We start from the raw sequence: 50,691 nt of genomic DNA on the forward strand, positions 1-50,691 counted from the left end.
CGCTTGTCGCGGCCGCGGTGACGGCACGACAGGCCGGCCGCGTCGAGGATTCTTTGGCATTGCGCGACGCCGTGCTGCTGACACGCCCCGGCGATTTTTTGTCCGTTGGCCCGGCCGGGCTTTTGCTGCTCGCCTGGCGCCGGTTGGTCGACACGCCTGCCGAGAAACTGCTGACCGAGCGGAGCATCGGCGCGGTGTTGGAAGAACTCGGCTACGCCCCGGATGAAGAGGTGGTCAGCGCTCTGGTGGGGGAACTCGGTCAGATCGGCGGCGGGGCAGAGACGGTCGGGATGCTGACCGGTGCTTTTGTGGCCGCCGAACGCTATGGTTTTGGGCCGGCTTTCGGCGCCTGGCTCGCCGACGGTCTGCTGGCGCAGCGGCTGGCGTGGCCGCATGCAATACCGCTGCTGGGCACCGAAGCTGCTTTTTTTGGCATGCGTGCCGGGCATTCACGTCGGGCGGCGACCGGTATGGCGGCAGCGGGCCCTGAGACAGAGCCGGAGCGTGCCAAAAAACTGCTGGCGGCACAGGCGCGGGCGGCGCTGCGCGCCATCGATCTTTTTGCTGAGCTCGGCCGCCGTGCCGAAAAACTGCTGGCCGTCGCGCCGAAACTCAGGGCCAAGGGAGCGGACGCGATCGTCGACCGGTTGTTGAACGAAGACGCGCTCATGGCCTCGCGCGGGGACAAAAAAATGGACAAAAAGATGAGTGACCGGGGGCTACGCCGCCTGTTCGACCGGCTTCTTGTCCTGGGTGCCGTGCGTGAGCTGTCCGGTCGCCCGACCTTCCGCACCTACGGACTGTGACGATGGCGGCTCGTTCGACCAAAACTCGGCGAGACAATGGGGATGGGCAACGACCGTTGCTTGACCGGGAGCTGGATCACCTGCCGCCGGAGGCGCGCTGGCGCGAATGGATGCAGCGCGTTGAGGCAACCATTTTTGCCGCCAGCGAGCCGGTGACACGTAGTGTCCTCGCGCGGGTGGTTGGCGCGGATTGCAACCTCGATCTCTTGATCGACGACATTCGCGAGGAGCTGCGCGGGCGGCCTTACGACCTGGTCGCCGTCGCCGGCGGCTGGAAACATTTGACCCGGCCGACCTATGCCGACGCCATCCGCGCCGCTATGGGCGGCAGTGAGAAGGCGATGGATCTCACGCAATCCGAGGTGCTGGTGCTGATGTGCGTGGCGTATTTCCAGCCGATCACCCGCGCCGAGTTGTCGTCTTTCTTCGGCAAGGAGATCAGTCGTGATTTTATTGGTCATCTGCGCGGCGCGAAGCTGATTGCGTCCGGCCCGCGCAGCCCGACGCCCGGCGCGCCCTACACCTACGTGACGACCAAAGAATTCCTGTTGGAGTTCGGCCTCGACACGCTGCGCGACCTGCCGGATTTCGAGGCGCTCGAAGACGCCGGGTTGCTGTCGAAGGAGAAGCTGCTGGCAGGGGATATTCCGATGGGGATTGCGGGCGGTGAAGATGATGGCGAGGACGAGCAGCCGAGCGTCGGTCTCGTCGACGACGCGATGTGATGAACGGATCATCCTGGTTTTCCTGCGCCCGCCGATGAGAACTCATGACCATGACGACTGATCGTGCGACAGGCGATGACCGGTGAACCTACATGGCGTTGCCGTCAAGCAGGCTGGCCGGAAATAGCACCAACTTGGTGCCGCCGGCATAGCGTCGCGGCGAGAACAGGATGTCACGAAACCCTGCTGCTTGACCTGGTCGGCGGGCTTCCAGGAAGATTCTGATGCTGTCCCGTGTCTTCCTGACGACCAGCACGAAAGCGAATTTGCTCGTGCGAACAAGGCCGGTCTATGCCGATGCGTCGTCTGGCGGGGCAGTTCGCTTTGGAGCGGTTTGGTGATCGCTGAGGGTCTGGGAGAGACTGTGCAGCGCCCTCAGCAATTCTCCCATCGCCATACTGTGGGACAGCCCGTCTTTTTCGACGACCTTGATCAGCGCCTCGATATGGGCGCTGTCGGTATCCCACGGATTCGAAGAAGTTTTCATAAAGCATCGATTCAGGGGCAACGCGCGGGCGGCCAGGAGCGGGATGCCGCCCGCCGTGTTGCCTGATTTGCGTACTCGTTACCTGGCGCGAATCCCAATCTCGCTGATTATGGTTAAAATAGCATTACAGACTGCGTTTGAATCAGCACCGAAGCATGCCGCTTTGTCGGGCGGATGCAGCGGCACGAGGGCAATGCCCGTGTCGAACGGACACGACAGGATGGCCTGCTCGATTGTCAGAAACTGAAAGCGAACAGTAGATGTCGGTGTGATCGCCAGGACTGCTGAGCGACCTTACGGAATTCGAGGATTTCGGCTGCCCGCTTTGGCATCGAATGCTCGGTCGTGGTGATTGAGTGTGAAATCGCACCGAACAGTAACCCCGCGTCGAGCAGGATTTATCGACCTGATTTCATTGCGAAAATTAGAATTGTCCAAGGATCTAAGAAGGCGCAAATCGCAACCCTTCGAAAATCTGGGAAAGAGCAGCTGAATCAGACACTTGAGCATGCTGGTGCTTGGGGTTACTGTTCGGCGCGATTTCACAACGTGTATGCGAAACTGATAAAGGTGAAGGCCGCGCCACCTCGATGACAACCTTGTCCGCTACAATGTCGCTTGCACCTATTCGCTGCTGGGCGAGACTGATGGTGCCATCAAATTGCCGGAAATTTGCCTGAAGCAGTTTGGGACCGACATGAAGCAATGGATCAAAAACGACTCTCGATCTCATCCGGGATCATCCGGCAATCAGACGCTTTTAGCGCCGTATTGATGTCCGTCAGCAATGCTATGTTAGGAAGTCAAATGGCTGAGCCGCCCTATCGCGTCCAGGCGTTCAACAGCGCCACGCACTCCGAAAACAGGATGCACGATGATGCGGTGGCGCAAAAATATGGCTTCAGCGGCGGCCTGGTGCCAGGCGTCGATGTCTTTGCGTATATGGTCCACGTTCCGGTGGCGAAGTGGGGACGAGCCTTCCTCGAGCGCGGCCTGATGGAGGTGCGCTTCGCGAAGCCGGTTTACGATGGCGAAACCGTGGTGGTTACGTCCGAGCCTTCAGACGAAGGCCTAGCGATTGCGCTCAACGGCAGCGACGTTCGAGCTGCCGGCAGTGCCTCGCTGCCGGACGCGCCACCCCCGATCTCCGTTGGCGATTATCCCGAGACTGCGCCGGTTGCGGTGCGGGGGCCGGTCGATCTCAGGTCTTACCAGGTCGGCAAATGGCTCGGAACGGCGCCGCGCTCCTGGCCGGGCCAATCTGGAGCGGACTATCGGGCGGAAGTACGCGAAACCGATCCAATCTATGCTCGCGAAGGGTTGGTGCATCCCGGTATGGTGCAGCGGGTTATGAACCGGGTCTTGATGGAGAACGCTTTACTGGGGCCGTGGATTCATCTCGGCAGCCGCATGCAGATGCTGTCCACAGCTGCTTGCGATGAAGAGTTGGTCGCGCGGGCACGCGTTACCGCGAACTACGAAAAGAAGGGCAACCGTTTCGTGGAAGTAGATGCCGTTGTTGTTGCGAACGGCCGGAAGTTGATCGCCCACTGCCAGCACATCGCGATCTATCAACTTCGCGAACGAGCAGCGTGAGGCACAAGGCTGTCGAGCAGCATCGTCACCGGCGCACCCGGTTCTGCAGGCCGTCAAAACAGATAAGGGAACGCAAGACACGCACGTGACAATCGCTCCACCAGACGCGGACGGGGATTCTAGTCGCCTTTCAAGTTTGTCCCCCAGGACAGCCCGTGTCTGCTTCGGCGGCGCGGGCATCCTTACAACGAAAGCAATCAAAGATGCCCAATGCGGCGCTGGTATATCCCGATACGAAGCTCTTTATTGATGGCGAATGGCGTGAGGGTCGCGAATGCCGGACTATTCCGGTTATTGATCCGGCGACCGAGGAGACGATCGGCTCGGTTGCACATACCGCGCGCCGGATCTCGACGCCGCGCTGGCCGCCGCCGATCGCGGCTTCAAACTCTGAAGCTCAACCTCGGCGTTTGATCGGTCTAAGCTGATGTGCAAGGCCGCCGGCTTGCTGCGAGAGCGCGGAGATCGCATCGCCTGGCTCCTGACGCGCGAGCAAGGCAAACCTTTGGCAGAGGCCAAGGGCGAAGTGATGGCGGCGCCGACATCATCGATTGGTTCGCTGAGGAGGCGCGCCGCACTTGCGGCCAGGTGATTCCGGCGCGCGCGCGAAGAGCCATGCAGATGACGCTCAAAGCTGCCGGTCGGTCCGGTGGCCGCGTTCACGCCCTGGAACTTCCCGTCAATCAAACAGTGCGCAAGCTCTCCGCGGCGCTCGCCGCCGGCTGCTCGATCATCGAAGGCGCCGGCACCGCCGCCGGCGGCGCCTGCCGAGCTCCTTGGCGCCTTCGTCGATGCCGGCGTGACCGCCGGGGGTCGTCACTCTGGTCTCTGGCGCGCCGGGGGAGATCTCCGAGTGTGAAAATGCGCCGGCCAGTGACCCCGCGTCGAGCAGGATTTGTCGTGCTGATTTCATTGCGAAGATGAGTGTTGTCCTAGGGATCTCAGAAGGCACGATTGTGACCCTGCGAATCTCACAAAGAGCAGCTGTATCAAACTCTTGAATGTTCCAGTACCTAGGGTCACTGGCCGGCGCATTTTCGCAGCCGATCGCCTAATCAGATTCACGCGCTCGAAGGCGCACTGAGTCAGTCGGTCTGGTCGGCATCGAGGTATCGTCCCTCGGTTCATTACGCTTCGGCACCTTGGGGTCGATTGCACTATTTGGTAGTTTGTTCCGGCGCCGCGTGGAGAGTCTGCCATGTGGCCAGGGCTCGGGACAAGTGTCGGTCCATCATTCCCACTGCCAAATCGGTTCGACGAGCCTCAATGGCTTCAAGTATCTCACAATGATCGTCGTAAGCTTGCGTGCCCCGTGAGTAATCTGAAAAGTATATTATGCGACGCTGTTTTGAGAATTCATAAAATAATTTCACCGTGCGAAGCAGTACTCTATTCTGTGTTGAAGCGACGATTCCAAGATGGAACGCTTCATCCTCAGCCTCAATTGTCTTTTTGCTATCAATTGCAAGCTTCGTTTTGTAGAGGATTTCCCTCAGCCGATCTACGTCCTGATCCCGCCTTCTATCGCAGGAAATCCGTACGCCCTGCAGCTCCAGAATACTTCGCACTTCAAACACGTCCTTAGTCTCTTCAGGCTGAAACGGCAGGCCAGAAGACGCACGAAGAACGAGGGCCTCGATGCTACTTTCCTCAGAATTTCTAAGATAGATCCCAGAGTTAGGCCTTCGCTCAATCACACGCATCGACTCGAGAGCGGCCAAAGCCTCGCGAACCGCCCCGCGACTGACATTGAACCTGTCGGCAAAGTCACGTTCCGACGGCAATCGTTCGTTCGGCTCATAGCGACGCTCATCAATGAATGAGAGTATTTTCCCTACAACGTTCGGGACACCGGCAATCCTATCGCTTTCCGTCTTCTCAAGCATTTTTCGGTCTTTTTTCCAGCCGTCAGTCCATCCCAACCAGGTCCATCCCGATACGGAAGGGTCATAAATCATACGCGTTGCTTGGCAACTCGAACCCAAAGTACCAGTGAAACCCTAGCCGGTCTACCAAATTGGTTAATCCGGCTCCGCGCTGAAGCTGCCATATGCCCGATGGTTAAGCCACCCGTTCATTAAACTCCCCACGGCATGCCTTGCGCGTAGAGATGGCCAAGCGCGGCGCCCGGCCAACACCAAGCCGATGGCCTAGCCGTAAACGCCGTCCGCCGTTCAGGGCCTTCCTCTATCGCCACCGCACCCTCGAGACGCAGGTCGAAACTACCTTGCTCTCGTCAAACTCATTTCAGCTAAAATCTAGATGCAATTCATGGGTCGGTGACCTATAAATGCCCCCGGAACGCTCGGAGAGGCGTTCAGGTAGGAGCCCGACCATGATCAAGATGAGCGTCTACTATCCGGCCCATGGCGGCTCGAAGTTCGACCACGATTACTACTGTGCCAGCCACCTGCCACTGATCAGAGAACGAATGGGCGATGCCTGCCTGCGCTACGAGATCGAGAAGGGCCTAACGGGCCGCGAACCTGGAAGCGCGCCGGAGTTCGTCGCAGCGTGCCACATCTACTCACCGAGCCTGGGGACATTCCGGGAGGCGTTCGGCCCACACCGCGCGGAGATCGTCGCGGACGTCGCCAACTATACGGACATCGCACCCATCGTGCAGATCAGCGAAATCGTTGGAGCGTAAGGGCTTCGGTGCGTCAGGCTTGGCCGTTGTCCGGGATCGGCGTCGTGCTCGCCATGACCAGCTAACCGGTGCCGAACAGGTCCACGATCAGGAACGTGTCATTGCCATTCATGCGACAACTACTTTGCTCTCGTCAAGCGCGCTTCAGCCAAAATCTGGATGCGCTCTATGAACCGGTGAAGTAGACCGGCGCTGGCGAACGGTTCCAGAAAGCACCCGAAGCCTGCATCATTAACTCCATCTATCTTCGAAGTAGGGGTCAAAGTTCGGTCGTGCGGATACCCGCCGGGACCAGCGCCGCGTCGATCATTGCCATGACCATGTTCTGCGGGGCCTTGCCGATGTCGATGACATGTCGGCGGTGTCTATAGTGAGGGTGAACATGCGTCTCTCTCCTCACCTGCGAAGAGTAGAGCGAAGGTGCAGCCCGCTCACCGACTTGAGGCCAGCCTGCCGCAAAGTTCATCGGCAAAACCCGCTTCCAAGCACATTCCGCACGCAAAAGCCGTTTCACGCTTTTGCTTGGAAATGGGGTTAGCCCTTGTCCGCGGCCAGGCCTACCTGTTCGACAGCGTGCGCCGCGCAGATTTCGTCGTTGTCCGATGTATCGCCGGAGATTCCGACAGCACCGAGGGTTTCGCCCGCTTCCCCGCGTATCAGGACACCACCGGGAACCGGCACGATCTTCCCGCCGGAAACGCCGGACAGGGCTTGGACAAAATGAACACGCTCGGCGGCGGCCGCGTTCAGCCAGCGGGAGCCCGAGCCGACCGCCAGCGCGCCATAGGCTTTGCCAAAGGCGATCTCGAAGCGGAGCATGGAAGAACCATCCTGCTTCTGGAATGCGATGAGGTGGCCGCCTGCATCGAGCACCGCGACCGAGAGCGGCTTCAGGTTGAGCTCCCGCCCCCGATCCAGCGCGGATTCGATGATGCGATTGGCGACATTCAACGTGATGGTATTCATTGTTTTATCCCGTTCCGAGAACGTTCTCGCCTGCCCCACTGGCCTTCAGCTCCAACCGGCGGGCGTGCAGAACCGGCTCGGTATAGCCGTTCGGCTGGGCGCGGCCCTGCAGCACCAGATCACACGCGGCCTGGAAGGCGATCGAATTCTCGAAATCCGGGGCCATCGGCCGATAAAGCGGGTCGCCCTCGTTCTGCCGGTCGACGACCGCCGCCATGCGCTTCATCGTCTCCATCACCTGATCGCGCGTACAAACGCCATGATGCAGCCAATTGGCGATGTGCTGCGAGGAGATGCGCAGCGTGGCGCGATCCTCCATCAGGCCGACATCGTTGATGTCCGGCACTTTCGAGCAGCCGACACCCTGGTCGATCCAGCGCACGACATAACCCAGGATGCCCTGGGCGTTGTTGTCGAGTTCCTTCTGGATCTCTTCGGGCGTCCAGTTCGGCCGCAGGGCGACGGGGATCGACAGGATGTCGTCGAGCTTGGCCTTCGGGCGGTTTTTGAAACCTTCCTGCACGGCGTGCACATCGACCTTGTGGTAGTGCGTCGCATGCAGCGTCGCGGCTGTCGGCGACGGCACCCAGGCGGTGTTGGCGCCGGCCTTCGGGTGAGCGATCTTCTCAACCAGCATCGCCGCCATCAGGTCGGGCATCGCCCACATGCCCTTGCCGATCTGGGCATGACCGGCAAGCCCGCACTCCAGGCCGGTGTCGACATTCCACGCTTCATAGGCGGAAATCCACGCCGCCTGCTTCATGTCGCCCTTGCGGATCATCGGGCCGGCTTCCATCGAGGTGTGGATCTCGTCGCCGGTGCGGTCGAGGAAGCCGGTGTTGATGAAGACGACGCGTTCGCGGGCTGCACGGATGCATTCCTTGAGGTTGACCGTGGTGCGGCGTTCCTCATCCATGATGCCCATCTTCAGCGTGTTGGGCTGCATGCCGAGCGCCTGTTCGACGCGGCCGAAAAGCTCGACAGCGAACGACACCTCCTCCGGCCCGTGCATCTTCGGCTTGACGATATAGACCGAGCCTGTCCGCGAATTGGCGCGGCGGCCATTAGGGCCGACATCGTGCAGCGCGATCAGGCTGGTGATCATCGCGTCCATGATGCCTTCCGGAACCTCATTGCCGTCGCGGTCGAGGATCGCCGGGTTGGTCATCAGGTGGCCGACATTGCGCACCAGCATCAGCGAGCGGCCGGGCAGAGTCAGTTTGCTTCCGTCGGGTGCCGTATAGTCGCGGTCAGGATTGAGCTTGCGCGTGAACGTCTTGCCGCTCTTCGAGACCTCTTCCTCTAAATCGCCCTTCATCAGGCCGAGCCAGTTGCGGTAGACGGCGACCTTATCCTCGGCGTCGACCGCGGCGACCGAGTCCTCGCAGTCCTGGATGGTGGTAATGGCCGATTCCAGAATAACGTCTGAAATTCCAGCCTCGTCTTGGCTTCCGATGACGTGTTGATCATCAAGGATGATTTCGATGTGAAGGCCGTTTCTCGATAAGAGCAACGAAGACGGATTGTCGACGTCACCTAGGTACCCCGCGAATTGTGAGGGATCGCGCAACCCACCCTCCGAGGAGCCCGTCATCAGTCGAAACTGACCATCTTTAATTTGAGAACTGGTCATGTTTGACCAGCTGTCTGTCTTCAACGGCACGCTGTCATCTAAGAATGCTCGCGCCCACGCGATGACTTTCTCGCCGCGCTTGGGATTGTAGCCATTGCCCTTTTCGGCGCCGTCGGTCTCGGGAATGGCATCGGTGCCGTAGAGTGCATCATAGAGCGAACCCCAGCGCGCGTTGGCGGCATTCAGCGCATAACGGGCATTCATCACCGGCACGACGAGTTGCGGACCGGCGACGGTGGCGATCTCCGGATCGACGTTTTCGGTGGTGACCTTGAAATCCGGACCTTCGTCCAGCAGGTAGCCGATCTCCTTGAGGAAAGCCTTGTAGGCCGCCATGTCGGACGGCGCGCCATTTTCGCGATGCCAGGCGTCGATCTTCTCCTGAATCTCGTCGCGCTTTTCGAGCAGCGCCCGGTTCTTCGGAGCGAGGTCGCGAACGATCTTGGCGAAGCCGGCCCAGAACTCTGCGAGCTTGATGCCGGTGCCCGGCATCGCGCGCTTGTTGACGAAATCGTAGAGCCCGCGATCGACCTGCAACCCGCCGACTTCGATTCGATTTGCCATGTCCAAAGCTCCGTTATGGCGCCCCCACAGGCGCGTATCGTTTCGCGGGTTCGGTGCATAGAAAAACCCTTCCACTTCCAGCTCTGCGCTGACGGAAAGGTTCGTGACGCCGGTCTGAACCCTGATGAATCGGTTTGCGGTATCAATCTCGCGAACATCCCGCACCACGCTATCGGCCGTCGGAAGTGCGCCGCCTGCCAACGATGTCTCCGCACCGCGCGGGATAACCGGAACCCGCAGATTGTGGCAAATTCTCATCGCCGCCGCTACCTCCTCGGTGGTGCGAGGCAGAACCACGGCGAGCAGCGGACATCGGTACGCCGTCAAACGCGTCGCATTCATATGCCTGGGTTTCCTCCGGGTCCGAGACGATCGCGTCCGCGGGCAGGACGGTACTCAACGCGGCGACGATCTCGGGCTTATGGGCGATGATCGCGGCGTCGGGAACGGGCATGGCGATGCTGGACATTGGCTCAATTCCGTCTGACCGAAAGCAGTGAATAACCGGACGCTCCTTCGCGCTCGCCTTCATCGAAGGCACACGAGATGCGCAGGCTCGCGACAAGCAGACTCACGAGCATCACAGCTATTTCCCGCGCGCCGCGCGAGAATCCGGAGCGAAGGGGAAGCGCGATATTCGCTGCGGCGGCTCGCCCGCGATGACCTTGGCGCGTCGAACGGCTGAGACCGAATCCGGAGCGCACGCAGCCGGCCCTGAATCATCCGCAATAGATAATCTTGTCCTTCTCAAGTCGCGATATTTCATCGTCGCCGATGTTGAGGATTGAATTGAGGATGTGCTTCGTATGCTCCCCAAGCATGGGGGGGCTGATGGTGTACTCAATTTCTGTCTGAGAGAATTTGATCGGATTGGCCACGAGCGGCACGGTCTTGCCCGTGGTGTGGGGAAGATTGATCTGCAATTCGCGATGGACGACCTGCGGATGCACGAATGCCTGGTCGAGTCGGTTGATCGATGCGCATGGTACGCCGATGGGTTCGAGAAGCGCGATCCAGTGCTCGGTTGGTTCCTGGGCAAGGCGTTCGGCCACGATCGGGATCAGAGCGTCGCGGTTTTCCAAGCGATCCGTGTTTGTGGTGAAACGGGGGTCGTCGCAGAGCACTTGCAGCCGGGACGCCGTGCAGAACTTCCTGAACTGCTGGTCGTTCCCCACCGCAAGCACGAATGATCCGTTGCTCGATTTGAACACCTGATAGGGCACGATGTTCGGATGGGCGTTTCCATATCGGCGCGGCGGCTTCCCCGTGGTCAGATAGTTCAAGTTCTGGTTGGCCAGAGCGGCAAGCTGGACATCAAGAAGCGCCATGTCGATATGCTGGCCCTCGCCCGTCCGCTCGCGATGCAACAACGCCGACAGCACACCTGTTGCGCTATACATTCCAGTGAGGAGATCGGAAATCGGGACGCCGACCTTCTGAGGGCCGCCGCCGGGCTTGTCGTCCGCCTCGCCCGTGATGCTCATCAGCCCGGATATGGCTTGGATGGCCATGTCGTATCCGGCTACGTTTTTCATCGGGCCGGTCTGGCCGTATCCCGTAATGGAGCAGTACACGATGTCCGGCTTTATGAGCCGGAGCGCTTCATAGTCTAGCCCATACCGTTTCATGTCGCCGACTTTATAGTTCTCTATGAGAACGTCGGTCTTCCTGACCAGAGATCGAACGATGTCCGCGCCTGCTTGCGTGGCGATGTCCACGCAAATCGAGTGCTTGCCGCGATTGGCGCTCAGGAAGTAGGCACTCTCGGTTGTTCCATCAAGATGCGGTGGCCCCCAGTGGCGAGTGTCGTCGCCGGTGAACGGGCGTTCGATTTTCCAAACCGTCGCCCCTAGATCGGCCAAGAGCTGCCCGAGCCAAGGGCCCGCAAGAATCCTCGATAAATCGAGAATTTGGTATCCGCTTAACGGTCCTGCCATATCAACAACCCACATTCGAGATTAATAGCTTCTTGACAGAAGCTGTGGGTAATGCGTAACTGGAGTTACCAGATTGGTCAATCCAATTTTGGCGCCCACCCATCCGGGGCAATATCAAATCCACGTCGCAGACATTGACGAAACTGCGAATCTGGTCTATCCAAATTGGTCTACAACAAGGCCGCCGGGAGGGCGGCCTGCGATGCCCGCACTGGGGATCACGTTTAGGGAGGTTTTGCTGCATGGCGCGAATATCGCTCCAAAATGTCTCCAAGTCGTTTGGTGGCGACCAGGGCCCTTGGGCCGTTAATAAATTCTCCCTAGAGGTAGAAGACGGCGAGCTCGTTGTTTTTGTCGGTCCTTCGGGATGCGGAAAATCGACGACACTGCGGATGATCGCTGGCCTCGACGACACCACGTCGGGCACCATCACGATCGGCGGGCGGGATGTCACCGGTCTGCCACCGAAAGATCGCAATGTTGCGATGGTCTTTCAGAACTATGCGCTGTATCCGCAGAAGTCGGTCTACGACAACATGGCGTTCGGCCTACGGGTGCGCGGTGAAGCGAAGCAGGAGATCGACCGGCGCGTGAGGGCTGCAGCGGCCAGCCTAGACCTCGAATCCCTGCTCCACCGCAAACCGCGACAGCTGTCGGGCGGGCAGATGCAGCGTGTGGCACTCGGGCGTGCGCTCGTGCGGGACCCCGATGTTTTCCTTCTGGACGAGCCGCTTTCCAATCTGGATGCGAAGCTGCGCGTCAAGATGCGGGAAGAAATCGCGACGCTCCATGCCCGTCTCGGGGCAACGATGATCTTCGTGACACATGACCAGGTCGAAGCAATGACGCTTGGAGACCGTATCGTGATCATGCGCGATGGCCTGATCCAACAGGCTGGGAAGCCTCTCGAACTCTACGATCGGCCTGCAAACACGTTCGTAGCCGGGTTTATCGGTTCGCCCGAAATGAACCTGATCGACGGGCAGTTGTCCGACGCAAGCGGGCGGCTCGAGGTGCGATCGGGAGACCTTTCGGTAGGCATACCAGAAAAGACCTTCGCCAGGAGCGGACAGAACGTGACGCTTGGAATCCGGCCCGAGCACCTCGTCATCTCTAACGGCTCGCCGCTTGAGATGACCGTGAACTTGGTCGAGCAGATCGGAGCGCAGACTTATCTCATGGGCACGCTGGCCGGCCATAAGATGCGTGCCGTCCTCCAGCGTCGTGATGAAATCCGCGCCGGTGACAAACTCCCTATCGCCTTCCCGAGTGAGCGGCTTCACCTGTTCGACTCCATTAGCGGTGCGTCGCTGCGGATGGCGCAAACGGGCGGCAAAATCGGCGTAATGGAAAATGCGTAATGGCCCCCTGCGAGAGCGGCGGGTCAGGCTGATACTGCGCCCCTGGACCGTGGAGGGCGTCACCGGACTTCAGTAGGAGCTCTGTGTCGCGTCCTAACGATAGCACCTCTGGAGCGTCATAAAGGAGGGTCAACGCTATACTCGATACCGGCGACGTTAATTCTTGGCATTTGGCTTGAACTGACAAGTTAACAAGGGAGGAGCAGGAAATGAGCATTTACATTCCAGGTAGAGTGAGAATGGCGGTAGGCTTGTCCGGCATGACCCGCCGCAACTTTCTTAAATCCGCTGCCGCCGTCGGAGCAGCAAGCCTCGCGGCGCCTGCGGTGGTGCGGGCCCAGTCCGGCGTCACGCTTCGGTTTCTCAACAACGAAACTTCGGTCGCTAGTCAGGCAGCCCTGAAAAAAGCGTGCGACGACTACGAAAGCAAATTCGGCGTCAAGATAATCGTCGATTCGAGCCCCATTAGCGGCACGATGCAAAAAGTGATGGCGGCGGTCGCTGCCGGCCAGCCCTATGACATCATGACTTCCGGGTTCATCGCTGGAATCTTGGAGTATATTCACGCCGGCGCCATCGTCCCGGTGACCGACCTGGTCAAAAAGTATGACTGGGGCAAGAAGGCCGCATGGGAGTATCAAGGTGAGAACTGGTACTATCCGTTCGATTACAACCTCGTCGTAAATTATTACCGGAAAGACCTCTATGCCCAGAAAGGTCTGAAGATACCGGAGACGTGGGACGACTTCTTGAAGAACTGCCAAGCGCTTACAGTCGTTAATGGTGGAAATGTTGACGTCGGCGGCTGTGTCATACCTCTTGCAAGCGACGGCTCGACCAACTGGGCGAGCTTCGGCAATATGTTCGCCGAAGGCGCGGAGCTCTTTGACAAAGACTGGAATGTCGTTTTCGACCAGGGCGAGAACGCTGATCGTGCCACGCGCTTCTTGGATTTCTACGGCGAGTTGTACAAGACGATGCCGCCCGGCATGAACGTCGTGAGTTATGCTCAACTAATGAGTCTCTTCGCCACCGGAAAGGCGGCACACAGTGTCTATTCTGGTCGGTTGGTCGAAGCGCTTGAAGCGACTAACCCAGAACTCGCCGATAAGTACGGAATATTCCCCTCGCCTGGTAGTACCGGTCAAAAGGCACTTTCATATGCTTTTGACGGCTTCTGCGTAGGGAAGTCGAACCAAAGCGAGGAGGCGATTAAGTTCCTTCAGTGGTTTGCAGAAGAGCATTACGTCGATTGGCTGCTTTCAGCATGGATGAACAACCATCCGGCGCGCCTGGACATCTATGAGAACGAGCGTTGGAAGAGCCATCCCATGATCAAGAAGCATTGGAATACGATGATGACGATGAAGTCCTACATTGAAGGCGACAACATCAAGATCATGGCAATCGACACCAGCGGTCCTTCGATCGACATGCGTGCTTGTAACGTATTCAACGCGAATGTCATGCCGGAAATGCTCCAGCAGAAAGTCCTCGGCAACGCCTCGTCGGCTGATTGCGTCGCCGCGACTGCGCAACGCATTCGCTCCGTCATCTAACTGCAGATCGGGGCGGCCTCCGCTGCCGCCCCGATCGTTCGTTCAAGGGATGATTCTTATGGTTCAGGACCGGCGAATTGTTGCATTGTTTATTGGCAGTATCTCCTTGCTCGCATTTATTATTGGCGGCCCGTTGATTTACGCGGTTATGCTATCATTCTATTCGGCCCGTTCGTTTATGAGCGAACCCGAGTGGGTCGGCCTGAGCAACTACATCAAGGTATTGCAAGATCCTCTTTTCTGGAATTCGTTGACGAACGGCCTCACAATCGCGCTTTCGTCGATTGTCCTGCAGGTAGTTCTGGGCGTTGGAATAGCGATGGTGCTTAACAAGCGCTTTGTTGGCCAGACCATTGCACGTTCGATCGCTATTCTTCCCTACTTCCTGCCGACAGTTGTCGCCTGCCTAGTGGCCCAATGGATTCTCGAGCCAAACTACGGATTGGTAAAGACCGCTCTGGCATCCATCGGTGTTGGAATGCTCGATTGGAGTTCTCATGCCTTCACGGCCAAAGGCACAATCATACTCGTCAGTGTGTGGTTGTGGACACCTTTTGTCGTAACCTGCGTTCTAGCTGGTTTGCAGACGATCCCAACGCAACTTTACGAAGCTGCTCGCGTCGATGGCGCCGGTGCTTGGACGCAATTCTGGCACATCACGATACCAGGCTTACGCTCGGTTCTGATCGTGGTCATCCTTCTGCGTGGCATCTGGATGTTCAACAAGTTCGATCTGATATGGCTTTTGACAAAAGGCGGGCCGCTCAACCAGACAGAGACCTTGCCTACCTTAGCCTATCGGAAGTCGTTTATTGAGTACAACCTGGGCGGGGGCGCCGCTGTGGCAACGATCTCCTTCCTCCTGCTCTCAGGCGTCATTCTCATCTATCTGCGCCTGTTCCCCATCGATGATGCAAAGCAAGGGCGATAAGAAATGAAGAGCCATGTAGAGCGATTGCCCGTTGATTCCAGTCGCCAGATACCTGAGCGCGAACCGATTCGTCCGAGATCGTCGCTGCAACACGGGAGCAAGGTTCAGGAAAGCACTTTCTGGAAACCATTCAAAAAGCTATCGGCAAAAATTGCCCTTTATGCAACAGTACTCGTTATCTGTCTTTATTCACTCTTTCCGATATACTGGATGATCATTTCGAGCCTAAGGCCCGCGGAACGCCTTTTTCTCGATACATCTCTCGTTTTCTGGCCGCCGGACCTGACGTCTTACGTCTCCCTCTTCCGGCAGACGAATTATATCGTCAATTTTCTGAACAGCGCTCTGATGGCGGTTGCGACGATTACCGTCTCCCTCGTGCTGTCGGCATTTGTCGCTTACGGCGCCACCCGGCTGCGCTTTCGGGGCAAGACTATGCTCGTTGCATCGATGCTTTTTGCCTACATGTTCCCACCCCTCATGCTGGCCATCCCAATGGCGGCAGCTTTCCGAACGATCGGCCTCACCGACACACTGTGGGGGCTGTTGATCGCCCATCTCGCAATTTCGCTGCCGCTGGCGGTGTGGTTGCTCTGGGGTTTCTTCAAGTCAATGCCGTTTGACCTTGAGGAGGCTGCGATGGTTGACGGCTGTTCTCAGTTCGAAGCGTTCATCAAGGTCGTCTTGCCATTGTCCGCTCCCGGGCTCATCACTGTCGCCATCTTCTCGTTCCTTCTCTCTTGGGCCGACTTTGTGTTCGCGCTGATACTTATTATGAGCGACCAAAGAAAGACGCTCCCCGTTGCTCTGCAGTCGTTGCTCGGCGCGCATGATTTGCGTTGGGGTGAAGTCTTGGCCGGCGCTTCGCTGATAGCTCTGCCTTTGTTTGTAATATTTATCTTTTGCTATCGGTACTTCGTCGCCGGGCTGTCAGCGGGTGCGGTGAAGGGATGATCCCGTCAAAAAGCGGCGGAAGATCGGTCGCGTTTTGATCTGGATTCCAAAAGCATCACCATCGGGAGAAGGTTTATGGCGAGCTACGACTATATTATCGTTGGTGCAGGTTCGGCCGGATGTGTTCTGGCAACTCGCCTGAGTGAAGACGCTAATGTGAGCGTATTGCTGATTGAGGCGGGCGGGGGGAAGTCGATGTTTGTCGATATGCCCGCCGGAATCAAGGTTCTCTATACGAGCGGTCGATACAACTGGCGGTTTTGGACTGAGCCGCAGCAACATCTAGACAATCGCCGGATCTATATCCCCAGAGGGAAGGTCATAGGAGGGTCGTCATCGATCAATTCCATGATCGCTATGCGCTGCAACCCGTGGGACTACGATTCGTGGGCGTCTCGGGGCATGCCTCAGTGGAGCTTTGCCGCGATGCTCCCCTATTTGCGCAGGATTGAGGATGCGAGCCTGGTCGCTGAACCTGATAATGGAACGCGTGGGCACACCGGGCCCATTAAGCTTTCCTACGGGCCACGGCGCCCGACCGCCCAGGCGTTTGTCGACAGCCTCCTCGCCGCCGGTTTACCAGAGAACCATGGATTCAATGGACCCTCGCAGATAGGCGCAGGTTTCTACGAACTTACGATAGCAAATGGAAAGCGGTCCGGCTCATTCAAGTACCTGGAACGCGCCAAGGGACGCCCGAACCTCACCATCCTCTCCAATAGTCATGTTCGTCGCATTAACGTTGAAAGAGGTGGTGCCCGTGGCATCGTCCTGGTCCAGAACGGCCGCGAGAAGACGATCAACTGCGATCGAGAGGTTCTGCTGACGGCAGGCGCGATCGGATCGCCGCAGCTTTTGATGCTGTCTGGTATTGGGCCTGCTGATCATATGAAGTCTTTCGGCATCAAACCCGTTCACGATCTTCCGGGCGTGGGCGAGAATCTTCAGGACCACCTGGACCTCGCGGTTCGCTTCGAGTCATCGCAACCGACGACGTTGACCCCCTATATGGGCCTCCTGAGGGGCGGCATGGCCGGCGCTCGGTATATTCTCAAAGGCGATGGTCCGGCCGCTTCGCAGGCCGTGGAGGCGGGAGCGTTTTGGGGCCCTGACCGATCATCTCCGTTGCCGGAGTGGCAGGCACACTTTGCCAACGTCCTCCGCAATCCGCCGGCCGGCGAGCGTATCGCTCACGGTTTCGCTGTTCGCGTATGTCAGCTCAGGCCACAAAGTCGCGGTACGGTAAGATTGCGAAGCGGAGACCCCGCCGTTCCACCGGCGATCGACCCGCGTCTTGCTTCCGAACGTGCAGACCTCGAGAGCCTGAGAGATGGCACGCGCGATATGTGCGATATGATGATGCGCGGACCACTCAAGAACTTCATAAAACGTCCGTTGGATGCGGAAGTGTTCGGCAATCTCTCCGAGCAGGAGGCTTTCCTGCGAGCGCGGGCCGAGACGGTGTATCACCCCGTAGGGACCTGTCGCATGGGCGCTGACGATGCATCGGTCGTGGACCCGAGCATGAAAGTCCGCGGTGTTGATGGTGTACGGGTGATCGACGGTTCGGTGATGCCAACGCTTCTAAGCGGCAATACGAACCTGCCGATTATGGCGATCGCCGAAAAAATCGCTGACGAACTCATCCACGGCGAAAGCGTTTCGCGTGATCACCCGATCGCTGGGGAGATGCTTGCGCACGGGCGCCACGCGCCCTCCTCCTGAAAGCCTCCGTTTATCGTCCGAGGAACGCTGTAGCGGTGCGAAAAGCGCCCAGGCTGTTTTCGCAAATTTTTTGAACTCGCAGGGTACGATGGCCGATTTTGATGTTGACTTGGCAGTAATTGGTGGTGGTTCAGGCGGGGTCCGCGCCGCACGGGTCGCTGCTAGCTATGGAGCCAAGGTCATCGTTGCTGAAGGAGATCGGGTCGGCGGCACCTGCGTTATCCGTGGCTGCGTACCAAAAAAGCTTATGGTCTACGCTTCAGATCTCCAGAAAGAGATCGGGAACGCGGCTGGCTTCGGATGGTCGGTCCCCCCAGCAAAATTCGATTGGGGAGTATTGACGGCAAACAGAAACAGGGAAGTCGCCCGTCTCGAGATGGCATATACGTCGACGATCGAACGTTCGGGAGCGCGCCTAGTGAAAGAGCGCGCAACGTTCCAAGACGCACGCACCTTGCGTCTTGCCAATGGGGAGACGGTGCGCGCTCGAAATATACTTATTGCCACTGGCAGCACGCCGAACCACGGGGAGGCAATACCTGGCATCGAGCATGTCATCTCGTCCGACAAGGTCTTTGAGCTTCGTGAACTGCCGCAGCGGATCCTAATTCAAGGAGGGGGCTACATTGCGGTTGAGTTCGCATGCATATTCGCCGGTCTCGGTTCGAAAGTGACCTTGGTTTGTCGCAGCGACAACATCCTGCGCGGTTTTGATGAAGACGTAAGGGCACATGTTCGTCGTGCTCTGGAGGAGCAGGGAATTCTGGTCGTCACCTCCTGCTGGATCAACAGGGTTGACAGGATTGACGAAAGCAGCGGGCTATTGAAAGCTAGTCTTTCAAACGCTGAACAGCTCGTCGCAGACCAAGTCATGTTTGCGATTGGACGAAAGCCCAACACGCAGGACCTAAATCTCCAGAATTCTGGCGTTGCGCTAAGCCCTGACAGCGGCGGCGTCGCGGTCAACGAGAACTCGCAGACCAATGTGCCCCATATCTACGCGGTCGGCGACGTGACAAACCGCGTAAACCTTACCCCTGTAGCGGTGCGCGAGGGCCAGGCCTTTGCAGATTCGGTATTTGGCGAGCGTCCCACGCAGGTCGACTATGCGGATATCCCGACTGCGGTTTTCTCGCGTCCGGAAGTCGGATCCGTTGGGCTATCAGAGGCACAAGCCTGTGCCCTGTTTGAAAGGGTGGACATCTACAAAACGGATTTTCGGCCCATGAAGGTCGCCCTCTCCCACAGCTCCGAACGAATGATGATGAAGCTCGTCGTAGATGCAGATTCCGGGAGGGTTGTCGGCTGCCATATTGTCGGATCAGGCGCGGCGGAGATCATCCAGGCAGTTGCGATTGCGATAAGAATGAAAGCCGTAAAGGAGGACTTTGATGCAACAATGGCTCTTCATCCAACAGCGGCGGAAGAACTTGTCACGATGCGGACACCGACCAAGCGCTGCGTTCGATAATGCATTTGTGTAGTCAGTCGGACTCTTCTTGCTTCACCTCAATGCGCTGGGAAGACCATGCTGAGGCGGTCGAACTTCGGTCTTAGGGGTGCTCGCAGCTCTCATCTTTGCTACCATGAAAGCTAATAACGGCTAATCACATGAACAGCCCCTCTAACCGCGTGTGGATAATAGTCAACGATGGATTCGAAGGCGTTGCGATAAGCTATTTGGACGTCTCAGCTGCTGGCAACTTCCAGCAGCCTTCAACTCATCCATTTTCACTCGTGAGAACAATTCGTCGATTTATCAGCAATTTATGTCGATCAGCATTCACGAGGACATATTAGCACATGCCTCTGTCGAGCCACGCATTTCCTAATCGAAGTGCTCTGAGTCAACCGCAGCACTCTGAATAGCCACAGGATCTCGGAGGCTCCATGTGCGGATGTATATGGACCCCGCCCAATTGCAACAGTCGGCTGGATCAGGATCGATGGTCACAACTGCTGATGTATATCCGGCTGCGTGATGCGGCTGGACAACGTCTTCGCCGCGAGCCTCGATGGGTTGATGGGTTTTCGCCGCTTCCACCTCAAAGCCCCGATGACATTGGTTAACGCCATGCCGGTCCACACATCAGGTTCTGGAAGCGACGGGGTGACCGTTTCGCCATCTCCTGCCATTGGCTGCAATTGGCGGGGTGGGACCTCCTTTAGTTATTGGCCGCTTCTATTCAGGCCGCCTTCACCGACAGCGCGGCCCCTTTGCGGAAGTCGACCGGCGTGCTCGCAACATAAACCGTCACGCCCGAAGGGATGCTTGAGTACGTTCAGCTGGCGTATCTGGTCTGGTCGGTGCAGGTGCGCCAGCGGACGCAGCTGATCGACGCTTTGCGCGGGCATCTTGCCGAACGCGGCATCATCGCACCACAAGGTCCGGCTCACCTGAAAACCTTAGCTGCCGCGATTGATGCCGCCGAACCAGCGATGCCCCAACTGGTCCTCGACCTTGGTCGCGTACCTCGAGCAGGTCGACCGGTTGAGCCGCGAAGATTGGAGAGCTGGAGAAATCCTTCGCCGTGAAGCCCCACGCGGGGAGGATACACCCACCTTCGGACCACGCCGGGAATTGGCCCGATCACGGCCATGGCGGTGGAAGCGTGTGCGCCCCCAATGGCGACCTTAAGCGAGGTCGCGACTATAGCGGTGGCGCAGTTCGGAGCGTGATCTGCTCCGAGAGCCATTGACTGAGAAAACTGGATATGCCAAATTGGTCAAACCAGATCGCGATGTTTTCCCAAACGATGCGCACCTGGATGGTTGGACGTCGAAAATCTCGAAGGAGGAAGCGCCGTGGCGAAGGAAAAGAGCGGCTACTATGGCACGCGAAGGAAATTCTGGTCGTGGGGATATGAAGGTGAAGATAACTCCCAGGACGAAATCCGTACCATGCGAGACCGCGTGGAGCAGCGGCTTGGGATTAAGGATATCGAAGTTCTCTCGGACCCGACCCTTGATGAGATTGAACTTTATCCGTCGCGCATAAAGATCCCGCGAACGCTGGAAGATTTCTGCACCACGGAAAAGTGGGACAGAGTTGTCCATACCTACGGTAAGGGTTTTAAGGACATGACCCTTATCTACCGGCGCGATTTCAAGAAGGCTCCGGACGTCGTGGCCTATCCGCGCGACGAAGAAGATATTGCCGCCATCTTCGACTGGTGTGGCGAAAACGGCTATGCATGCATACCGTATGGCGGTGGATCGAGCGTCACAGGAGGCTTCTGGGGTCCCGAGCGCGACGCCTTTCCCGGCGTGGTCGTTATTGACCTGGGCAACCTCAACCAGATTCTCGAAATCGACCCTGTGTCACGCTGCGCGCGGATCCAGGCAGGCATTCTCGGGCCGGCTCTGGAAGAACAACTGAAGCCGCACGGCCTCACCCTGCGCCATATTCCGCAATCGTGGGAATTCTCATCGCTGGGCGGCTGGATCGCAACCCGGTCGTCCGGTCACTATGCGACCCATCTCACGCATATCGACGACATGGTGGAAAGCCTGCGCGTCGTCACGCCAGCGGGGACGATCCAGAATCGCCGGCTGCCTGCCTCAGGTGCGGGACCAAATCCGGATCGCATGTTCATCGGGTCTGAAGGCACGATGGGCATCATCACTGATGCATGGATGCGTCTGCAGGGGCGTGTGAAATTCCGTGCGAATGCATCGATCTCCTTCAAGTCGTTCTATGAGGGTGCCAAGGCCGTCCGTCAAATCACCCAAGCGGGACTGTTCCCGGCGAACGCTCGCTATCTCGACGAGCAGGACGCCAAATTCTACGGCGCTGGAGACGGCACCGATTCCGTCTTGCTGCTGGGCTTCGAATCCGCCGACCATCCGGTGGACGCATGGCTGGAGCGTGGTCTCGAAATCTGCAAGGACTTCGGTGGCGTCGTGAAGCAGCGCGCGGGAACAGCAGACAACGCGCTGGAAACCAGCCGCAGCGGGCCGCAGGGTAACTGGCGGCACCAGTTCAGGTATCTGCCCCGGCTGATGCATACGCGCGCTGCGATGGGAATCGTGAGCTTCACGTTCGAAACCGCCTATACTTGGGATCGGTTCGAAGAAGTCGATACCGAGATCATGCGTCGCGTGCGAACGGCCCAGAAGGAACATCTTGGCGGTGGCATCGTCTGCCGCAGGTTCTCCTTCCTGTATCCGGACGGTCCGGCTCCATACTACTCGATCATGGCTCCTTCGACACATGCCAACAGCCTCGAAGCCTATTCGATGCTCCACGACGTGGCGTCGGACGCCCTAATAGAGCTCGGCGCCACCATCACGCACCATCATGCTGTCGGCAAATCGTTCCGTCCTTGGTACGACAAAGAAGTCGATCCGTTGTTCCGCCGTGTGCTGGCAGCCGCCAAGACCGAGCTGGACCCGAAGTGGATGTTGAATCCTGGGCTGATCGTCGACAAGCCCACAGGGCTCAAGATCGTCGGATAGGGGTTCTTCAGCGATGATTGATCTATACTTCTGGCCAACCCCCAACGGGTATAAAGCCGCTATAATGCTTGCAGAGCTGGACTTGGAGTACCGTGTTATTCCGGTTGATATAACCGCAGGAAAGCAATTTGAGCCGGAATTCCTGAAGATCAATCCAAACAACAAAGTGCCGGCCATCGTTGACCACGATGGCCCGCACAACAAGCCTTACGCTGTTTTTGAATCGGCGGTTGTTCTACTCTATCTTGCGGAAAAGTCCGGAAAGTTCCTTTCTCAGGACCCGGAAAAACGATACGATACGCTAAAGTGGCTTGTGTTTCAGAATACCACGATGGGCCCAATGCTGGGCCAAGCACATCATTTCATGGTGTATGCGACTGAGAAGATCGATTACGCCATCGAACGTTACGACCGGGAAGTTGGTCGAATATACAACATTCTCGAGAAGCGCCTTGCCGAATATGAATATCTCGCCGGCGAGTATTCTATCGCTGACATCAGCACATTCCCTTGGGTTCGCACGCGGAAATTGCATCGACGCGACCTGTCGGAGTACCCGAACATTGATCGTTGGTACCAGGCGATCAAAGACCGTCCGGGGGTTCGTGCGGGCATAGACACATTGTCCGACAGCAAGCAGTGGGAAGCGAAGCCGGGCACCGACGCTTGGAAGAATATGTTCGGAAAGAACGGCAGTTCGTAACAATCACACAAAATCCTCCCAGGCCTCAGGCGCGGCGGTCTATTCGTCGCGCCTGAGGCCGCGTAGGGGCAGTTGATGCAGGGCGGTCCCTATGGGGCTGGCGCAGGATCTTGGAAATTTTGCGCGGCCGAAATGCCGTTTGAAATCGCCCAATACGTGACCACGAACTCGGCTGATGGATCCACTATCTACTTGACAGCCAGTAAATTGGATGACCAAATTGGATATACCAATTGCCGCGCAGGCTATCAGGATTTGGGGAAATTGAGATGGATTTTTTGGCCGAGCTGCCTCGTCGCATTCATATGATCTTGGAGGAAGGGGCAACGTTCGGCGACTCCCGTATCGCCTTTACAGATGAAAACGGGATTGATTGGTCCTTCCGCCGGCTGATCGACACGGTCGCAGCTGTCTCTGATGAAATGCGACAACTCGGGGTTCGGCAGGGTGATCGGGTGATGATCATCTGCGAAAACTCGATCAGGGCTGTGGTTCTAATGTATGCAGCAAGCCGGTTGGATGCATGGGCGGTGCTAGCGAATGCCCGGCTCAGCAAGCATGAACTTGCCCTTATTGAAGAGGATTGCCAGCCGCGGCGTATATTTCGCACCGATTCCAACTTGTCTGCACAAAATGCGGACGACGGCAATGCTGATGTTCGGCTCTTTACTGATATCGGCGCCGTAACGGTTGGTCCGTTAAATGAGAACAGCCAGCCGGAAGAAGTTCACGAAGGATCCGCAGAGCAAGTCGCCGTTCTGATCTATACTACCGGGACCACGGGGCGCCCTAAGGGCGTCATGCTTAGCCATCGCAATTTGATTTTCGTCTCAAGCAGGGGAAGACGAACACAGTCTCTCGCTCCCGATGATGTCGCCCTGTGTGTCATGCCGATATCTCATTCGTACGGGCTCGTGTTGATGCAAGGCATGTTGTACGCTGGCGCGCGTATGAAAATTATGCCACGATTTTCACTACAGGAGGCCCTAGATGCTGTTCGCAGCGGAGAGTTGACGGTTTTCAACGCCGTTCCAGCCATGCTGACACGGGTGGTGGCACATGTTGAACAGACGGGCGAAAAGCTCACGCCAAATAACCTCCGGTACGTCTACACGGGCACCGCGCCGCTCGACCTGTCACTGCGTAAAAATGTCGAACGGCTGTTCGGCGTGGTCTTACAGAACGGATACGGATTGACTGAAACGTCGCCGACGATCAGCCGGTCTCACTATTCGATTGGCACCGACGACATCCATATTGGTCCACCGATAGAAGGGGTCGAGATCCGGATCGTCGGGCCTGACGGTCTCGATGTCCCAGAGGGAAAGCCGGGAGAATTGCTGGTCCGGGGCCCCAATGTGATGTTGGGATACTATCGCCAGCCGAAAGCGACCGCCGAAGTTATCGACGAGGATGGCTATCTTCACACAGGCGATATCGTCAGTCGCAACGAACGCGGCGAACTGGTTATTCAAGGCCGATCAAAGGAATTGATCATTCGCTCCGGCTTCAATGTCTATCCTCCGGAAGTCGAAGCCGCCCTGAATGCACATCCCAGCATTCTAAATTCCGCCGTGCTCGGACGTCCTGTTGAGGGAAATGAGGAAATTATTGCCTTCGTTGAAATGTTGCCTGAACGGCAGTGCGAGGTGGATGAGATTAAGTCCTTTCTGAAGAGCCGCCTTGCCCAGTATAAGCTGCCGCAACAGATTATCGTTATGCACGATTTGCCGGTCGCTCCGAATGGAAAGATAAAGAAGAACGACTTGAAGAAATATCTCTAGATAGTTTGAGCTGTCGGTTCGACACTTCCTTCCGAAGCGCTCTGGACCATGAGTCCGACCCATATAGTATCTCCGACAAGGTCCGCAATCCCGCAAAAAACTCGATATGGAGAACCCGCCTCGCCATGACAACCTTGCATGCTAACCTGATCGATGGAGCTTGGGTCGAAGGCGAAGCCGCGCCGAACATTAACCCCTCCAACACCAACGAAGTCGTCGGCACCTATGCGCGTGCTACTCGAGCTGACTCCCAAGCCGCGATCGCCGCCGCTAAACGTACGTTCCCGACATGGTCGCGCACGAGCCCTTTGGAGCGTCACGCGGTGTTGCGCAAGGCGGCAGACGAAATTCTCGCCCGCAAGGACGAACTCGGCCGACTTTTGTCGCGCGAGGAAGGCAAATCGTTGGCCGAAGCAGTCGGCGAAACGATTCGTGCGGCCCAGGTTTTCGATTACTTCGCGGGCGAAACGCTACGGCTGGCCGGCGAAACGTTGCCCTCTGTGCGTCGGGGTGTCGTGGTGGATGTGACGCGTGAGCCGGTCGGCGTGATCGCTATCATCACGCCGTGGAACTTCCCAATCGCCATTCCGGCGTGGAAAATTGCGCCGGCGCTCTGCTACGGCAACACTGTGGTATTCAAGCCGGCTGATCTCACCCCTGGCTGCGCTTGGGAGCTGGTTGACATTCTCCACCGCGCCGGGCTGCCAAAGGGCGTACTCAATCTCGTAATGGGCCGTGGTTCGGTCGTCGGCCAGACCATGCTCGATAGCCCCGACGTAGATGCGATAAGCTTCACAGGCTCAGTGGAGACCGGCCGGCGTGTGGCGGCCTCCTGCGTCGAACACGGCAGGAAGTTCCAACTCGAGATGGGCGGTAAGAATCCGCTGGTCGTGCTCGATGATGCGGACCTCAACGTGGCGGTCGACTGCGCCGTCAACGGTGCATACTTCTTAACTGGCCAGCGCTGCACGGCTTCCTCACGGCTGATCGTCACCGAAGGCATCCACGATCGTTTTGTCTCGGCAGTTACCGAAAAGCTTAGGAGCCTCGTCGTCGACGACGCGCTCAAGCCGGGAACGCAGATCGGTCCGGTGGTGGACGAGAACCAACTCAGTCAGGACGAGAAGTATATCGCCATTGGCCGTGAGGAGGGCGCTAAGCTGGTGTGTGGAGGCGAAAGGCTGAACCGTGAGACGCCCGGCTTCTTCTTGCAGCCTGCCTTGTTCACCGAGGCAACCAATAATATGCGCATCAGCCGCGAAGAGATTTTTGGTCCCGTCGCGGCGGTAATTCGTGTCAAGAATTATGAAGAGGCGCTGGAGACCGCGAACGATACGGCATTCGGCCTGTCCTCGGGGATCTGCACGGCCAGCCTGAAACATGCGACGCACTATAAGCGCAATGCCGACGCCGGCATGATTTTTGTCAATCTGCCCACTGGCGGCGTCGACTTCCATGTGCCGTTCGGCGGCCGCAAGGCATCGAGCTTCGGCCCTCGCGAACAGGGCCGCTACGCCGCCGAGTTCTACACGACCGTCAAAACGGCCTATACGCTGGCCTGACGGGCTAATGCCGGTCCGCTTACCAGCCCCGAGGTGCCCGCGCCGTGACGGCTTCGCCCATGGCGCAGGCCGCTGGAACGATCCCGCCGGGGCGACCTTGCCTCGCTCGGCCGCGCGAGAGTCGAATAACACCTGCCGCGATTGCCAGGCAGGTACTGGCGGCGCCAATTACTCAGGGAAGAAGCAGCTCGTGCAGCCGGAACGCTTCGTGAGGTCGAAGCATGCTCGGGATCTGCCAAATAATGCACTCTGCGATACTACGAGGTCGGCGCCTGAACTAGAGCAAGAGATGTTCCCACGGGCCTCCTAGGAAGCCGTGATAGCGGATCAACCACCAGTTCCTGCTGTTCGATCAGCCGGCGAAAATTCTGCTTGTGGACCAGACGGCCGGCATGCGCCTCCACCGCGCGCTGCTGCAACTGCAGCAGCGTAAACTGCGGCGGCATCAGTTTGAACACGCGTGATCTGGTCGAAAAGCCAGTCGTTCCGGCCGTCTGACTCTAGAGGAATTCGCCCGATGCAAGCCTTCACCTTCAATACGACCCCCTCGATCGTCTTCGAAGCCGGTTCGGCCAAGCGCTTCGGCGCGATCGCAGGCAAACGGCTGGGCCCGACGGTGCTGTTCGTGACCGATCCCGGCCTGCGCAAACTCGGCCTGTGCGACGCAGCCATCGCCTCACTGGAAAGCGTCGGAGCGTCGGTTGCGATTTTCGATTCCGTTGAAGCCGATCCTTCGCTGGCGACCGTGATGAAGGCGGTGGAAAATGGTCGTTCAGCCGGCGCGACCGGCGTCGCAGGCTTCGGCGGCGGCTCGTCGCTCGACGTGGCGAAAGTGGCCGCACTTCTTCTCGGCTCCGGCGAAGACATCGACGGCGCCTGGGGCGTGGCGCAGGCGAAGGGACCGCGCCTGCCTCTGGTGCTGGCGCCCACCACGGCAGGAACAGGCTCGGAAGTCACCCCGGTTTCAATCATTACCGTCGGTGACGAGGAGAAGCGCGGCGTGTCCAGCGCTATCATCCTGCCGGACATTGCGGTGCTCGATCCGGAACTAACGCTGGGCCTGCCGCCGGCAATCACCGCAGCCACCGGCGTCGACGCGATGGTGCACGCAATCGAAGCCTATGCCTCGAAGAACGCCAACAACAATCCGCTGTCGAAGATGCTGGCCAGACAGGCCCTGCAACTCATCGGCGCCAGCATCGAAAAAGCGGTGCTTGACGGTAAGGATGTCGAGGCGAGGGGGGCGATGTTGCTCGGCTCCATGCTCGCCGGTCAAGCCTTCGCCAATTCGCCGGTGGCCGCCGTCCACGCGCTTGCCTATCCGATCGGGGGGACGTTCCATGTCCCGCACGGCCTCTCGAACGCACTTGTCCTGCCGCATGTCCTGTGCTTCAACGCGCCCGACGCCGCCCATCTCTACGCCGAGATCGCCACGGACGCTTTCCCACGTCTCGCACAAGAGGAAGGTGTGCAGGGGCGCTGCGCGGCGTTCATTGAGGAACTGGCCTCGCTATCGAAAAGACTTGGCCTGCAGCCGCGCCTGCGGGATGTCGGCATCGGCGAAGAGCATCTGAAAAAGATGGCGGCGGATGCGATGAAGCAGCAGCGGTTGTTGGTCAACAATCCGCGCAATGTCTCGGAGCCGGATGCGCTCGCCATCTATCGCGCGGCATGGTGAGACGATGAGCGAGCGGTCTTCACCCACGTCGCGCAATGCCTACAACGCGTTTCGCACAATCACCACGGCTGGATGGATAACGACATCTATGGTGACATGAACAAATGCGGTGCATTATTCGCTGTTCGACACTGCGGTGAATGGCTGGCTGATCGGCGAGGGCCTGCTGGACATCCATGGCGGCGACCAGATTGGGCTCGTCGTCGAAACCGGGTGCCGCTATTTTTCTGAACTTGCTTTCCCCGATAAGGTAACGGCCGGTATCCGCGTCGCCAGGCTCGGAACGTCCTCCGTTCGCTATGAGGTTGCCCTGTTTCGGAATGAAGAAGAGATCGCCGCGCTGAAGGCTTCTTCGTCCACGTCTAGCTAGGGAAGGAGGTCGGCAACGCTCCTCACTGTGCGGTCAGAATACCGGCACCAGGGAGACATCTCCAAGACGCCGTCAGCTTGTCAGCAATCAGTCTGCTTGCCGTCCCCGGGCCCAGCAATCGCAGAAGCTACCCCACGCTCCAGTTTACCCGGAATGGCGCTGTTGTAGGGGTCAGAACAAGCACCGCAATCAGATCCACGTTCACTTCGTGGCCCTGGTCCCGTTTTCTGGTTCTCCTCAGTGTTTTTGGAGGGAGTATCTTCCATTGCGTACGGCTTGTGTCCGAAGCCTCCGTCGAGGCTGATTGGTTCAACTTCCGACGAACGTGGACTGCCCCCGACCAGCCGTCAACGTCTCCGGCGACATGAAGTTTTTGTTCTTCGCATCTGCACAAAATTGTGCCAAACGCCCTCAGGCGGTTAACGTAAGGGAAGGAATGCCATGAGCGCGACAGGTGAAGTGAAGGCCCTGACGCCCCCCGATATCGTGTCACACAAGGGTGGGACGCCGCTGGTTTGTCTCACTGCCTACACGACACCGATGGCGAGGCTTGTCGATACCACCTGCGATATCGTGCTTGTCGGTGACAGCGTTGGCATGGTGCTGCACGGCTTGCCGTCCACGCTGGGCGTCACGCTCGACATGATGATCATGCACGCACAAGCGGTGCGCCGTGGCATCGAGCGGGCACTGATGGTTGTGGACATGCCGTTCGGGTCCTATGAGGAAGGGCCCGAACAGGCCTTTCGCAATGCCGCCCGGCTGATGGCCGAGACCGGCTGCGCCGCCGTCAAGCTCGAGGGCGGCGAGAGTATGGCGGAGACGATCCAGTTCCTGGTCGCGCGCGGCATTCCGGTGATGGCGCATGTCGGCCTGACACCACAGGCAGTCAATACTTTTGGCGGCTACAAGGTGCAGGGGCGTGGCAACGATGCGGAACGCATCTTGCGCGATGCCGACGCGGTTTCAAAAGCCGGCGCGTTTGCCGTTGTGCTGGAGAAGGTGCCGGAAGCGCTCGCTCGCAGGATTACCGCCGACATTGCCATCCCCACCATCGGTATCGGCGCCTCGTCAGCCTGTGACGGCCAAATCCTGGTGGTCGACGACATGCTTGGCATGTTCACGGACTTCCGGCCGAAATTCGTCAAGCGCTACGCTGAACTCGGGGAGCGGGCACAAGCCGCGATCGCAGCCTACGCAAACGAAGTGCGCGAGCGGCGCTTTCCAGGTGCAGAGCATGTCTTTCGCGATCAGCCCAAAACGATCAAGGGTGGAGAAGCGGCATGAATGTTCCGATTGTCAGGGCCGTGGCGGATCTTCGCACGATCGTTGCGGGATGGCGTCGCGAAGCAGCCAGCATTGCTGTGGTGCCCACTATGGGTGCCTTGCATGAAGGGCATCTCAGCCTGGTGCGTGCCGCGCTCGAAAAGGCCGACCGGGTGATCGTGACGCTGTTCGTCAATCCAAAGCAGTTCAACAGCGCAGCCGATCTTGCCGCCTATCCGCGTACCGAGGTGGAGGACGCTGCAAAGCTGGCGCCACTGGGTGCGCATCTGCTTTACGCGCCGGACGCTGCTGAAATCTATCCGGAGGGTTTTGCCACCGCGGTTTCGGTCGGCGGCGTCAGCGAGGGCCTGTGCGGCGCGTTTCGGCCGGGTCATTTCGATGGCGTCGCCACCGTCGTCGCCAAACTGTTCCTGCAGACCGGAGCCGATCTCGCGTTTTTCGGCGAGAAGGATTTCCAGCAGCTTCATGTGGTTCGCCGCATGGCGCGGGATCTGGACATTCCGATCACCGTCATCGGCTGTCCGACAGTCCGCGAAGAAGACGGGCTGGCGCTCTCTTCGCGCAACGTCCGGCTCTCACTGGCGGAGCGACTGGCTGCACCGAAGCTCGCGTCGATTCTGCACACAGCAGCCGGACAGATCGCCAACGGAGCGCCGGTCAGCCTGACACTGGCTGAGGCGCGCGCTGCCATCCTTTCGGCAGGCTACCGGGAGGTGGAATATCTGGAATTGCGAGCAGACGCCGATCTTCGGCCTTTGAACGCACTTTACTGTCCCGCGCGTCTGCTGGTGGCCGCCTGGCTCGGCAACACACGACTGATCGACAATGTCGAAGTTGTTCCCCTGCTGTCGCTTAGCAGTTAACCGAAAGAATGCGCCGGTTTGGTTCGGGTTGACCATTTAATCATGAGAATATGGGCTGCGGGATTCTCAAATTAACTGCAATTGCAGGGAAGGCCTCGGCCGGTGGGCTTGAGCAGTTCGCCCTGCGGCTTGGTTAAACGGAGCCAGTCCGCCCAGTTATCTGGCTGGAGCACGACCACCTGACGATCATGGTAGGGCGCGACGTCCGGCCCTGGACTCGTCGTCAGCATCGTGAAGGAGGCTGGGTGATTGCCCTGGGCCTCACGCCATAGCCCGGCGATGGCCATGAAGGGGGCTCCGATCAGGCTGAAGCGATGTTTGGTTTTGGGGTACTTCTTGCCGGTGAATTCGTAGAATCCCGATGCCGGGATCAGGCAGCGCTTGCTGTCGGCGAAGTCTCGCCCTTCCGATCTAAAATTGAAGACCGGCCCACCCCTGGGCCCCGATGGCGGGAAGCTGAAGTTCATCTGGACGAGTTCGATCATGTCGCCGGCCGCACGCATGACCGGTCCCATATCGTTGATCCTGATATCGTCCGCCTGGGGCAGATCGAGTTCTGTCTGTTGCGTTGGTATCTCCAGCTCCAACGCCTGCATCATCTGGCAGTATTCAACCCAGCGAACGTGTTGCTCATAGGCATTGCACATCCGGTAAGGATAGCGTGAACTTCAAAATCTTTCGAGGGGTGGGGCGTCTTCCTCCGGAACCGGACTGTCGGCGAAGCTGAAGCCCCGCGGTGCGGGTCTTCACCCTCCGGGCGTCCATCCCTGACGCGGGCAGGGGCATTCGTGCAGTTGGGGGGAGTGCTTCTGAGATGCTGAGGGCGATTTTGGCGTGGGTAGAGAGGCGGCGTGCGATCCGTCGCCGATGGCGGGAAGACGCCAGGCGCCTCGTCCGTCTCCACGGCCCGACTGCCTATTATGAGGCACAACGGCTTGCCGCAACATCCCGCGCGATCGAAGACGGCCAGTTCCTCCACTGGGCAAAGGTAGCTGCCGAGGTGGCGCGGATAGAACCGTCGGCCGAGATGGATATCGACGTCGTCCGGTCGATTGTCGATCACGAACTTCGTCATCGAGTTCATTCGGATCCTGAGCCATGACACGAAGAGGCGGGTCGCCGCGACAATACTGAGGGCACGTCAAGCCCGGTCTCTGCAATGGCTCTCTGCTACCGGGAAGGATGCGACTGGGTGCGGATCCATCCACGCGCAGGTCCGCCCCCGCTTGCTGTGCTGGCTTCCTGGTCCAGGTCCGTCCTCCTCCAATCAACCCACAAGGGGTCCGCTACGCGAGCGTGCGGCCGCTGCGGCTTCGCCTGCGCGGTGATTGCGGCCGGGCCCCGGACCCGACGGGCACCAGAGCGGGGATCGGCCCCGCCCATGGACGGAGCCCTTCAATGTCGCACGATCTTTCACTCGCACAGAACCATGCCTGGAACCTCGCCCGCACCCTGATGGTGCCGGTTATTCTCTTCAAGGTCGACGACGAATACGGCGTCATGCCCGCCGACGAACTCGACGACGCCGAAATCGAGCCGCTCTTCGAATACGATCCCTACCAGGGCGGTCGGCCGGCTCATTGAGCCGGCCTTCCTCGCGCGCCAAGCGCCCGGCCGTCTGAAGGCCGGGTTGCGCGTCGCATCGTCCTTTCCCTGCTGGTGGCGGGACGCCACGAGCCCTTATTGGGACGAGGTTTTGCCGCTTGCGCCGGGAAGCCCGCAAGGGAGGCTGCGCCGCCCCGGCAAGCCGGTGCGCCCCTGCGGCCTTCCGGCTTCGCGGCCGACCTCGAGGCCTGCCGGAAAGGTAGACAAACAGATCTGGACAAGGAAAGGGCCGGACGCCCCGCGGCGCCGGCGGGATTGACCCATGGAGCAGCATGAAATCGAGACATTGCGAGACAAGGTGCCCTGCGCCGCCGTGCTCGAGCGCGAGGGCTGGACGGTGGACGTCAAGGAGAGCACCACACGCGCCGTGAAGTACCGGCGCGGGGCAGGCGAGATCATCATCGTCATCCACAATGGCAGGGGCTGGTTCGATCCACTCTCGGATGCCAAGGGCGACGTCTTCACCCTCGCCGGTCACCTGGCCGGTATCGCCTTTCCGGCGGCCGTCGAGGCGGTTCGCAGTCTCGTCGGCTATGTTCCGGCCACGCCGTCCTGGAATTGCCCGAAGCGCACAGGCATTCCACTTTCGATCACCGACCGATGGCGGCGCCGACGACCTCCAACCATCGGGTCTCGCGCCTGGCGATATCTGGCAGATGAGCGTGCGATCCCAGTATCCATTCTGCAGGCCGCTATCGCACAAGGCCTGCTGCGCGAGGGGCCGAGCGGCAGCATCTGGACGGCGCATGTCGACCAAACCAGGCAACTGATCGGTTGGGAAGAACGCGGCCCCCAGTGGCGCGGCTTCTCCACCGGCGGCAGCAAGCAACTGTTCCGTCTCGGCAACGAGGCTGCGCTTCGGCTCTGCGTCACCGAGGCGGCGATCGACGCCATGAGCCTTGCCGCACTCGAGGGCATGCGTGCCGACACCCTCTACGTCAGCACCGGGGGCGGGTGGTCGCCCGTCAGCGATAACGCGATCCGGTCGATCGCCTCGAACCCCGACATATTGATGGCCGCAGCCACCGACAACGATCGGCAGGGCGAGATCTATGCCCGTCGTTTGCAGGAGATCGTGCGTGAGACTGGGTGCCGGTACGAGCGGCTGCGGCCATCCACGCAGGACTGGAACAGCGATCTGAAAGGACAGGGGAAAGGAAACCCGGGAGTGGAAGGGGATATCAGAGCGGAATCGCTGCCGCATGCCCGGCCGTCGCGTCAAGGGAAGCTGCGCCCGGCTGGCGCCGGCCCTTGACCCGCCGGACCGGAGAGGCGGCCGCGGGAATGGGTGATGAGAAGGCATGAAGGTGATGATCCGGTCGGATGGACAGGATCGCGCTTGATGCCGACGGACGACAGGAGCCGCCATGATCACCCAAACTTCCTTCCGCAAGGTCTTCGAGGGCGTCGCCACGCGCCAACAGATGTTCCATATGTTCGATCGCCATGGCCCGGCGCCGATGAGCAAGGCACGCCTCACCGGCCGCCTCTATGACGGCGAGTGGTTCGAGATCGGCCGGGCCGAGCACGACTACATGTTCGAGATCCTGCCGCCGCTCTGGATTCGCGGCGACATGTTCGCAATGCGCGAGTTCATGACCGGCTCGATCACCAGCGTCTTCTTCGCACTCTCGATCGATGGGCGGCCACGCTACTTCCACGCCTATTGCGATATGTCGGCCAAGGGTTCGGCCGAGCGCATGCGCGATGTGATCATCGAGCGGGAATCCCGCCCCGTCCGTGCCATGACGCGCGCGGAGCGGCTCGACCATATCTGGAGCACGACCCATGCCGACTATCGCGGTTATGCGGGTGAGCGGTGGCCCGAGGCCGACCAGGACAAGCGAACCGTGCTGGTCTATGGCGGCGGCCAAGGGACGGTCCTGAAGCTTCTGGACGATCTGACCGCCCCCGAGATCAGCGCCAAGCTGCCGGTCCATCTCCGCTACCTGCCCGCCGCGATTGCAGCCTGATCGGAGGCTGTCATGTTCACATTTCCTATTCTCGGCGTTCGCAAGGTCATCGAGCGCGGCATCGCCGATGCCGCCGTCAATGGGGGATTTCGCAATCCCTACTACGGCATCAAGCCCGGTAAGGATGAAAAGCCGGGACTTTGGCTGGTCGGCGATCAGGGCGTCTATCTCCTCTCCAACGGCAAGCTCGCCGAGGGTGAGCGCGCCCTCGTGATCTATTCGGATGAATGCCACCCGGTCGGCAATCCCGACTGGTGGCACTACAAGAACCGGCATTTTGGTGGTGACGACGGCATCGAGTTCCTCGACGCTGAAAGACTGATCCCGCTGTTCGACCGGAACACGCGCTGCACGCATCTGCGCGTGCAACTGACCGAGACGGACGTCTCGCTGTCGCTGATCGCCCGCTAGCCCATCCCACAACCCCGTCAGCGTTTCGCGCGGCCGCACACGCGGGTCGCGTGATCGCGCTCGCCATAATCCCAGGAGATATCCCGTGTCCCACGACGACCCCTTCACGCTCGACCTGTTCGGCAATACCGCACTTTCCTCAGGTCTCGGCCTTGGCGTGACCGCCTTTTCCGACAGTGCGGCCAACGATCCGGACGATGACGACCCGGCCCCGCATTCTCCCACGCCTGCCGTGCCCGCCACGGCGGATGCTCAACTCTTGCGCCGGGCGCCCAATGGCGAGAACTTCCATCTCGCCGGCACGCGCGGTCTCGCCAAATCCTGGCGGGAGCGCGCCCGCGACAACATCGCGGCGATCCGGCTCGCCGCCTCGATCGTCGATGAGCAGCGTCCGGCCTCGGTCGACGAGCAGGCCGCGCTGATCCGGTTCACCGGCTTCGGCGCTTCCGAGCTCGCCAACGGCGTGTTTCGTCTCCCAGGCGAGCTTGAGTTTCGCGAGGGCTGGGCGGACATCGGCGCCGACCTCGAGGACGCGATCGACGGCGGCGACTACGCGTCGCTCGCCCGCTGCACCCAGTATGCGCACTTCACCCCCGAATATATCGTCCGGGCCATCTGGTCGGGCCTGCAGCGGCTCGGCTTTCGCGGCGGCCGTGTGCTCGAGCCCGGTGTCGGCACCGGACTGTTTCCGGCGCTGATGCCGGCGGCGCTACATCCCGTCACCCATCTCACGGGCGTCGAGATCGATCCGGTTACCTCCCGGATCGCCCGTCTGCTGCAGCCGCGCGCCAAAATACTCAATCAGGATTTCGCGCGGGTCGATCTGCCGGCGCATTTCGACCTGGCGATCGGCAATCCTCCCTTCTCCGACCGCACCGTGCGCAGCGACCGCGCGTTGCGCGCGCTCGGCCTGCGCCTGCATGACTATTTCATCGTGAAGGCGGTTCGGGCGTTGAAGCCCGGCGGGCTGGCCGCCTTCGTGACCTCGAGCGGCACCATGGACAAGGCCGATGGCCGTGCACGCGGGACGATCGCGGCTGCGGCCGATCTTGTCGGCGCCATACGTTTGCCAGGGGGCAGCTTCCGTGCCGATGCCGGAACCGATGTCATCGTCGACGTCCTCTTCTTCCGCAAGCGCAAGGACGGAGAGGTGGCGGGCGATCAAGGCTGGCTCGATCTGGCGGAGGTGCGACCACTGAGCGAGGACGACGGGGGTATCCGGGTCAATCGCTGGTTCGCCGAGCACCCCGATATGGTTCTTGGCGAACATGCGCTGCGGCGCGGCATCTACGGTACCGACGAGACCTATACCTGCCTACCGCGCCCGGACGTCGATCTCGACGCCGCGCTCGCGACCGCGATCCAGGCGCTTCCAGAAGCCATCTATGACGGCAAGCCGGAAGACTGCGGTCCCGACGTAGACGACAGTGGCGACGACCCGGCATCAACTGCGACTATGCCGAACGGCGCGACCGCTCGTGAAGGCAGCTATTTCATAGGCAAGAACGCCGCCCTGATGCAAATGGTCGACGGCGAGGCCGTGACCATCACCGTCAGGAAGGGACGGGGAGGGGACGGCGTCTCCGACAAGCAGGCCCGCATCATTCGCAAGCTGATCCCGATCCGCGACGCCGTGCGCGAGGTGCTGAAACTCCAGGAATTCGACCGGCAGTGGAAGCCGGCGCAGGTCAAGCTGCGCATTGCCTGGTCGAACTTCGTGCGTGAATTCGGGCCGATCAACTTCACCACCGTCTCGACCACCGAAGACTCAGAAACCGGCGAAGTGCGGGAGACGCATCGCCGTCCCAATCTCCAGCCCTTCCTCGACGACCCCGACTGCTGGCTGGTAGCATCCATCGAGGACTACGACCTCGAGACCAATACCGCCCGGTCCGGCCCGATCTTCACCGAGCGCGTCATCGCGCCGCCGCCGCCGCCGATCATCACGTCGGCCGCCGATGCCCTCGCCGTCGTGCTCAACGAACGTGGCCATGTCGACGCCGATCACATCGCGGAATTGCTGCATCGCGATGTCGCCGATGTCGTTGACGAGTTGGGGCAGGCGATCTTCCGGGATCCGACGTCCGGTTCCTGGCAAACCGCCGATGCGTATCTCTCCGGCGCCGTTCGCTCCAAGCTCGCTGCCGCCGAGGCCGCCGCTGCGCTCGATCCAGCCTTTGCCCGCAATGTCGAAGCGCTCAAGGGCGTCCAGCCCGCCGATCTCAGGCCCTCCGACATCACCGCCCGCCTCGGCGCACCCTGGATTCCGGCGACCGACATTGTCACATTTGTCAAACAGACGATGGATGCCGACATCAGCATCCATCACACGCCCGAACTTGCATGCTGGACGGTCAGTGCGCGCCAACTCGGCTGGAGCGCCGCCGGCACGACCGAATGGGGCACGCATCGTCGCGATGCCGGGCAGCTGCTGTCCGACGCGCTCAATTCCTCCATCCCGCAGATCTTCGACACGGTGAAGGACGGCGACACCGAACGGCGCGTCCTCAATACCGTCGAGACCGAAGCGGCCAAGGAAAAGCTGCAGAAGATCAAGACGGCGTTCCAGAAATGGATCTGGAGCGATCCGGATCGCACTGACCGATTGGCGCGGCTCTACAACGACACCTTCAACAACATCGCGCCGCGAAAATTCAACGGCGACCATCTCCTGCTTCCAGGCGCCTCCGGCGCCTTTTCTCTTTATGGGCACCAGAAACGGGCGATCTGGCGCATCATCTCGGCTGGCTCGACCTATGTCGCCCACGCCGTTGGCGCCGGCAAAACGCTCTCGATCGCGGCGGCGATCATGGAGCAACGCCGCCTCGGGCTGATCAACAAAGCCATGCTGGTCGTTCCCGGCCACTGCCTGGCGCAGGCGGCCCGCGAGTTTCTGGCGCTCTATCCAAATGCCCGGATTCTGGTCGCCGACGAGACCAATTTCGTCAAGGAGAAGCGCCATCGCTTTCTGTCGCGGGCGGCAACCGCAAATTGGGACGCGATCATCATCACCCATTCGGCGTTCCGCTTCATTTCGATTCCCTCGGCTTTCGAGCAGCAAATGATTCAGGACGAGCTCGAGGCTTACGAGGAGTTGCTGACCAAGGTCGACCGCGAGGACCGGCTTTCCCGAAAGCGCATCGAGCGCATGAAGGAGGGGCACAAGGAGCGGCTGGAGGCGCTGTCGAGCCGCAAGGACGATCTGCTCACCATCTCCGAGATCGGCATCGACCAGATCATCGTCGATGAGGCGCAGGAGTTCAGGAAGCTCAGCTTCGCCACCAACATGTCGACGCTGAAGGGCGTCGATCCCAGCGGCTCGCAGCGGGCCTGGGACCTCTACGTGAAATCCCGATTCGTCGAGACGAGAAATCCGGGCAGGACGCTCGTGCTCGCTTCCGGCACGCCGATTACCAACACGCTCGGCGAAATGTTCACCGTGCAGCGGCTGATGGACAATGCTGCTCTCGCAGCGCGCGGACTGCACGAGTTCGACGCCTGGGCGTCCACCTTCGGCGACACCTCGACGGAACTCGAGCTGCAGCCGTCCGGCAAATACAAGCCGGTCACGCGCTTTGCCCAGTTCGTCAACGTCCCCGAGCTGATCGCCATGTTCCGGTCCTTCGCGGACGTGGTGCAGCCCGCCGACCTGCGGAAATATGTGAAAGTTCCGGAGATCGCCGGCGGCAAGCGGCAGATCATCACGGCGGAGCCGACCACTGCCTTCAAGGCCTATCAGCGTCACCTCGATGATCGTATCAAGGCCATCGAAGAGCGCGAGGGTCCGGCGCAGCCCGGCGACGATATCCTGCTCTCGGTCATCACCGATGGCCGCCATGCCGCGATCGACCTGCGCCTGGTCATGCCGGCCATGGACAATGAGGATGACAACAAGCTCAACGCGCTTGTCCGAAACACCTTCCGCATCTGGCAGGAGACGGCCGAGAACGAATATGTCCGCAAGGACGGCAAGCCCTTCGACAAGTCCGGCGCCGGCCAGCTCATCTTCTCCGATCTCGGCACCATCAATGTCGAAGCCTCCCGCGGCTTCTCGGCCTATCGCTGGATCCGCGACGAGCTCGTCCGCCTCGGTGTGCCGCCGTCGGAAATCGCCTTCATGCAGGACTTCAAGAAGTCGGAGGCCAAGCAGCGGCTGTTCAACGAGTTCAATGCCGGCAAGGTCCGCATCCTGATCGGGTCGTCCGAAACCATGGGCACCGGCGTCAATGTGCAGGCGCGGCTGAAGGCGCTGCACCATCTCGACGTTCCCTGGCTCCCCTCCCAGATCGAGCAGCGCGAAGGCCGCATCATCCGCCAGGGCAATCAGCACGACGAAATCGGACTCTATGCCTATGCGACGCTCGGTTCACTCGACGCCACCATGTGGCAGAACAATGAGCGCAAGGCCCGGTTCATCGCGGCGGCTCTATCGGGCGACACGTCCATTCGCCGCCTCGAGGATATGGGCGAGGGGCAGGCCAACCAGTTCGCCATGGCCAAGGCCATCGCATCGGGCGATCAGCGCCTGATGCAAAAGGCAGGGCTTGAGGCCGAGATCGCCCGTCTCGACCGGCTCCATGCCGCCCATATCGACGACCAGCACGCCATCCGCCGCCAGGTCCGCGACGCGGAGCGCGAGATCGAGCTTTCGAGCCGGCGCATCGCCGAAATCGGAACGGACATCGCGCGTCTGGTGTCGACCGCTGGCGATGCCTTCACAATGACCGTCACCGGAACCTCCTTCACCGAACGCAAGCTCGCCGGCCGCGCCTTGATGAAGGAGATCCTCACCCTTGTTCAGCTCAGCCAAGAGGGCGAGGTCGTCATAGCCGCGATTGGCGGCTTCGACCTGGAGTTCTCAGGCGAGCGCTTCGGCCGGGACGGGTATAGCTACACCACGGTGCTGATGCGCTCCGGCGCCGACTACGAGATCGACCTTGCCGTCACGGTCACGCCGCTCGGCGCGATTGCTCGCCTCGAGCATGCTCTGTCGAACTTCGAGGGCGAGCAGGATAATTATCGCTGTCGGCTGGAGGATGCCCGCCGGCGTGTAGCCTCCTATCAGCCACGTATTGGCGAAACTTTCGCCTTCGAGGCCGAGCTTGAACTGAAGCGGGAGCAGTTGGCCGATCTCGAAGCCGATCTCGCCGCCAGCACGGATGACGGTCCCGGCGTTGTGGTAGGGGCGGCTGATCATGCGACCCGCCAGGCGGCATGAATGGAAACCCGCTTTCCCGCCCTAAACCTAAATGCGGTTCTTGAGATCTTCGAGGCTGGCAAGCTGCTGGCGCCTGCTGGCGACGGCTTCGCCAAGCAGCGCCCCAAGCTTGTCGTTGTACGCCTCGATCTGCTTTGTCGAGGTTTCCACATATTCGCGCAAGAGCTGCTCCTGGCGATCGATCTCCCGCTTCAACGTCTCGGCGTCGTTCCGACCTGACATGCCGATAATGACCCGCCGGTTGCTGATTTCGCCATGAGGCAGGGTGGTTGAGTATGGATTGGTCCGCAACCTAAACAGGCCAGGGTCGCCGGAGAACGCGAAGCTACGAGTTGCACGAACTCCGTCGATCTCCACCATCCCGTCAAACATGTCGTGGACCCGCACGCGTGCCTCCTGCGCGTCCTTTTGTGGATTGTCGAAGTCCACCTTTAGCGGGGCGACACGAGCCTCGGGCAAAAGGGCGTGCACGATCTCCGCGTCAGACTTGATCAAGTCCACCCTGCTGACTTTCTGGCGGACGTGGTTGCCGACTGCGCCCTCCTGTGCGCGCAGGTACCGGTCGAGCGACTCTTCGAGAAACAGTACGTTGCCGATGATCATCGGACCTCCTATAGGCGCCGCGTAACGCGTGTTGCAGATTGATCGGGACTCACGAAAGCGCCTTGCGCAATGATCGAAGGAGCGCCTCGGCGTCATCGATCTTTTTCAGGATGTCGGGGTCGCCCTTGAGATCCTGCAACGTGGTCCAGGGTACCCCCTTCATCGCTTCAACCGCGGCCTCCAGATCCCCGGACAATCCGCCCTTTGGCTTCTTCTCGGTGGGTCCCAGACGCAACATTGCAGAATCGAGATCCCCCGCGTCGCTGAGGAAATGCGCGCGTGCCACCGGATCGGGGAGGATCGATCGTAGTTTGCGCAGGTCCTTGGAGTTGGTTATGCGCTTGTCGTTCACCTTCTTGACGACGGCGTCGACGATGCTGGGAGTGAACAGCTTCTTGCTGACGCCCATCATCTCACGCGCCCAGGTGATGGCGGCGCTTGGGTCGCGAAGGCTGGTGAACTTCTCCGACAGCTCGAAAATATCGACCAGTTTGTCCAGTTCCCGAACGGTGATTCCGAGTATGTTCGCGGCGCTGGCGCGTCCCATCAGGTCGACAAGGCGGTAGGCCACCATTTCCTTCTCTTTGGCGTCCCATTCCTTGCGCTGCCGATGGATATAGATCCACGCGCGAAGCCGATCCTCGTCACTCAGTGTGCGGTCGGTAACCTCGATGGGAAGCTGGCGGAATTCTTCTTTCCCCTGTTCTACCAAGGCCCGCGAATTCGTCCACCGGCGATCGCCATCGATGATGCGAAACTTTCCGGGGAAATCGGGATGGGGTTCGACGAGTAGTGGCTCGAACAAACCGCCATTGGCTTCGATCTGCCGTTGCAGTTCTTCGTCAACCTTAGGCCCGAGCCTCGGCTGCTTGTCATTGGGAAGGATGGAGTCGATGTCAGCCTTCGTGCGGTACGTCCGAAGAACGGTACGATCGAGCCGGCGCTCCTGGAGGTTAACGACGTTGTCGCGTTCGCGACCCGCCATCGGGACGGGGTTATTCATTATCCTGCTCCCACACCCCCGCCGTGCCGATGATCGTATCGATCTCATTACTCAGCTCAGCGCGCACTTTCTGCACCGACCGAATGAGCTCGCCCTGACGCTTCCAGACAGATTCGTGCGCCTTCTTTTCCTTTACCTGGATGTCGAGCAGGTCGTCCGTGTGAGTGTCGATCCGGGCAATCAGATCGGTACAGCGCTCCGAGGTAATGAAGTCATAGAGCGCAGCCGTCTTCTGGGTCTTCTCCTCACCGCTCATGCGCAGAATATGGGTCTGCACGATGTGGTGGCGGATCAGCTGAACCAGAGCGACAACGCGGGCAGGATTGGCTAGCAGAACGCCATCCTGATGGTGCAGCTGCCGCGCGCCGGCGGGAAACTTGCTCGTCGAAAGAATGGCATGTTCCGCCTTGGCTGCCATTTGGTCGGTTGCAAGCTTGCTGACGAAGTCGTTGCGCCATGCGCCATGGTTCTTCGAGTCGTAGATGATGGTGCCGCACTCCTTGCCGTTGTGAATGACGACATGGATAATGTCGGCACCGGGCTGCCCTTTGTTGACGCGGTCGATCCTGTCGCCCTCGAACTCAGCCTTCAGAGCTTCGAACAGATCGACCTCGGCGCCCTCGCCAAGCTCCTCGTTGGTCTTCTTGTCGAGAGCCCGAGTCAGCTCCGCCACCTTCGCGGACAGCTTGAGCTTTTCCTCAAACGCGAGAGCCTTCTCGGCATTGACGGCCGCAGTCTGAGCGAGCTCGAGCGCCTCGCGCTGTTCTTGGAGGCGCTGATCCAGCAGGGCTTGATGATCGGCGAGCTGCTTCTCGACCGTAGCCGCTTTGGCTTCCGCGTTCTTCCTCGCCTCTTCAAGCTCAGTGAGCCTGCTTTGGGCGGCCACAGCGGCAGCCTCAGAAGCTTCCGAACGGATTTCGATCTCGCGCGCCGCTGCGGACTCTGTCAGCGCCGTGATCTTCGCTTCCGTTTCAGCTGTAATGGTGTCGAGCTGTGCCTTGAGGCTCGTCCCGGCCTCTTCAGCCTTCAGCCTGGCGGCCTCCGCAGACGCGACCCGCTCGTTGGCCGCCGCTTCAGCGGCGACCTTGGCCTCTGCCCGAATACTGTCCTGCTTCGCAAGGGCCTCCTGCCGGACCGCCTCGATAGCGGCGCCGCGCTCCTGCTGTTGCTGGGCAAGCCGCTCCTCGAGAGCGACCCGCATCTGTTCGGCATTCTGCTTTTCGGCCTCCGCTTGCGTCACGCGGCTCAACAGGAGATCCTGAGCCTCTTTGCTTGCGAGTACCGTCGCCGCGATCGCCTCCTGGGCTGCGGCCTCGGCGGCCTTGCGGCCCTCTTCGCGGGCGAGGACGGCTTTGGCGGCGCCGTCCTTGTTGGCCTTGTCAACGGCATCGGCCTTCTCGCGGGAAAACTGCTCCTGAAGGCGAGCCGAGAGTTCCTCCGCAGTTTTCTTCTGCCGCGTCTCGATCCGCGCTTTAATCTCATCCATCTGGTCGTGCGGGATCTGCTGTTCACACAGCGGGCAAACCTCGTCGTGATCGTGCAGGAACGACGACGAGGGAACAGGAGTCGCCTTTAGAAGGGGTGATGCTGACGCGGCCACATTGACCTCCGGGGTTGCTAGAAACTGGGACCTATTTTCTCCTACTTGATCCTGAAGTCAAGTACTGATATTTTGTTGGATGTGGGCTCGCATCAGGCGCGCTCCGGAAAGGCAATCATGACAAAGACTTTCAAGCCGGGGCATGCTGCCCCGCGTTCTGGACAATACGGGATTCTCGGGCCCCGTGGTGGAGACACCGGCAAAGAGCGCACCGTTACGCGCGGCGAGCCGATGCCGCCGACGCCGAAGTCCGGCCAGACCTACAAGTTGGTCGATGCGACCCGGAACAAGAGCGGTCGCCCGTGATCCGAAAAGAACGGCGACCTTCTTTGGTCGCCGTTCATGCTGCCTTCGCCACGCGCGGGTCGAGGTCGAGACCGCAAACCCAGTTCGCCCATGATTTTGCGAAATGGAGGAAGGCTTCCTCAGTCGTCACCAGAACGCGATAGGTTTCAGCCTGCTCGCGTTGTTCAGGTGTTTCCTCGTAACGGGACAGGAAGGCCATATAGACCATCCGGTTTCCAGCAATCTCCTGACCGTTCTTGTCGAGATAGATGATATTGCCGTGCGCCAAGGCGTTGCGAAGCACGCGAAGAACCTCGCCGGCCTTGCGATTCTCGATGGTGTTCGCATCATCGGAAAGTGGATGCCTTCCTTCCTGATCGTGCCAGCCATGCACTTCATCAACGGAATTGACGATGCGCGATTGCCGCCATGCTCCTACGTCCGGCGCAGACTGCCAGAACGGCGCCTCAAAGAATTTGGTTTTTTCGAGCGTCTTGAGGCTTTTCACCAGATCGACGTCGCGCTCTCCATCAACCAGGACATGCGATGCCCGCATACGTTCGTAGGGAATTGTAAGGATCGCCGCTGCCGCCAGCAGACCGAACGAGCCGAGCAAATCGTGCTTGCGCGCAGGTTCTTCCAGCAATTCGATCAATTGTAATGCGCGTTGCGGATATTCGATGGCAAATCTGTCCGGTACGCCCATGTGTCCTCCTAGCCAAATGGCTTGCGATCGTAGCCGCGGAAATTCGCTAAAGCAGCCGTTCCGTTCCAGGGATCTGATGATCGCTTCTAGCGTCCTGCTCATTCCAGAAAGCGACAGGAACGGCGACATTCTCGGTTCTTGCGAGACGATCAGCAAGCAGCCGCAACCAATTGGCAAAATAGGGAGGGAAAGAAACCCTCCTCGCGGATCGGCCGCACCGCTGACGCCTGCGCTCAACCGCCTGGCTCGCGATCCCGGCCGCGTCGTCCTTCGCAGGGCTGATTAGCCCCGCTTGGCTTGCCGGGCAGGGATGCTCGACAGGCAGTTGCACCGGCCCGTCCGCTCCGCGGGCCGGGGGATGTCTTCAGAAAAGAAGACGGAGAAGGACCCGCGATCGGCGGTGTCCGCAACCCGAAACGGAGCATCCCAATGGAACTGAAGTTTGTCGATCCGCGCGCGCTCAAGGAGAATCCCGACAAGGCGCGGCGCTCCAAATCGAGCCCGCAGGCGGACGCCCTGTTGCTGGCCACGATCAAGGTTGTCGGCATCGTGCAGCCGCCTGTCGTCGCCCCCGAGACCGAAGGCGGCAACGGCTTTGTCATCGATGCCGGGCATCGTCGCGTGAAGCAGGCAATCGCGGCGGGCCTCGAGGAAATCGCCGTGCTGGTGATCGAGCGCGCGGAGGACGGTGGCGCCATGCGATCGCTGGCCGAGACGCTCGCCCATGAGCAGCTCAATCCCGTCGACCAGTGGCGGGCGATCGAGCGCCTGGTTGCGCTCAACTGGACCGAGGAGGCGATCGCCATCGCGCTGGCATTGCCGGTTCGCCAGATCAAGAAGCTGCGGCTTCTGGCGAACGTCCTGCCATCAATGCTCGATCAGATGGCCAAGGGCGACATGCCCGATGAGCGCCAGCTTCGCACCATCGCTTCCGCCGCACTCGAGGATCAGAAAGAGATCTGGAAGAAGCACAAGCCATCCAAGGCCGACCCGCAGGTCTCATGGTGGGCTGTCGCGCAGGGTCTGACCAAGACCCGCATGTTCGCAAAACATGCCAGTTTCGGGGATGATCTGGCACATGCCTACGGAATCGCCTGGGTCGAGGATCTGTTCGCCCCGGCAGACGAGGACAGCCGTTATACGACCGACGTCGACGCCTATCTTGGCGCCCAGCAGGAATGGATGGCCAACAACCTTCCCAAGCGCGGCGTCATCGTCGACGCGGGCCAATGGGGCGACGCCAAGCTGCCACCGAAGGCCGAGCGAGTTTATGGCAAGGCCGGCAAGTCCGATCATACCGCGATGTATCTCGACCGCGAGGGCAAGGTGCAGACGGTCGCCTATCGCATGCCCGAGGCAAAGAAGCCGAAGGGCAAGGGTGATGCAACCGACGCCGCAGGTACAGACACGGGGCTGGTCGCTCCCAAGGCCCGTCCGGACGTGACGCGCAAGGGGATCGAGATGATCGGGGACTTCCGCACCGATGCGCTGCACGAGGCGCTCGCCCGCGCGCCAATCGAGGAGGACATGCTGATGGCGCTGCTCGTTCTCGCCTTCGCGGGCAGGAACGTCTCCGTCGATTCCGGTTCCTCGGGCACGGTCTACGGCCACGCGCGGCTGGAGCGTCATGCAGCCCTTCTTTTCGGGGAAGACGGCAGGCCCGTATACGATCGTGAGACGCTCAACCAGGTCGCGCGTAAGGTCCTGATCGACGTCCTCTCATGCCGGGAGAACAGGACCAACAGCGGCATCGTCGCTCGGGTCGCCGGCGATACCGTCGGCGCCGACGGCTTCCTGCCGAACATGGGCACGGACGAGTTCATGTCGTGCCTGTCGCGGCCGGCGCTGGAGGCGTCCTGCAAGGACACGCCAGTCCTGCCGCGTGCCCGCGTCAAGGACACGCGCGCAGCCCTCGTCGAGCACTTCAAGGAAGGCCACTTCGTCCATCCCTCGGCCCTGTTCGCGCCCGACGTCGCCGAGCTGACGAGCTGGACGGCCCGGTACGCCGCGCCGGACGAGGCTGACGACGACACCGCGCGGGAAGTCGATGAGCTCGACGGTGATCAGACCGGGGCGACGGCAAACGAGCATCCGGTCGATGACGGCCACACCGTCGAAGAAACTGAAGCCTGGCGCGTCGCCGCCGAATAGGCCGCCAATCCACTTCCTCCCAACCCACCCCGCCGCCGGCAATCGCGCCGGCGGCGGTTCTGTTTTCATCAACAGCACCACTGGAGAAACAATATGTCCGCTCAATTGATCTACGATCTCGTGCCGCTCGGTTCCATCATCCGCTACTCCGACGGCACACCGCGCCCGCCCGAGCGTCATCGCAAGAAACTCTCGGCATGGGAGAGCGCCAATAGCGGCGGCCGCCTGATCCGCAAGACGCCAGCCCGGCAGACCGGGCAGTATTCGTCGCCCGCGCATTTCACGCTGCATGAAGGCGATTATGGCAGCGGCGGTGTCATCGTCCTGCGCGTCCACAAGAGCTTTTCGGTCGATTGCGGCTCGAAGTTCGTGGTGATCTCCCGACCCGCACCGGGCTCGGTCCAGGTCTTCGATCGCGCCGGCGAGGGTGCCGAACTCGTCTATCTCGCCGCCAACCGGCAGGACGCGGAGACCTGGCTGCAATCTCATCGGTATCCTAACGCGGTGCTCGAGGACGTATCGGCCGATACCGCGGCGGCCGACGCCGTCGAGGGGAGGGCGGCATGAACGCGACTGCTCAAACCGAGGCAACGATCGACAACACCTCCGGATTCCCGGAGGTGTATTACGGGCGAACGAGCGATGGCCTCTTCGCGGCACTGGTTGGGGAGAACGCTTTTGCGATGATCCCTGCCTACAATGGCGGACGCTATCTCGGCCATGCATGGAAGCTGCCTCTGCCCATCTCCGAATGGAAACAGTCCAGCTTCTATGGTCACGGCGGGCAGCTCGACGGCAAAGCGGCGTTCCGCGCCCGTGTCGAGGAGAACGCCCGACATCAGGCACAATTGCGTAGACTGGCCCGCCGCAGCATCCCGGCTCGGCAAGCAACCCCATGGGGGCTCTCGGATCATGCCACGCACTATGCCGAAGGCGTCGTCTGCCATTCGACCCCGAGCCATGGCGGGTTCCATCTCGACCCCGACCGCAATGCCCACATCCATCCCCTTCTGAGAAGCGCCGACGGCTTCTACGAGGAGGATTGCTGCTGGGCGGCCGTTGCGCAGGCCTTTCCCGATCTTTTCACCGATTTCGAGAAACGTTGCGCCGAAGAGACCATCCGGCACTGGTATCCCGAGGCCTGGCCGCGATCCCTCACGTCCACACCTAAACGATTGCGGGAGGCCGCCTCATGACGATTGCAGAGCACATCGCCATAATGGCGCGCATGGAAGCTGCCCGCCGGGAGACGCATGCCCATCTCGGGCTGATCGAGCGGCAGATTGCGGCGCGCGCGGAGCGCCTGATGACCACCTTCCGCGCCAGATCACGCGATTACCGGAAGTCCAGGTCGACATGGAGCCATGCCGACGAGCAGCTCTACCGGGCCACGCTATCGGAGCTGAACTTTTCCCGTCACCGCGAGGTCGATGGTCTGTCGCGCAAGCTCGCCCGCCAGGATGCGGCGATCGCCGCCTTCCGTCGCCGGCACGGGTTCTCGGAGGTCGATCCGGAGCTGGATATGGCGGTCCTCCGCGGCCTGATCCTTCGCAGCGCGTCTCCATGCGCGGTTTCGTGAGCCCCGACCTGCGATCAGGAGGGCAGCCCTGTCCGAAACCGTGTGGCGGGCTGTGCGGGTAACGGGGCAATATCCGGGTAGGGCCTGCGGCGACTGTCCGGCCGTGATGCCGGCGAAGCGGATTGATCTGTCGCACTTCCTCGCGCGAGCCAATTCATGGAAACGACCCCGTGCCGGTCTTCCCGGCGGGTTTGCTGCGGTCTGAACCGGCGGCTGACCCCTTCAAGGCCGCTTTGCGCCGCGATGCGGCCGGAGCCCGCCGGTCTCGACAAGGCTGGCCCGCGTTCCGCGCAGGGCTGTTAGCCCCGCTTGTCCGCAAGCCAACCTTGCTCGCCTGGCAGGCCCCGGACCCTGAAGCGTCCAGTTTCCGCCGGTTCTCTTTGACCGCACCCGCAGGGAAGACCGGCACGGGGCCGGATCGCCCGAAGGGCATCGCTAGAAAGGATTGCTTCATGTCCAGTTCAACCCGCTCCACCAAGACCAAGGCTCGCGTCGTCCAACTCCGCAAGGGCACCACCCTCGAAATGGTGCGCCTGTGCTGCCCGGATGCCAACCAGGCCGCACTCATCTCCGAGAGCTTCGGGCTCGCTGTCCTCGACAGCGACGGTATCCGGGACTTCCACGAGCGCACCCTGATCGAAAGCGCCGACACCCTCTCCGACGGCCTTTCCGAGAAGGCCATGCAGATCCATCTCCAGCGGATCGTCGGTTCCCATGTCGGGTCTGCCTACGGGGCGGGGCAGTTCTATTCCAAGGCTGTCACCGAGGCCAAGGACGCGACCGCCCGGCTCGCCAACGACATGCGCGATGAGGATCGCGACGGCCCGGTCGGGTTCGACAGCGCCGCCCAGCGCAAGCGTGAGTTCGCCGCCGACATGGGTATCCAGGCCCACGCTCTGCGCATGGCCGCCGAGGGCGTGGTCGCAGCCTACGAGCACATCGTCGGCGAGAGCTGGAAGCCCTACGAGCGTCAGGCCGAAAATCCCGGCCAGGCCGTCAGCCGGCAGGCCGCCGACCTGCAGATGGCCGCTCTCGGATAGGGGCCGCGGGCGGAGCTTCGGCTCCGCCCATCCTCGGGGGCTCCCACCCTTGGGATCGCCCGCCGTTCGAACGCCATCTATCCCGAGGATTATCGTCTCGAGGTTGAGGGACTTATCGAGGCATGGCGGCCGGAAGTGTGGGCCCGTTCGACAGAATCCCGCCTCGGCTGATAGCCTCGCATCCTCTTAGCTCGCAACAGGTCGAGGAATAGGCTGACCGCATCTAGCTCGTTGTCGAACGAATGCTGGACCGTTCGGCCTCGTGTTCCGATCCGGCCCCACCGGCGAACGAGGCGGGTCTGGCCGAACAGGGTCTCCTCGATCGACAGCGCGTAGAACCGCGCCATCCTCCGGTCCGGGTCTGTGCGTTCGACATAGAGATGGTATGGCTGCGCGATCATGCTGAGCAGAATCGCGCAGCCGGAATCCGTCGTCCAATGACAGGTTTGAATCACTGGGAAGGGATCGATTTATTCCCGTGATAGGTGGCGGGAACTTCAGCAGGTATAGGGCGGCCTTACCCGCGTCCGGCTTGCGCGGGACCGGGAGACGGAGGGAAGCAGGAAGACGCATGGCGCGGCCGGCGCAATCGCGGCCGTCACGATTGGTGGTCCTGCTCCGGTCCTCGTTCCGCGAAACGGCGAAGCCGTCCTCCACTGCCGTTCCGGCCCGGCTGCGACCTCTCTCATTCTTCCGATTCATCCTCCGGGTTCGCGGACCTGCGGTCCTCTCGCGGGCGGACCTCGTGACGGCCGCGATCGGCGCGGCCTCGAATGGAGGTTCGAATGATGAACAGGAAAGACAGCAAACCCCGCGTCGACATCTACGCGAAGATCACCGACCGCATCGTCGCGGATCTCGAGAAAGGCGTCCGCCCATGGGTAAGACCCTGGAGCGAAGCCAACACCGCCGGCCGCATCACGCGACCGCTGCGGCATAATGGAACGCCCTACCAGGGCATCAACATCATCCTGCTCTGGTCGGAGGCGGTCGCACGCGGCTTCGCTTCGCCCATCTGGATGACGTTCAAGCAAGCGATCGAGCTTGGCGGGCATGTCCGCAAGGGCGAGAGCGGCTCGACCGTCGTCTATGCCAGCCAATTCACCAAGACCGAAACCGACGAGCGCGGCGATGAGGTCGAGCGCGGTATCCCGTTCCTTAAGGCCTATTCGGTCTTCAACGTCGACCAGATCGAGGGATTGCCGGACCACTATTACGGTGCGCCGCCGCCGGTGACCGATCCCGTCACGCGCATCGCCCACGCTGATGCGTTTTTTGACGCGACCGGCGCCAGGGTCGTCTATGGCGGCGCCAAGGCATTCTACGCGCCCTCGTCCGACCACATCCAGCTCCCAGTCTTCGAGAGCTTCCGCGACGCGGAATCCTTCGTTGCCGTCAGGGCGCACGAGACCATCCACTGGACAGCTCCGGCCCACCGGGTCAACCGCGATCTCAGCCGCTACCACAAGGATCGTAGCGAACGCAGTCGCGAGGAGCTGATCGCCGAACTGGGGGCGGTTTTCCTCTGCGCCGATCTCGGCATCGTACCGGAGCTCGAGCCGCGGCCTGACCACGCCAGTTACCTCGCGTCCTGGCTCGAGGTGCTCTCCAACGAGAAGCGCTTCATTTTCTCGGCCGCCGCGCACGCTCAACGCGCAGCGACCTACCTGCACGATCTTCAGCCGGCGGCCAGGATTGCGGAGGCGGCCTGATGCCAGGGCCCGACCGTTGCCGTGCGGGAACTCTGCCGCTGGCCGGTCAATGACGGGAGGTCGGGATGGGGATGGCACCTCTCGCCGCGCGGGGATCCGCAAGGTGATGCCGATGTAGGGACGTCCGTCTTCATTCCGGTTGTTTCTGCTACGGGCACGCCCAACTGCGTCCTCGATGTGGCTGGTCTGACCGAAGGCCGATCTCG

42 protein-coding genes and 2 pseudogenes (1 of these 44 running past the window's edge) are annotated in these 50,691 nt (G+C 60.4%); 32 read left to right on the top strand and 12 right to left on the bottom strand.

Annotated features, from left to right (window positions below; all coding sequences use genetic code 11):
* Positions 1 to 806, top strand: the 3' portion of a protein-coding gene (locus tag ACLB6G_RS19480) for a DUF1403 family protein (RefSeq protein ID WP_093037009.1). Its footprint begins 235 nt before the window's first position; 806 of the gene's 1,041 nt are visible here — the last part of the coding sequence; the start codon falls outside the window, past its left edge; the stop codon is at positions 804 to 806.
* Between the two features lie 2 nt (positions 807 to 808).
* Positions 809 to 1,531, top strand: coding sequence for an SMC-Scp complex subunit ScpB (gene scpB, locus ACLB6G_RS19485; RefSeq protein WP_093037012.1), 723 nt, complete (start codon positions 809 to 811; stop codon positions 1,529 to 1,531).
* A gap of 929 nt (positions 1,532 to 2,460) precedes the next feature.
* On the opposite strand, the gene ACLB6G_RS19490 is transcribed toward scpB, so the two are convergent.
* Positions 2,461 to 2,751: a hypothetical protein gene (locus ACLB6G_RS19490; RefSeq protein WP_139274564.1), complete on the bottom strand. Its 291-nt coding sequence runs from the start codon at positions 2,749 to 2,751 to the stop codon at positions 2,461 to 2,463.
* A gap of 74 nt (positions 2,752 to 2,825) precedes the next feature.
* Here ACLB6G_RS19490 and ACLB6G_RS19495 point away from each other — a divergent pair, with 74 nt between their 5' ends.
* From ACLB6G_RS19495 to ACLB6G_RS19505, 3 genes and pseudogenes are all read left to right on the top strand, one after another.
* A complete protein-coding gene (locus ACLB6G_RS19495) occupies positions 2,826 to 3,614 on the top strand; it encodes a MaoC family dehydratase (RefSeq protein ID WP_093037332.1) in 789 nt (262 codons plus the stop codon).
* A 155-nt stretch (positions 3,615 to 3,769) separates the two neighbouring features.
* On the top strand, positions 3,770 to 4,042 hold the full coding sequence (locus ACLB6G_RS19500) for a hypothetical protein (protein ID WP_245414195.1): 273 nt from the start codon (positions 3,770 to 3,772) through the stop codon (positions 4,040 to 4,042).
* Positions 4,042 to 4,538 (top strand): annotated as a pseudogene (locus ACLB6G_RS19505) (aldehyde dehydrogenase family protein). Before ACLB6G_RS19500 ends, ACLB6G_RS19505 begins: the two are co-directional and overlap by 1 nt.
* Before the next feature lie 233 nt (positions 4,539 to 4,771).
* On the opposite strand, the gene ACLB6G_RS19510 reads toward ACLB6G_RS19505, so the two are convergent.
* Positions 4,772 to 5,500, bottom strand: a complete 729-nt coding sequence (locus ACLB6G_RS19510; protein WP_093037017.1) for a FadR/GntR family transcriptional regulator — start codon at positions 5,498 to 5,500, stop codon at positions 4,772 to 4,774.
* Positions 5,501 to 5,949: 449 nt separating this feature from the next.
* Here ACLB6G_RS19510 and ACLB6G_RS19515 point away from each other — a divergent pair, with 449 nt between their 5' ends.
* Positions 5,950 to 6,264, top strand: a complete 315-nt coding sequence (locus ACLB6G_RS19515) for an EthD family reductase (protein WP_093037020.1) — start codon at positions 5,950 to 5,952, stop codon at positions 6,262 to 6,264.
* A 534-nt stretch (positions 6,265 to 6,798) separates the two neighbouring features.
* Here ACLB6G_RS19515 and ACLB6G_RS19520 read toward each other — a convergent pair.
* The 3 genes from ACLB6G_RS19520 to ACLB6G_RS19530 form a co-directional block, all read right to left on the bottom strand.
* A complete protein-coding gene (locus ACLB6G_RS19520) occupies positions 6,799 to 7,230 on the bottom strand; it encodes a GlcG/HbpS family heme-binding protein (RefSeq protein WP_093037026.1) in 432 nt (143 codons plus the stop codon).
* 4 nt (positions 7,231 to 7,234) lie between these two features.
* Positions 7,235 to 9,769 (bottom strand): malate synthase G, encoded by a 2,535-nt coding sequence (locus tag ACLB6G_RS19525; RefSeq protein WP_245770677.1) that lies wholly within the window; start codon positions 9,767 to 9,769, stop codon positions 7,235 to 7,237.
* Positions 9,770 to 10,146: 377 nt separating this feature from the next.
* Positions 10,147 to 11,364, bottom strand: coding sequence for a CaiB/BaiF CoA transferase family protein (locus ACLB6G_RS19530; RefSeq protein WP_093037338.1), 1,218 nt, complete (start codon positions 11,362 to 11,364; stop codon positions 10,147 to 10,149).
* A 242-nt stretch (positions 11,365 to 11,606) separates the two neighbouring features.
* Between ACLB6G_RS19530 and ACLB6G_RS19535 the strand changes: the two genes are divergently transcribed.
* The 11 genes from ACLB6G_RS19535 (at position 11,607) to ACLB6G_RS19585 (ending at position 26,401) form a co-directional block, all read left to right on the top strand.
* Entirely contained in the window at positions 11,607 to 12,725 is a 1,119-nt protein-coding gene (locus ACLB6G_RS19535) for an ABC transporter ATP-binding protein (RefSeq protein WP_093037028.1), read from the top strand.
* A gap of 209 nt (positions 12,726 to 12,934) precedes the next feature.
* A complete protein-coding gene (locus tag ACLB6G_RS19540) occupies positions 12,935 to 14,284 on the top strand; it encodes an ABC transporter substrate-binding protein (RefSeq protein ID WP_410357844.1) in 1,350 nt (449 codons plus the stop codon).
* Between the two features lie 58 nt (positions 14,285 to 14,342).
* Complete coding sequence (locus ACLB6G_RS19545) at positions 14,343 to 15,215, top strand: carbohydrate ABC transporter permease (protein WP_093037034.1); 873 nt, start codon at positions 14,343 to 14,345, stop codon at positions 15,213 to 15,215.
* A gap of 3 nt (positions 15,216 to 15,218) precedes the next feature.
* Positions 15,219 to 16,169 (top strand): carbohydrate ABC transporter permease, encoded by a 951-nt coding sequence (locus ACLB6G_RS19550; RefSeq protein ID WP_410357845.1) that lies wholly within the window; start codon positions 15,219 to 15,221, stop codon positions 16,167 to 16,169.
* A gap of 75 nt (positions 16,170 to 16,244) precedes the next feature.
* Positions 16,245 to 17,894 carry a GMC family oxidoreductase gene (locus ACLB6G_RS19555; protein WP_093037040.1) on the top strand — a complete coding sequence of 550 codons (1,650 nt, stop codon included), beginning with the start codon at positions 16,245 to 16,247 and terminating at the stop codon, positions 17,892 to 17,894.
* An 88-nt stretch (positions 17,895 to 17,982) separates the two neighbouring features.
* Positions 17,983 to 19,365, top strand: coding sequence for a glutathione-disulfide reductase (gene gorA / locus ACLB6G_RS19560; RefSeq protein ID WP_093037043.1), 1,383 nt, complete (start codon positions 17,983 to 17,985; stop codon positions 19,363 to 19,365).
* Positions 19,366 to 20,162: 797 nt separating this feature from the next.
* A complete protein-coding gene (locus ACLB6G_RS19565; RefSeq protein WP_139274565.1) occupies positions 20,163 to 20,429 on the top strand; it encodes a hypothetical protein in 267 nt (88 codons plus the stop codon).
* A 270-nt stretch (positions 20,430 to 20,699) separates the two neighbouring features.
* Positions 20,700 to 22,352 (top strand): FAD-binding oxidoreductase, encoded by a 1,653-nt coding sequence (locus tag ACLB6G_RS19570; RefSeq protein ID WP_093037046.1) that lies wholly within the window; start codon positions 20,700 to 20,702, stop codon positions 22,350 to 22,352.
* Between the two features lie 13 nt (positions 22,353 to 22,365).
* Positions 22,366 to 23,055 carry a glutathione S-transferase N-terminal domain-containing protein gene (locus tag ACLB6G_RS19575; protein ID WP_093037049.1) on the top strand — a complete coding sequence of 230 codons (690 nt, stop codon included), beginning with the start codon at positions 22,366 to 22,368 and terminating at the stop codon, positions 23,053 to 23,055.
* A gap of 269 nt (positions 23,056 to 23,324) precedes the next feature.
* Positions 23,325 to 24,839 (top strand): class I adenylate-forming enzyme family protein, encoded by a 1,515-nt coding sequence (locus ACLB6G_RS19580; protein WP_093037052.1) that lies wholly within the window; start codon positions 23,325 to 23,327, stop codon positions 24,837 to 24,839.
* 125 nt (positions 24,840 to 24,964) lie between these two features.
* On the top strand, positions 24,965 to 26,401 hold the full coding sequence (locus ACLB6G_RS19585; RefSeq protein WP_093037055.1) for an aldehyde dehydrogenase family protein: 1,437 nt from the start codon (positions 24,965 to 24,967) through the stop codon (positions 26,399 to 26,401).
* Positions 26,402 to 26,733: 332 nt separating this feature from the next.
* Here ACLB6G_RS19585 and ACLB6G_RS19590 read toward each other — a convergent pair.
* Positions 26,734 to 26,868, bottom strand: a pseudogene (locus tag ACLB6G_RS19590) (NrtR DNA-binding winged helix domain-containing protein); the annotation flags it as partial.
* A gap of 50 nt (positions 26,869 to 26,918) precedes the next feature.
* On the opposite strand from ACLB6G_RS19590, the gene ACLB6G_RS19595 reads away from it, so the two are divergent.
* The 4 genes from ACLB6G_RS19595 (at position 26,919) to panC (ending at position 30,599) form a co-directional block, all read left to right on the top strand.
* Positions 26,919 to 28,079, top strand: coding sequence for an iron-containing alcohol dehydrogenase (locus ACLB6G_RS19595; protein ID WP_093037061.1), 1,161 nt, complete (start codon positions 26,919 to 26,921; stop codon positions 28,077 to 28,079).
* A gap of 109 nt (positions 28,080 to 28,188) precedes the next feature.
* Complete coding sequence (locus ACLB6G_RS19600) at positions 28,189 to 28,449, top strand: acyl-CoA thioesterase (protein ID WP_334155710.1); 261 nt, start codon at positions 28,189 to 28,191, stop codon at positions 28,447 to 28,449.
* A 441-nt stretch (positions 28,450 to 28,890) separates the two neighbouring features.
* Positions 28,891 to 29,736: a 3-methyl-2-oxobutanoate hydroxymethyltransferase gene (gene panB, locus ACLB6G_RS19605; protein ID WP_093037064.1), complete on the top strand. Its 846-nt coding sequence runs from the start codon at positions 28,891 to 28,893 to the stop codon at positions 29,734 to 29,736.
* Complete coding sequence (panC, locus tag ACLB6G_RS19610) at positions 29,733 to 30,599, top strand: pantoate--beta-alanine ligase (protein WP_093037067.1); 867 nt, start codon at positions 29,733 to 29,735, stop codon at positions 30,597 to 30,599. Before panB ends, panC begins: the two co-directional genes overlap by 4 nt.
* A 71-nt stretch (positions 30,600 to 30,670) precedes the next feature.
* Here panC and ACLB6G_RS19615 read toward each other — a convergent pair whose 3' ends face one another.
* Positions 30,671 to 31,246 carry an SOS response-associated peptidase family protein gene (locus tag ACLB6G_RS19615; RefSeq protein ID WP_093037070.1) on the bottom strand — a complete coding sequence of 192 codons (576 nt, stop codon included), beginning with the start codon at positions 31,244 to 31,246 and terminating at the stop codon, positions 30,671 to 30,673.
* 751 nt (positions 31,247 to 31,997) lie between these two features.
* Here ACLB6G_RS19615 and ACLB6G_RS19620 point away from each other — a divergent pair.
* The 5 genes from ACLB6G_RS19620 (at position 31,998) to ACLB6G_RS19640 (ending at position 39,806) form a co-directional block, all read left to right on the top strand.
* A complete protein-coding gene (locus tag ACLB6G_RS19620; RefSeq protein ID WP_093037073.1) occupies positions 31,998 to 32,183 on the top strand; it encodes a hypothetical protein in 186 nt (61 codons plus the stop codon).
* 283 nt (positions 32,184 to 32,466) lie between these two features.
* Positions 32,467 to 33,459 (top strand): DUF3991 and toprim domain-containing protein, encoded by a 993-nt coding sequence (locus tag ACLB6G_RS19625; protein WP_154386603.1) that lies wholly within the window; start codon positions 32,467 to 32,469, stop codon positions 33,457 to 33,459.
* 115 nt (positions 33,460 to 33,574) lie between these two features.
* Positions 33,575 to 34,177, top strand: a complete 603-nt coding sequence (locus ACLB6G_RS19630) for a DUF1419 domain-containing protein (protein WP_185910483.1) — start codon at positions 33,575 to 33,577, stop codon at positions 34,175 to 34,177.
* A gap of 12 nt (positions 34,178 to 34,189) precedes the next feature.
* A complete protein-coding gene (locus ACLB6G_RS19635; protein ID WP_154386601.1) occupies positions 34,190 to 34,588 on the top strand; it encodes a DUF3085 domain-containing protein in 399 nt (132 codons plus the stop codon).
* Between the two features lie 85 nt (positions 34,589 to 34,673).
* A complete protein-coding gene (locus ACLB6G_RS19640; protein ID WP_263006719.1) occupies positions 34,674 to 39,806 on the top strand; it encodes a helicase-related protein in 5,133 nt (1,710 codons plus the stop codon).
* 27 nt (positions 39,807 to 39,833) lie between these two features.
* Here ACLB6G_RS19640 and ACLB6G_RS19645 read toward each other — a convergent pair whose 3' ends face one another.
* The 4 genes from ACLB6G_RS19645 to ACLB6G_RS19660 form a co-directional block, all read right to left on the bottom strand.
* Positions 39,834 to 40,409, bottom strand: coding sequence for a hypothetical protein (locus tag ACLB6G_RS19645; RefSeq protein ID WP_154386600.1), 576 nt, complete (start codon positions 40,407 to 40,409; stop codon positions 39,834 to 39,836).
* 49 nt (positions 40,410 to 40,458) lie between these two features.
* Positions 40,459 to 41,412 carry a ParB/RepB/Spo0J family partition protein gene (locus ACLB6G_RS19650; protein ID WP_185910476.1) on the bottom strand — a complete coding sequence of 318 codons (954 nt, stop codon included), beginning with the start codon at positions 41,410 to 41,412 and terminating at the stop codon, positions 40,459 to 40,461.
* The gene (locus tag ACLB6G_RS19655) at positions 41,405 to 43,012 is read right to left on the bottom strand and encodes a DUF2130 domain-containing protein (protein ID WP_154386598.1); all 1,608 of its coding nucleotides are present in this window, start codon (positions 43,010 to 43,012) and stop codon (positions 41,405 to 41,407) included. The genes ACLB6G_RS19650 and ACLB6G_RS19655 overlap by 8 nt, the downstream gene beginning before the upstream one ends.
* A gap of 340 nt (positions 43,013 to 43,352) precedes the next feature.
* Positions 43,353 to 44,003, bottom strand: a complete 651-nt coding sequence (locus ACLB6G_RS19660) for a hypothetical protein (RefSeq protein WP_154386596.1) — start codon at positions 44,001 to 44,003, stop codon at positions 43,353 to 43,355.
* A 429-nt stretch (positions 44,004 to 44,432) separates the two neighbouring features.
* Here ACLB6G_RS19660 and ACLB6G_RS19665 point away from each other — a divergent pair, with 429 nt between their 5' ends.
* From ACLB6G_RS19665 to ACLB6G_RS19685, 5 genes are all read left to right on the top strand, one after another.
* Complete coding sequence (locus ACLB6G_RS19665) at positions 44,433 to 46,154, top strand: ParB N-terminal domain-containing protein (RefSeq protein WP_154386595.1); 1,722 nt, start codon at positions 44,433 to 44,435, stop codon at positions 46,152 to 46,154.
* Between the two features lie 93 nt (positions 46,155 to 46,247).
* On the top strand, positions 46,248 to 46,721 hold the full coding sequence (locus ACLB6G_RS19670; protein WP_154386594.1) for a hypothetical protein: 474 nt from the start codon (positions 46,248 to 46,250) through the stop codon (positions 46,719 to 46,721).
* Positions 46,718 to 47,350 (top strand): DUF7007 domain-containing protein, encoded by a 633-nt coding sequence (locus ACLB6G_RS19675; RefSeq protein WP_154386593.1) that lies wholly within the window; start codon positions 46,718 to 46,720, stop codon positions 47,348 to 47,350. The genes ACLB6G_RS19670 and ACLB6G_RS19675 overlap by 4 nt, the downstream gene beginning before the upstream one ends.
* A complete protein-coding gene (locus ACLB6G_RS19680) occupies positions 47,347 to 47,733 on the top strand; it encodes a hypothetical protein (protein ID WP_185910477.1) in 387 nt (128 codons plus the stop codon). Before ACLB6G_RS19675 ends, ACLB6G_RS19680 begins: the two co-directional genes overlap by 4 nt.
* A 452-nt stretch (positions 47,734 to 48,185) precedes the next feature.
* Complete coding sequence (locus tag ACLB6G_RS19685; protein WP_154386592.1) at positions 48,186 to 48,773, top strand: hypothetical protein; 588 nt, start codon at positions 48,186 to 48,188, stop codon at positions 48,771 to 48,773.
* Positions 48,774 to 48,862: 89 nt separating this feature from the next.
* Here the strand turns inward: ACLB6G_RS19685 and ACLB6G_RS19690 are convergent, their stop codons facing one another.
* Positions 48,863 to 49,174 (bottom strand): WGR domain-containing protein, encoded by a 312-nt coding sequence (locus ACLB6G_RS19690; RefSeq protein ID WP_410357846.1) that lies wholly within the window; start codon positions 49,172 to 49,174, stop codon positions 48,863 to 48,865.
* Positions 49,175 to 49,561: 387 nt separating this feature from the next.
* On the opposite strand from ACLB6G_RS19690, the gene ACLB6G_RS19695 reads away from it, so the two are divergent.
* Positions 49,562 to 50,485, top strand: coding sequence for an ArdC family protein (locus tag ACLB6G_RS19695; RefSeq protein WP_154386610.1), 924 nt, complete (start codon positions 49,562 to 49,564; stop codon positions 50,483 to 50,485).
* Positions 50,486 to 50,691 lie beyond the last annotated feature (206 nt).

This window comes from Zhengella sedimenti, from assembly GCF_046506625.1.
Lineage (GTDB): Bacteria > Pseudomonadota > Alphaproteobacteria > Rhizobiales > Rhizobiaceae > Zhengella > Zhengella sedimenti.

What these genes read in the sequence shown, in the direction of transcription:
- ACLB6G_RS19515 (WP_093037020.1), top strand. Translation starts at nt 5,950, where the DNA reads ATGATCAAGATGAGCGTCTACTATCCGGCCCATGGCGGCTCGAAGTTC.
- gorA (WP_093037043.1), top strand. Translation starts at nt 17,983, where the DNA reads ATGGCCGATTTTGATGTTGACTTGGCAGTAATTGGTGGTGGTTCAGGC.
- ACLB6G_RS19660 (WP_154386596.1), bottom strand. Translation starts at nt 44,003, where the DNA reads ATGGGCGTACCGGACAGATTTGCCATCGAATATCCGCAACGCGCATTA.
- ACLB6G_RS19615 (WP_093037070.1), bottom strand. Translation starts at nt 31,246, where the DNA reads ATGTGCAATGCCTATGAGCAACACGTTCGCTGGGTTGAATACTGCCAG.
- ACLB6G_RS19680 (WP_185910477.1), top strand. Translation starts at nt 47,347, where the DNA reads ATGACGATTGCAGAGCACATCGCCATAATGGCGCGCATGGAAGCTGCC.
- ACLB6G_RS19575 (WP_093037049.1), top strand. Translation starts at nt 22,366, where the DNA reads ATGATTGATCTATACTTCTGGCCAACCCCCAACGGGTATAAAGCCGCT.
- ACLB6G_RS19540 (WP_410357844.1), top strand. Translation starts at nt 12,935, where the DNA reads ATGAGCATTTACATTCCAGGTAGAGTGAGAATGGCGGTAGGCTTGTCC.
- ACLB6G_RS19550 (WP_410357845.1), top strand. Translation starts at nt 15,219, where the DNA reads ATGAAGAGCCATGTAGAGCGATTGCCCGTTGATTCCAGTCGCCAGATA.
- scpB (WP_093037012.1), top strand. Translation starts at nt 809, where the DNA reads ATGGCGGCTCGTTCGACCAAAACTCGGCGAGACAATGGGGATGGGCAA.
- ACLB6G_RS19695 (WP_154386610.1), top strand. Translation starts at nt 49,562, where the DNA reads ATGAACAGGAAAGACAGCAAACCCCGCGTCGACATCTACGCGAAGATC.
- ACLB6G_RS19585 (WP_093037055.1), top strand. Translation starts at nt 24,965, where the DNA reads ATGACAACCTTGCATGCTAACCTGATCGATGGAGCTTGGGTCGAAGGC.
- ACLB6G_RS19620 (WP_093037073.1), top strand. Translation starts at nt 31,998, where the DNA reads ATGTCGCACGATCTTTCACTCGCACAGAACCATGCCTGGAACCTCGCC.
- ACLB6G_RS19525 (WP_245770677.1), bottom strand. Translation starts at nt 9,769, where the DNA reads ATGAATGCGACGCGTTTGACGGCGTACCGATGTCCGCTGCTCGCCGTG.
- ACLB6G_RS19675 (WP_154386593.1), top strand. Translation starts at nt 46,718, where the DNA reads ATGAACGCGACTGCTCAAACCGAGGCAACGATCGACAACACCTCCGGA.
- panB (WP_093037064.1), top strand. Translation starts at nt 28,891, where the DNA reads ATGAGCGCGACAGGTGAAGTGAAGGCCCTGACGCCCCCCGATATCGTG.
- ACLB6G_RS19595 (WP_093037061.1), top strand. Translation starts at nt 26,919, where the DNA reads ATGCAAGCCTTCACCTTCAATACGACCCCCTCGATCGTCTTCGAAGCC.
- ACLB6G_RS19625 (WP_154386603.1), top strand. Translation starts at nt 32,467, where the DNA reads ATGGAGCAGCATGAAATCGAGACATTGCGAGACAAGGTGCCCTGCGCC.
- ACLB6G_RS19665 (WP_154386595.1), top strand. Translation starts at nt 44,433, where the DNA reads ATGGAACTGAAGTTTGTCGATCCGCGCGCGCTCAAGGAGAATCCCGAC.
- ACLB6G_RS19690 (WP_410357846.1), bottom strand. Translation starts at nt 49,174, where the DNA reads ATGATCGCGCAGCCATACCATCTCTATGTCGAACGCACAGACCCGGAC.
- ACLB6G_RS19565 (WP_139274565.1), top strand. Translation starts at nt 20,163, where the DNA reads ATGCTTGAGTACGTTCAGCTGGCGTATCTGGTCTGGTCGGTGCAGGTG.
- ACLB6G_RS19580 (WP_093037052.1), top strand. Translation starts at nt 23,325, where the DNA reads ATGGATTTTTTGGCCGAGCTGCCTCGTCGCATTCATATGATCTTGGAG.
- ACLB6G_RS19650 (WP_185910476.1), bottom strand. Translation starts at nt 41,412, where the DNA reads ATGAATAACCCCGTCCCGATGGCGGGTCGCGAACGCGACAACGTCGTT.
- ACLB6G_RS19670 (WP_154386594.1), top strand. Translation starts at nt 46,248, where the DNA reads ATGTCCGCTCAATTGATCTACGATCTCGTGCCGCTCGGTTCCATCATC.
- ACLB6G_RS19535 (WP_093037028.1), top strand. Translation starts at nt 11,607, where the DNA reads ATGGCGCGAATATCGCTCCAAAATGTCTCCAAGTCGTTTGGTGGCGAC.
- panC (WP_093037067.1), top strand. Translation starts at nt 29,733, where the DNA reads ATGAATGTTCCGATTGTCAGGGCCGTGGCGGATCTTCGCACGATCGTT.
- ACLB6G_RS19530 (WP_093037338.1), bottom strand. Translation starts at nt 11,364, where the DNA reads ATGGCAGGACCGTTAAGCGGATACCAAATTCTCGATTTATCGAGGATT.
- ACLB6G_RS19555 (WP_093037040.1), top strand. Translation starts at nt 16,245, where the DNA reads ATGGCGAGCTACGACTATATTATCGTTGGTGCAGGTTCGGCCGGATGT.
- ACLB6G_RS19495 (WP_093037332.1), top strand. Translation starts at nt 2,826, where the DNA reads ATGGCTGAGCCGCCCTATCGCGTCCAGGCGTTCAACAGCGCCACGCAC.
- ACLB6G_RS19490 (WP_139274564.1), bottom strand. Translation starts at nt 2,751, where the DNA reads ATGAGATCGAGAGTCGTTTTTGATCCATTGCTTCATGTCGGTCCCAAA.
- ACLB6G_RS19520 (WP_093037026.1), bottom strand. Translation starts at nt 7,230, where the DNA reads ATGAATACCATCACGTTGAATGTCGCCAATCGCATCATCGAATCCGCG.
- ACLB6G_RS19635 (WP_154386601.1), top strand. Translation starts at nt 34,190, where the DNA reads ATGTTCACATTTCCTATTCTCGGCGTTCGCAAGGTCATCGAGCGCGGC.
- ACLB6G_RS19545 (WP_093037034.1), top strand. Translation starts at nt 14,343, where the DNA reads ATGGTTCAGGACCGGCGAATTGTTGCATTGTTTATTGGCAGTATCTCC.
- ACLB6G_RS19685 (WP_154386592.1), top strand. Translation starts at nt 48,186, where the DNA reads ATGTCCAGTTCAACCCGCTCCACCAAGACCAAGGCTCGCGTCGTCCAA.
- ACLB6G_RS19645 (WP_154386600.1), bottom strand. Translation starts at nt 40,409, where the DNA reads ATGATCATCGGCAACGTACTGTTTCTCGAAGAGTCGCTCGACCGGTAC.
- ACLB6G_RS19510 (WP_093037017.1), bottom strand. Translation starts at nt 5,500, where the DNA reads ATGCTTGAGAAGACGGAAAGCGATAGGATTGCCGGTGTCCCGAACGTT.